This window comes from Streptomyces sp. NPDC058371, from assembly GCF_042723265.1.
GTDB lineage: Bacteria > Actinomycetota > Actinomycetes > Streptomycetales > Streptomycetaceae > Streptomyces.
In genome coordinates this window covers 230226-284971 of sequence record NZ_JBHXJC010000005.1, presented here as the reverse complement: position 1 = coordinate 284971, position 54746 = coordinate 230226, and the positions used below count along the sequence as shown (strand labels likewise).

The window sequence follows — 54746 nt, the reverse complement described above, 5'->3', positions numbered from 1 at the left end:
GCAGGAGACCGAGGCGACCACGATGACGTCGCGGCGGGTGAGCAGCGAGTTGGTCGCGGAGTGGCGCAGGCGCTCGACCTCCTCGTTGATCGAGGAGTCCTTCTCGATGTAGGTGTCCGACTGCGGGACGTACGCCTCGGGCTGGTAGTAGTCGTAGTACGAGACGAAGTATTCGACCGCGTTGTTGGGCAGCAGCTCGCGGAACTCGTTGGCCAGCTGAGCGGCCAGGGTCTTGTTCGGCGCCATCACGAGCGTGGGGCGCTGGAGCTTCTCGATCATCCACGCGGTGGTGGCGGACTTGCCGGTGCCGGTCGCACCGAGCAGGACGACATCCTTCTCACCTGCGCGGATGCGCTTTTCGAGCTCGGCGATGGCCGTCGGCTGGTCACCGCTCGGCTGGTAGGAGCTGACGACCTCGAAGGGCGCCACCGAACGTTCGATCTTGGAAACGGGCCGCATGGAATCAACCGTACGACCCGGCACTGACAACCGGGCCTGATCACCTGTTCTGCGGGGTGCGGGAGCCTCGGTGCCCGGGGTGCCGGGCGGGGCGCCGGGACGGCTGGCGAGGGTGCGGGACGGCGGCGCGGGCCGGCACTCCGGGCCGGGTCTCGGCGGCCGACCAGTCGGGCCGGCCCATCACCATCAGCGGGTCGAACATCACGACGACGCCCGCGAGGCACAGGAAGACCAGCGGGCCGATCATCATGGGCGCGAGCAGGGCCGCGGGCGAATCGCCGGAGGGGGCGCTCGTCGCGCCGTGCAGATGGACGCTGAGGGCGGCCATCCCGGTGTAGTGCATGCCGCTGACGGCGAGTCCCATGATCAGGCTGGCGCCCACGCTCCAGAGGAAGCCGCGCACCTGTCCGGCGGCCCACAGGGCGGCGGTGGCGGCGACGACCGCGATGACGACCGAGGCGGACACGGTGAAGGTGTTGTACTCGAGCTTCCCGTTGAGGCGCATGCCCGCCATCCCGAGGTAGTGCATCGAGGCGACTCCGAGGCCGGTGAGGGTCCCTCCGGTGAAGAGTGCCGTTCCGGTCGCGCCCCGGTAGCCGACGATGAAGATCCCGACGCCGACCATGACGATGGCGACACCGAGACTCGCGAACGTCATCACCTTGTCGTAATGGACCGGGGTCTCCTCGACGGTGAACCCCATCATCGCGACGAAGTGCATGGTCCATATGCCGGAGCCGATCGCCGCCGAGCCGAGCGCGAGCCAGCCCGCACGCCAGGAGCGGGCCACCAGCATCGATCTGGTGGTGCAGCGCAGACCCAGCGCACCGCCCAGGCAGGCCATGAGGTACGCCGCGAGTGGGGTGATGAGGCCGTAGCTGAAGCCGTCGACGGTGCCCTGCATGCGCGACTGCCTTTCCCACCCTGATGTGGCCCGGAACTCCCTGGACTGCCCCCGCCCCGGGGCCGCCGCAACGGCCAGGGTCGAGGCAGAGAGTATGACTGCCACCGGAATGGTCGAACGATTTTCCGGCAAAGAAACACGCCCTTGCCCCAGTTGTGGGGCCCGTGTGCACGGATTTGGACAACTCCATTCAATCGGTGGCCATCCTGTACCCCTCTGCTGTTGACCCTCTGCTGTCACTCTTGTGCTGTCTGTGATCGCTCGACGCGAGGAGTACGTATGCACGCGCGCGTTGCCGCCGCCACGACCGCCGCGCTTCTCGGGGGCGCCGTCGTGATACTCCCCTCTTCCCCGGCCCACTCCGCGACCGGCAGCGGCGGCCCGGTGGTCGTCTCCCATCGCGGCGCCTCCGCGTACGCACCGGAGAACACCCTGGCCGCCATCGACAGGGCGGACGACATGGATTTCCGCTGGGTCGAGAACGACGTACAGCGCACCAAGGACGGCGTACTCGTCGTCATCCACGACGACACGCTGACGCGTACGACCAATGTCGAGGAGGTCTATCCCCGCCGTGCCCCCTGGAAGGTCAAGGACTTCACCGCGAAGGAGATCTCACGTCTGGACGCGGGCAGCTGGTTCGCCCGGCGCTACGCGGGCGCGCACGTGCCGACGCTGAAGCAGTACATGGACCGCGTGTCGCGCAACCACCAGAAGCTCGTCATGGAGATCAAGAACCCCGAGCTGTATCCGGGGATCGAACGCCAGACCCTCAAGCTCCTGAACAGCGCGGGCTGGCTGGACGCCGACCACCTCAAGAACCGGCTGATCGTGCAGAGCTTCAGCCCGGCCAGTGTGCGCACGGTCCACAACCTGCGTCCCGGAGTGAAGACCGCTCTCCTGGGCACACCGTCGGTCGCCGACCTGTCGACGTACGCGGAGTTCACCGACCAGATCAACTCGTCGTACACCTCGATCTCCACCGGTTACGTCGCCGCGATCCATGCCTTCGACGGTCCGCACGGCAAGCCGTTGGAGATCCTCACCTGGACCGTCAACGACACGGCAGCGGCCCGGCGCGTCGCCGGCTACGACGTGGACGGCGTCATCACCAACCGGCCCGACGTGGTGCGACGGGCCCTCAGCGCGTACTGAGGTCCTCGCCCGGTCCGACCGGCCCGTGGCGTGGACGCCCGAGGGTGTCCACGCCACGGGCGTTGTCATTGGTGCGCCGTACGGTGGACCGCATGGACAGCCACGGGCAGTACGAGCAGCAGGTCGTGTGGACCGCCGTCGGCACGGACATCGGTCCACTGCTGCTGGCCGCGACACGCGACGGCCTGGTGAACGTCGTGTTCCACGCCACGGACGCGGTGCGTGACAAGGCGCTGGAACGGCTCGCGTCGCGGCTCGGCGCCGAGCCCGTCGAAGCACCCGGCTCCCCGCTGCTGGCGGAGGCGATACGCCAGGTGACGGCGTACTTCGCGGGCGAGCGCCGGGCCTTCGAACTGCCGCTGGACTGGTCCCTGATCTCCGGGTTCAACCGTCAGGTGCTGCGCGAGCTCGCCTCCGGTGTCCCGTTCGGGGCGGTCGTCGGCTACGGCGATCTGGCGGGCCGGGTCGGTCAGCCGGGCGCCGCGCAGGCCGTGGGTGTGGCCATGGGGTCGAATCCTCTGCCGGTGGTGGTGCCCTGCCATCGGGTCGTCGAGAGCGACGGCGGCATCGGAGGGTTCGGGGGCGGCCTGGAGACCAAACGGAAGCTGCTGGCCCTGGAAGGGGTGCTGCCGGAGCCGCTGTTCTGAGGCGGCCCGTGCGGCTTCCCGGTCGAGCAGGTCAGGTGCCCGCGAGGCGAGGTTGATCCGGGGGTCAGAAGCTGATGTGGCGACCGGGGGGTCAGAGGCTGATGTGGTACGCCTTGCGGAGCGTCTCGTGGACCGTCCAGGTCGTGCGGTCGCCCTCGCGCAGGATCGCCGCGTCGCCGGGTCCCACCTCGAGGACGTCGCCGCCCTCGACCTCGACGGTGGCTCGGCCGCTGACGACCACGAAGAGTTCGTTGGCCTCCGTGTCGGTCACCACGCCCGGGGTGATCTGCCAGATGCCGCGCAACTGCTTGCCGTCGGCCGACTCCCAGAGCACCTTGCCCGTCACGACCGGCGTCCCGGAGACGACCTGGGCCGGGTCGAGCGGCTCCGGCTCCAGCTCGGCGTCGGGAATGTGCACGGCGAAGGACGGGGTGGCCTGGTTCTTCGTGGTCATGGGCGGCACCCTAGCCGCAGCCCTCACGGCGGGGTTCAGCCGGTCCGCCTCCTCGTGCTCGTGCTCGTGCTCGTGCTGATAGCCCTACTCGTAGTGCCGCGCTTCGAAGACGTTTCCGTCCGGGTCGCGGAAGTAGAAGCTCCGCTTGGCCGGTCCGCGGGCGCCGAACGAGTCGTACGAGAAGTCCGAGACGGGCACCGACCGCTCCTCCAGACGCGTACGCAACGCGTCGAAATCGCCTTCCCGAAGCGACAGGCAGACGTGGTTGACCGGGTGGCCGGCACTCTCGGCGGCTCCGGGGACCATGCTCATGTGCTCGGCCATGGTGAGCGGCATCAGGTCGAAAATGGTCTCCGCATTGAGGCGTACCGAGGGAAACGAGGCCTTTCCCGCAGCGAATTCGGGGAGCCTCAGGGGTTCCAGGCCGACCGCCTTCTCATAGAAGTCGGCGGCGGAGACCGGATCCCGGACCCAGAGGACGACATGGTCGAGACGTGTCGCGTTGTCCGTCATGTACCCAGGCTGGTGGTGTATCGCGGAGCTCGCAAGGGTTTGACCGGACGCGCCGCCCGCCAGGGATGAGGGAAGACCGACAGACAGGAGACAGGCACGTGGTTGTGGTGTCCGAAGAGGTGCGGGAGGCGCTCGGCGCGCGCCGGCCGGTGGTGGCCCTGGAGTCGACGATCATCGCGCACGGGCTGCCACGCCCCCGCAATCTGCAGGTGGCCCTGGAGCTCGAGGACGTCGTACGGCAGGAGGGTGCCGTACCCGCGACGATCGCCGTGCTGGACGGGCGGCCCCATGTCGGTCTGGACAAGGAGCAGCTGGAGCGGGTCGCGAACGAGGACGGGATCCGCAAGCTCGGACACCGTGATCTGCCGCTCGCGGTGGCGGCGGGCGCGAGCGGGGCGACGACCGTGTCGGCCACAGCGCTGCTGGCGGCCCGCGCGGGCGTGCGCGTGTTCGCCACGGGCGGGCTCGGCGGGGTGCACCGGGAGTGGACGGTGACACAGGACGAGTCGGCCGACCTGGGGCTGCTGGCGCGCGTCCGGATCACGGTGGTGTGCGCGGGCGTCAAGTCCATCCTGGACGTGCCCGCGACCCTGCAACGTCTGGAGACCCTGGGGGTCGCGGTGGCCGGGTACGGCACCGGGCGTTTCCCCGGCTTCTATCTGTCCGACTCGGGGCATCCGGTGGACTGGACGCTGGAGTCGCCGGTCCAGGTGGCGGACGTCATGCGCGCGCAGGACGCCCTCGACGGCCCGGAGTCGGCCCTCATCGTCGCCAACCCCGTTCCCGAGGAGGAGCAACTCGATCCCGCGCTTCACGCGCGCGTGCTCGCCGACGCGCTGCACGCGGCCGAGGCGGAAGGGGTGACCGGGCAGGCGGTCACGCCGTTCCTGCTCGACTATCTGGTGCGGCACACCGACGGCGCCTCGCTGAGCGCCAACCTGGCGGCGGTACGGGGCAATGTCCGGCTCGCGGGACGGATCGCGGCGGCCTGGGCGGGGGCGTGACGACGCCCGACCGCGCGGATGCCGATGGGGTACGTCACGAGGTGCACGCGCGCGGGACCGTTTCCCGAGGCGCCGGGGCTCGTACGGCCTCGGCTGCCGGCGCGCTGCTGGTCGTCGGTGACATCGTCACGGACGTCGTCGCCCGGCACCGCGGTCCGCTCGCGTCGGGCACGGACACAGCCGCCGCCATCCGAACCCTGCCGGGCGGCGCGGGCGCGAACGTGGCGTGTTGGGCGGCCTACTGGGGCTGCGAGGACGTACGGCTGCTCGGGCGGGTGGGCTCGGACGCGGCCGCGTGGCACGAGCGGGAGCTTGCCGCCTCCGGTGTCCGGCCCCGTCTCGTCGTCGATCAGGAAGCGCCCACGGGGACCGTGATCTGCCTGGTGGACACGGGCGCCGCGGCCGAGCGCACGTTCCTCACGGACAGCGGTGCGTCTCTGCGGCTCGCTCCCGACGACTGGTCGCCCTCGCTGCTGGACGGGGTCGGCCGGGTGCATCTGTCCGGCTACCTCTTCTTCTCCGCGCCGAGCCGGGCACTGGTGGCGGTCGTCCTGGAGTCGGCACGCGCGCGTGGCGTGCCGGTGAGTCTGGACCCGGCGTCGGCCGGGTTCCTCACGGAGCTGGGCGTGGACCGCTTTCTCGCGCTCGCCGAGGGGGTCGACGTACTGCTGCCCAGTCGCGACGAGGCGTGTCTGCTGACCGGGCTGCCCGACGCGGCGGACGCGGCCGCCAAGTTGAGCCGCCACGTCCCCCTGGTGGTCGCCAAACAGGGCGGCGACGGAGCTCTCGTCGCGCGGGCCGGCGAGATCGGGGCCCGTGTCCCCGCGGCGCCCGCCGCACCGAGGGACACGACCGGCGCCGGTGACGCCTTCACCGGAGCGTTCCTCGCCGCCCTGCTCGCGGGCACCGAGCCGGAGGACGCGGCAGTGCAGGGGTGCAGGGCGGGCGCGCAGGCGGTGGAACGGGTGGGCGGGCGGCCGCCGACGGCTTCCTGACGGAGGCGGTCGGACAGTGGGACGGCCTCTATGGAGCGCGGTAGTCGGCGTGGGTTCTGTTCCGGGACGGGGGCAGTACGGGGGCCGTGGGGACGGCGGAAGGGTGCGGGTTTCTTCGGACGGCGGGCGGGGCGCGGGGCTGCCCTTTCGGTGGGCGTTCGGCTGCGGCACCCTTTGGACGGCGATGGGCTGCGACAGCCTTCGGAAGGCGATGGGCTGCGACAGCCTTCGGGAGGCGATGGGCTGGGGCACCCTTCGGGAGGCGATGGGCGTGCGGGCCTCTCCGGACAGCAGCCGGCGCGAGGCCCCGCCCGTTCTCCTCTACGCCTTGCGGCCCCAGGCCGAGACCATCGGGGCCGTGGCCAGATCCATGGTTCCGGCGGCCACGTTGGCCAGGTGACGGTCGATGTCCTGGTCCGTGGCGCGGCCCGCGGCGACGAGCTGATCGCGGATCTGACGGACCGTCGCCGTCTCCAGTGCGGCACACGCGGCCGAGGAGACGGGGAAGTAGGCGTCGGCCTCCACGCGGCGCAGGCCCGCCTCGCGGAGCTGGCGCGGGAGCGTGCGGCCGTACGACAGATCCGCGCCGCGCTCGGTGAGCAGGTGGCGGTAGCCCTTGCGCAGACGGTTCGCCAGTTGCTGCTCGGGGCCGTACTCGTCGGGGCACAGGTGCGGCTGGAGCGAGAGGTCGGTGTCCTCGACGAGGAGCCGGCCGCCGGGCCGCAAGGCCCTGACCATCGAGCGCAACGCCCGCTCGCGGTCCGGGACTTGGGCCAGCACGAGCCGTGCGTGCACCAGGTCGAAGCCCTCCCCCGGCGGCTCCTCCGCGGCCACGTCGTGGACCCGGACCTCGACCGGCGGACGCGCGACCGAGGCCACCCACGAGGTGTCGATGTCGGTGGCGAGGACCCGGCCGGTCGGGCCGACCTTCTTGGCCAGCCACGACACCACCGAGGTGCCGCCGGCGCCGACCTCCCAGCAGCGCCAGCCGGACCCGATGCCGAAACGCTCGATGTGCCGGAAGGTCGTGGGGTCGAAGAGAGGGGCGAAGGCGTCGAAGCGCTGCCTCGCCTCGGTCTGCCGGTTGCCGAGTAGATACCCGTCGGTTCGCGTCATGCGGGAATCATCCCAGTTGTCCGGCTTGTCGGGCTTGGTCGACGCACCCGATCCGAGGCATGCCCTCGCATCGGATCCGTGGCGCGCCCGGCATCGGACCGACGGGGCGCCGAGGGCGCCGGGCCGCCCTCCGGCGTCGCACAGTTCGGCCGTACGGAGCGGAGGGTTCCGTTCCCCCAGGCTTTCCCAGCGCCCGATTCATGCTGGCAGACTGGCCGCGGCAAGGCGCAATGCACGGCGCGAAGGGATCCACGCGAGGAGATCCGGATGTCCATGGCAGGGAATCTGCGGAAGGTCACAGGCCTCGGCAAAGTCGGCGGCCTCCGCACTGTGGCGCGGCTGACCCGACGGCACCCCCGCGTCGACCTGAGTCACCCCGCCCGCTCCCCGCTGGGTTCGGCGGTGGTCAACTGCGTGACCTACAAGGACGGCGCCAGAGTTCCCGGCGGCAGCGATCTGGTCGACGCCGTGGAGCAGGTGCGCAAGCGCGACGACGGTTTCGTCTGGCTGGGGCTGCACGAGCCGACGGACCAGGAGTTCGCCGGCCTCGCCGAGCTCTTCGACCTGCACCCGCTGGCGGTCGAGGACGCGGTGCACGCCCACCAGCGCCCGAAGCTGGAGCGGTACGGCGAAACGCTGTTCGCGGTGTTCAAGACGGTCTGTTACGTCGAGCACCAGGAACTCACGGCGACCAGCGAGGTGGTGGACACCGGCGAGATCATGGTGTTCATCGGCCGCGACTTCGTGATCACGGTGCGGCACGGGCGACACGGCTCCCTGGGTCCGCTACGGGAAGAACTCGAGGCCGACCCCCGACAGCTGGCCAAGGGCCCGGCCGCGGTGCTGCACGCGATCGCGGACCACGTGGTCGACGACTACCTCACCGTCACCGACGCCGTGCAGGAGGACATCGACCAGGTCGAGACCGATGTCTTCGCGGAGAACGGCGCGCGCGCCGACCCGGGGCGCATCTATCAGCTCAAGCGTGAACTCCTTGAACTGAAGCGGGCCGTGGTCCCGCTGGCCCGACCCCTGCTGGATCTCGCCACCCGGCCGATCCGGGTGGTCGACCCTGAGATACAGGCCTACTTCCGGGACGTCTCGGACCACCTGTTGCGGGTCACGGAACAGATAGCCGCGTTCGACGAACTGCTGAACTCGATTCTGCAGGCGCACCTCGCGCAGGTGACGGTCGCGCAGAACGAGGACATGCGCAAGATCACGGCCTGGGCGGCGGTCATCGCGGTGCCGACGATGGTCTGCGGGGTGTACGGCATGAATTTCGACCACATGCCGGAGCTGCACTGGCGGTACGGCTACGGCCTGGTCGCGGGCCTGACAAGCGTGGCGTGTCTGATCCTCTACCGGGGCTTCCGGCGCCACGGCTGGCTGTGAGGCGCGCGAACACCCGCGTCCGGAGGAGAAGGCCGAGCGGACGCGGGCGTCAGCGGGTCCGTCGCCGACGTCAGTGCGTCGCGCTCTTCGCGTAGACGCTCTCGACCCAGGCGGCGAGCTGGTCGTCCGTCAGGTGCTGGGCGAGGTCGGCCTCGCTGATCATGCCGACCAGCCGCTTGTTCTCGATCACGGGGAGCCGGCGGATCTGGTGCCCCTGCATCTCGTGGAGCACCTCGCTCACATCGGCGTCGGCCTCGATCCAGCGCGGTGTGCCCTGGGCCATGTCGCCGGCCGTGATCCGTGCCGGGTCGTGTCCCATGGCCACACAGCCGATGACGATGTCGCGGTCCGTGAGGATGCCGCAGAGCCGTTCGTTCTCGTCGCTGATGGGCAGCGCGCCGACATTGAGTTCGCGCATCAGCTGGGCCGCGCGGTCCAGGGTCTCGTGGGCGGGAATCCACTGGGCGCCACGATGCATGATGTCTCCGGCGGTGGTCATGAAATACCTCCCGGTGCCGGGCGGCCGGCGCGACGCAGGAAGGCACCGCTAGTCCCGGCGCCCTTCATTCTCGCCGCGCCCCCGGGGATGCGCACCCCGAAGTCCAGCGGCACGGGCTGCGGGCCCCCGTGCCGCATGGACTGAGACCGAGAAGCCGCAGAGGCTCGGGCCAAGCACCCGCAGGGGCTCAGGCCGAGAACCCGCAGGGGCTCAGCCGAAAAGCCGCAGGGGCTCAGGCGGAAAAGCCGACGATCTTCTGCGGGACGACGCGAATGATCACGCGGACCTCCTCGTCCTTCTCCGCCGGAGGGTCGATGCCGAGGTACTTGTGGGAGAGCTCGTGCGGGAGGCGCTTGTTCTCGTCGGGGAGGATCTCGGCGGTGCCCCGGATCTCCACCGAGGTGTAGGGGTTGGCGAGTTCGAAGATCGAGAGGCTGACTCGGGGGTCCCGTTGGAGGTTGCGCACCTTCTGGCGGCCCTCCGTCGAGGAGAACAGCACGGAGTCGCCCTCGCGTTTGATCCAGACCACCGAGTTGTGAGGAGTACCGCCGGGGCCGAGGGTGGCGACGCTGGCGAAGTTCTTGCCGTCGAGGAGGGCGCGGACCGAGTCGTTGAAGGAGACCGAAGTGCCGGAGGGAAGCGTCATGGACACAGACTAACTCCATGCACGTGCATGGAAAGCGCTTTTGGGTTCAGTGCTCGCGATCAACCGTTCCACGCCGGGTGACGCGGGTCGTCGGCGCGGACCAGGACGTCGGCCGTGGTGCCCGGGTCCACCTCGGCCTCGTAACGCTCGAAGGCGGGGAGGTTCCAGTGATCTCCCTCGGGGGTGCGGCGGCGGAGGGCGCCCGGGGAGAGGAGGACGTGCACCGTCAGATCGAAGGGAAACCAGTGACGCAACAGGAGGGGGCCGTGCAGCAACAGCAGTCCACCGGGCGGGAGTTGGACGTAGGGGCTGCGGGTGGCGCGGTCGGTGACCGGGTCCCAGAGGTCGGGCAGGACGCGGCCGTCGCCGTCTGGTTCGAGCGGGCCGAAGACTTCGCGCCACAGGGCGCCGGTGTCGAACCAGCCGTCGTAGTACGCCTCCACGTCCTCGTGTCCGTACTCGAACCGGAGAGAAGCGGGGCGCAGGAATCCGTCCGTGCCGACGACCAGCGAGGACCGGCCGCGGACGCGCAGCGCCTCGGACACGCTGTGCGCGAGGTCGCCGGGGCGGGCGGCCGGCGCCCCGTCGAAGGCAATGCGCGGCCAGGGGCTGCCGTCGTCCGGCTTCAGGTCGAGCAGCCGGTCGGCGAGCAGGTCGCCGAGACGTTCCCAGGTGATCGCTTCGAGTCGCACAGAGCCCATGATGCCGCGCTCATGGCGCGGCCTCGTGGGTACGGCGGGCGGTGAGGAGGCGTGGCAGATGCTCGGCGCTCCAGGCGCGGGCCGCATCGAGGAGGGGGATCAGGGTGTGACCGAGAGGGGTGAGGGCGTATTCGACGCGGGGCGGGTTCTCGTCGTATGCCGTGCGGGTGATCAGGCCGTCGCGTTCCATCGCGCGGAGGGTCTGGCTGAGGACCTTGGGGGTGATGACGGGCAGGGGGACACGCAGTTCGGTGAAGCGGCGCGGACCGGCTTCGAGGCAGCGGATCGCCATGCCGGTCCACTTGTCACCGACCCGGAAGGGCATGGCTCCCGACGGGCACAGGGGGTCGAACATGTCGGCGTCCAGGCTCCCGGCCGGACCGGGGCGCGGCTCCCCGCGTCCCACCTCGGGGCCGCGGGCCTCAACCCCGGGAGACTCGGCGTCCGGCGACTCGGCACACGGCAGCCGGGCATACGGCAGCCGGGCATTAGGCAGCCCGGTATATGGCAGCTCAGCAGACGCAGATCCCGCGCGGGACGACTCCACACAAGACGGCTCGCTGCCGGATGACTCGGTGCGGGACGGCTCGGTGCGGGACGGCTCGCTGCGGGACGGCTTGCTGCGGGACGGCTTGCTGCCGGATGGCTCGGCGCGGGGCTGCTCGATCCGGGGCTGCTCGGTCATCGTCCGAGGCTAGCGCCGATATCTTTGAAGTAACCGGTATCCCGTGGATACCGTCCAGGTCAGCGGGTCAAATGCGTTGTCTGGCAGGGAGGTTGGGCATGGCCGGGATCGTCGTGTTCGGAGCGGGTGGGCGCGCGGGGCGGGCGGTGACGGACGAGGCGCGGCGGCGAGGACACCGCGTCACGGCCGTGGTGCGGGATCCGGGGCGGTATCCGGAGCCGGGGGCCGACGGCGTGACGGTGGCGCGCGGGGACGTCACCGATCCCGGGGCGGTCGCCGAGGTAGTGGGCGGGCATGCCGCGGCGGTGCACGCGGTGTCGCCCTTCAGCGGTCCTGAGCAGGGGTTCGACTCACTCGACCCGGAGTTCTTCGTCAAGGCGGCGGACGCGCTGCTGGGCGGGCTCGCCGGCGCGGGAGTGGGGCGGCTCGTCGCCGTGGGGCTGTTCGCGCATCTCGTCGGGGCGGACGGGCGGGCGGTGATGGACGATCCGGCGGCGTTCCCGGCGGAGATCCGGCCGTTCGCGCTGGCGCACGCGGCGGGGCTGCGGCGATTGCGGGAGGCGACGGAGCGAGGGGGTGAGGCCGGGGCGGGGGTCGACTGGGTGATGCTCACACCGCCCGCCCGGCTGGAGGTCGGCGCGCCGCGCACCGGGCGGTACCGGCTCGGGGGCGAGCGTGCGCCCGACGCGGATGCGTGGCTGTCGTACGCGGACCTCGCGGTGGCGGTGCTCGACGAGATCGAGACGCCGACGCTGCACCGTACGCGGGTGTCGGTGTTCAATTCCGCCGGCCCCGGAGACGCTGGCTCGTGAGGAGGTGAACGTACTCGGGTGTCAGTGCTCAAGCCCTCCGCCCCCGGAGACGCTGGCTCGTGAGGAGGCTCGACGTTAGGCGGGTGTCAGTACTCAGGCCCTCCGCCCCCGGAGACGGTGGTTCGTGAGGAGGCTCGACGTTAGGCGGGTGTCAGTACTCAGGCCCTCCGCCCCCGGAGACGTTGGCTCGTGAGGAGGCTCGACGCACACGGGCGTCAGTGCTCAAGCCCGCCCGGCCCGGGAGACGGTGGCTCGTGAGGAGGCTCTGCGTACGGGAATCTCGGTGTTCGGTTCCGCGACCCCGGGGGACGTTCGCGGGGGCTCACGGAGGCCGGTCCAGGGGCGCGCGTGAACTGGTGAACTACGGCAACGACACGCGTCGGTGACGTGCTTCCGGGGGCGGCCGGGGAATGAACCGCGTATGGCACGGATCGTAACTCCCCCGTCCCGCACCGGGCTTCTCGTCGTCCAGCCGCTCAAGAAGCGGCACTGTGCCGAGTGCCGGAGCGGGCCGCTCGCGCTGTTGGTACTGGAGGAGGGGACACCGCGGTGTCTGGACTGTGCGGACCTCGGGCACCTGGTCTTCCTGCCGCGGGGGGACACCGCGCTGACGCGGAGGTCGCGGGAGGCGAGCGCGCTGTCGGCGGTGGTGGTGCGGTTCAACCGGCGACGGGCGCGGTACGAGCGGCAGGGCGTCCTGGTCGAGGAGTCGGCGCTCGCCCTGGCCGAGGTGCGGTGCCTGGCGGACGCGGAGGCCCGGCGGCGGCGCCGGACGCGGGACGCGCGGCGGCGGGCGGCGGAGGACGTGCGCTTCACGGAGGTGTTCGCCGAGGAGATCCAGCGGCTGTTTCCCGGGTGCCCGGCCGGTCGGGCGAACACGATCGCCGCGCATGCCTCGGTGCGCGGGAGCGGGCGGGTCGGACGCAGCGCGGCCGGCCGTGCCCTGTCCGAGGCAGCGGTGACCTCGGCGGTCCGGGCGTCCGTACGGCATACGGAGACCCCGTACGACCAGCTGCTGATGAGTGGCGTGCCGCGGCACGAGGCCCGGCGCCGGATCGCGGCCGCGACGGAGGCGACGCTGAGCGGATGGCGCGCCGGTCAGGCGACGGGGTGAGAGGGGGGAGACGGGGTGACCGGGGCGTCGAGGTCCCGTCGGGCGGGCGCCCGGCGCAGGCACGGGGAGAGACGCTCGTGTATGCGTCTGCGCAGTTCGGCCATGGTCGCGGTGATCGTGCGGGTATTGACTTGAGGTGACGGTCGGGGGCCGTGCAGGATCTTGGAATTCGGGCGGACGGGGAGTGGACATGATCGGTGGGCCGTACTTCGTGCTGACGGTGCTGGGCGTGCTCGGTACCGGGCTGGTGGCCGGCGTCTTCTGCGGCTTCTCGACGTTCGTCATGAAGGGGATCGCCGCGCTGCCGCCGGCGCAGGGCGTCGCGGCGATGCAGGCGATCAACGTGGCGGCGCTGACCCCGGCCTTCATGGCCGTGTTCGTCGGTACGGCCGTGCTGTGCGCGGTGCTGGCGGTGGTGACGTTCGTGCTGTGGCCGGACGACGGCACGGTGGAGCTGCTGCTGGGCAGCGCGCTGTATCTCTTCGGCACGTTCGGGGTGACGGCCGCCGCGAACGTCCCGCGCAACGACAAGCTCGCCACGATGGATCCGGGTGCCCCGGAGGCCACCGCGTACTGGAGCACGTACGTGGGCGAGTGGTCGATGTGGAACCACGTCCGCACGGTCTCGTCGGCCGCAGCGACGGTCTCGTACATACTCGCGCTCACCTGAGCCCGGCCCTCCGGGATGCACGGGAGGACTGAGCCCCCGGAGCGAGACCGCAACGCAGAACCGGCACCCGGCGTCAGGACCGCACCGCAAGACCGGACTCGCCGCGGGGGCGCGCCGCCGAACCGGAACCCGGCACGGCGCCGCACGGCAAGACCGGTACCCGCCGCAGGAAGCGCACCCCAGAACCAGCACCCGACCCGGCGCCGCACGGCAAGACCGGTACCCGCCGCGGCACCACACCGCAGAACCGGAGCCCGGAGCCCGGAGCCCGGAACCCGGCACCCGGACCGCACCGGCGGGCCGGCGGACCGGCGGACCGGCGGACCGGCGGACCAGTGGACCGGCGGACCAAGGCCGCGAGCATCCGGTCCGAGCAGGGCGAACCGGGCGGCGGAAGCCGAGCGGCGCGCGGAAGGGCGAGGCCGTATCGTGGCCGAAAGAGCATTCGACCCCGTACGCGTACGCAAGGGAGACGGCCATGGCCGATCCCAAGGGTTTCCTCACCACTCCGCGCGAAGAATGGCCCCGCCGGCCCGTCGAGGAACGGGTGCGGGACTGGGACGAGGTGTACGTCCCCGGGGCACTGCTGCCGATCATCAGCAGGCAGGCCGACCGCTGCATGGACTGCGGGGTCCCCTTCTGCCACGAGGCCTGCCCGCTGGGCAATCTGATCCCGGAGTGGAACGACCTCGTCTCACGGGACGACTGGCGGGCGGCGAGTGACCGGCTCCACGCGACGAACAATTTCCCCGAATTCACCGGGCGGTTGTGCCCGGCGCCCTGCGAGGCGGGATGCGTGCTCGCCATCAACCAGCCCGCGGTCACCATCAAGAACGTCGAGGTGGCCATCGCCGACCGGGCCTGGGAGGACGGTTTCACGCCACCGCGTCCGCCGGACCGGCTCTCCGGGCGGACGGTCGCCGTGATCGGCTCGGGGCCCAGCGGGCTGGCCGCGGCCCAGCAGTTGACGCGGGCCGGGCACACCGTCGCCGTGTACGAGCGGGCCGACCGGATCGGCGGCCTGCTGCGGTACGGCATCCCGGCCTTCAAGATGGAGAAGCGGCATCTGGACCGGCGGCTCGGGCAGATGCAGGCGGAGGGCACCAAGTTCCGTACGTCGGTGGCGGTCGGACGGGATGTCGGTGCCGCGGAGCTGCGGGCGCGCTACGACGCCGTCATCCTCGCCGTCGGCGCCACGGCCTGGCGTGAACTTGCCGTACCAGGACGGGAGTTGGACGGAATCCATCAGGCGATGGAGTATCTCCCGCTCGCCGACCGGGTGTGCGAAGGGGATCTGGAGGTCTCGCCGCTGTCCGCGGCCGGCAAGCATGTGGTGATCATCGGCGGCGGTGACACGGGCGCGGACTGTCTGGGCACGGCCGTGCGTGAGGGGGCCGCGTCCGTGACGCAGCTGGACATCTACGCGCAGCCGGCGGCGGAGCGCGACGAGGATCTCGAGCCGTGGCCGACGTATCCGAAGATCTACCGGCTCTCGGCGGCGCACGAGGAGGCCGGGGAGCTGGAGACGGCGCCCGCCGCGGACGCGGACGCCCGGCTGTTCGCGGCGTCCACGCTCCGCTTCACCGGGGACGCGGCGGGACATGTGCGCGCGCTGCACCTGGTCGAGGTGGACGCGGGGCGCCGCCCGGTCCCCGATTCCGGGCGGAGTCTTCCCGCCGACCTCGTGCTGCTCGCCCTCGGCTTCTCGGGCCCCGACCGGCACGACGGTCTGCTCGAGCAGCTCGGGGTCACCCTCGACTCCCGCGGCACGATCACCCGCAACGCGGATTTCGCCACCAGCGCCCCCGGAGTCTTCGTGGCCGGCGACGCCGCGCGCGGCCAGTCCCTCATCGTCTGGGCCATCGCCGAGGGCCGCGCGGTGGCGTCGGCGGTCGACCGCCATCTGACCGGCGGCGCCTCGCAGTTGCCCGCGCCGATCGGGCCGTACGACCGCCCGATGACGGCGTAGCGCCAGGACGGACCGCGTGACGCGGTGACGCGGGGCCAGGGCTGTCCGGGCCGCCTCCCCGGTGACCGCGGTCCGAGTTCCTTGGGCGAGCCCGTTCGCGCACCCGCCCTCCCCCGGCGTCAGGCGCGGGTGTCCGTGCCCGCCACCTTGGCCGTCGACAGGGCGACCCGGTTCCAGGTGTTGATCGTGAAGATCAGGGCGAGGACGTGGGCCAGTTCCTGTTCGTCGAACCGGGCGGCGGCCTCCGCGTAGACGTCGTGCGGGACGCCACCGCCGGCGACCAGGGTGACGGCCTCCGTGAGGGCGAGCGCGGCCTGCTCCTTCGGCGTGAAGAAGTGCCGGGCCTCGCGCCACACCGCGACCATGTGCAGCCGGTCCTCGCTCTCGCCCGCCTTGCGCGCGTCGTTGGTGTGCATGTGAAGGCAGTACGCGCAGTGGTTGAGGTGCGAGGCGCGGATCTGGATCAGCTCGACGAGGGCCGGGTCCAGTCCCTCGCGCGCCGCCGCGTCGAAGCCGATGAGCGCGCGGAAGGCCTTGGGCGCGGCCTTCGCGAAGTCGAGCCTGGGAGTCACCGGCGCGCCCACCCCCAGGGGAGCGGCACCAGCGTGGCCCGTCGAACCCCCCGCCGTCACGCTCGCCGGCATCTCGCTCCCCGTCGTCCGGTTCGCCGTCGTGTGCATCGTGTTCGCCGTCGTGTGCATCGTGTTCGTCGTCATGCCCATGAATCTACGGGCCGGATAGACCCCCTGTAGGGTGCAATTTCATGGCTGATTCATGGGTCAATTCGGCGGAGCGGATCGGTGCCGATCTGCACTTGGAGATGGCCGGCGCGGGTCCCCGCCGGGCGGCGCTGATCCGCGCGCTGCGGGAGGCCGTGCGCTCGGGGCGGCTCGCGCCGGGAACGCGGCTGCCGCCGTACCGCTCACTCGCCGCGGACCTCGGGGTCGCCCGCAACACGGTCGCCGACACGTACGCCGAACTCGTCGCCGAGGGCTGGCTCACCGCCCGGCAGGGCTCGGGCACCCGGGTCGCGGAGCGTGCCGAGCCGTTGGGGGCACACGCGCGCGTGCCGACGAAGGCGCCGCCACGCGCGCGTGGACCGCGGCACGATCTGCGGCAGGGGACTCCGGACGCGTCGTCGTTCCCGCGCGCCGCCTGGCTCGCCTCGTACCGGCGGGCGCTCCAGCAGGCACCCAACGAGGCCTTCGGGCCGGGCGATCCGGCCGGCCGGATCGAGCTGCGCCGCGCGCTCACCGAATATCTGGCACGCGCGCGAGGAGTGCGTACCGAGCCGGAACGGATCGTGATCTGCTCGGGCTTCGCGCACGCGCTGCGGCTGCTGTTCGCGGGTACCGGCGGGGTGCTGCGCGGGCCGCTGGCCGTCGAGTCGTACGGCCTCGGCTTCCATCGCGAGCTGCTGGCCACCGCCGCCGTACGGACCGTGCCGCTGCCCCTGGACGAAGACGGCGCTCTGGTCGGCGAGTTGGGCCGGGAGCGGGCCGTCCTGCTCACGCCCGCGCACCAGTTCCCCACCGGCGGTCCGCTGCACCCCTCGCGGCGCGCGGCCGCGGTCGACTGGGCACGCGCGCGGGGCGGGGTCATCCTGGAGGACGACTACGACGGGGAGTTCCGTTACGACCGCAAGCCCGTCGGCGCCGTGCAGGGGCTCGACCCGGAGCGGGTCATCCACATCGGGTCCGTCAGCAAGAGCCTGTCACCGGCGCTGCGGCTGGGGTGGATGGTCGTTCCGGAGCGGTATGTCGACGGGGTCCTCGCGGCCAAGGGCGAGCGCGAGGCATGGGCGAGCGTGCCGGACCAGCTGACGCTCGCGGACTTCATCGTCTCCGGGTCGTACGACCGCCATGTGCGGCGTATGCGGCAGCGGTACCGGGTGCGGCGCGACCGGCTCGTCGCCGCGCTCGCCACGCACGCGCCGCACGTCGAGGTCACCGGGATCGCCGCCGGGCTGCACGCGGTACTGCGCCTGCCGCCGGGCACCGAACAGTCCGTGGTCAAGGCTGCCGTCTGGCAGGAGGTCGCCCTGGACGGCCTCGCCGAGTTCCGCCATCCGGCGGCGACGATGTCCGCGCCGGACGGCCTCGTCGTGGGGTACGCGACACCCGCGGAGCACGCGTACGGGGCGGCGCTGGACGCGTTGTGCGGGGTGCTGCCGCCGGGGTGAGCGGGGTGCCCTCCGACAACGGGTGCCCTCGGACAACCCCTACCCCTTGCGCCCCACCGCCGCGTACCCCGGCACCGGCTCGTCGCCCTGGACCCGGATCACCTCGCCGAGCTCCGGTTTCCAGTCGGCGACCAACGCGACGCCGGGCTCGACGAGTTCGAGTCCGTCGAAGAACCGCGCGATCTCCGCGCGGCCGCGCAGCGCCATGGTCAGCCCACGCCTGCGGTACATCTCGGTGGCCGTCGCCGCCTTCTCCGTGTCGAAGTCGCCCGAGGCGTGGGAGAGCATCAGGTAGCTGCCGGAGGGGAGTTCGGCGAGAAAGCGCTCCACGAGTTCGTACGCGCCGTCCTCGTCGGCGACGAAATGCAGCAGCGCGACGAGGGAGAGGGCCACCGGCCGGCTGAAGTCCAGGATCTTCGCGGCCTGTTCGAGAATTCTGGCCGGGTCCCGCACATCGGCCTGAAGGTATTCGGTGACCCCGTCGGGTGTGCTGCGCAGCAGTGCCTCGGCGTGGGCCAGCACGATGGGGTCGTTGTCGCAGTAGACCACGCGTGCGTCGGGCGCGACCTGCTGGGCGATCTGGTGCAGATTGGGTTCGGTCGGTATGCCGGTGCCGACGTCCAGGAACTGCCGTACGCCGTTGATCGCCAGCCAGCGGGTGGCCCGGTGCATGAAGGCCCGGTTGACCTGCGCCATCACCGGCACCCGCGGGTCGAGCGCGAGGAGTTGCCGACCCATCTCCTCGTCGACCGGGTAGTTGTCCTTGTCGCCGAGGAACCAGTCGTACATCCGCGCGGGATGCGGTCTGCTCGTGTCGATCTCGATGGGGGGCTGCCCGCTCATGGCGATCTCCGTAGGTCCGCGGGTCGGCAGATGATCACGTCAGCACCCAGGCTAGGAAGTCGGGAGGGAAAAGAAGAGAGCCCCGCGCTCGGGACCGAGTGGTTCAAGACATCCGGCGGCCCCTCGGGACATCGGGCCCTCAGGACATCGGGCCCTCAGGACGGCAGTCCCGCGGCACCGCGGCCCTCAGGACAGCAGGAAATCCGCGTCTCCCGCCTTCGCGCCCTGGATGAACGCGGTGATCTCACCGGCGGTGTAGATCAGGGCCGGTCCATCGGGATCGGCCGACTGCCGGACAGCGATCCGGCCGTCGTCGAGCTTCATCGCCTCCAGGCAGTTGCCGCCGTTGCCGCCGCTCCACGGTTTGCGCCAGCCCTCACTGCCGAGTTCCCGGGCGGGCATGCCGTTGTAGATGCGCACATTGCGTATCCGCGGCCCGATGCGTTCCATTCACAGCTCCTTGCGGAGATCCCGGAGAATCTCCTTCGTGCGATGTGCCGTAGCGGCCTGGGCCGCCATGCGGTCCATGACCTCGAGATGGGTGGCCACCTCGGCGCGCGCGTCCAGGTAGACAGCCCCGGTCAGGTACTCGCTGTAGACCATGTCCGGCAGTTCCGGCATGGCGAAGCGGAACAGCACGAAGGGCCCGTACGTGCCGGGATGCGGCCCCGCGGCGAACGGGGCGACCTGCAGCGTCACGTTGGGCAGCTTCGTGGCCTGAAGCAGCCTGTCGATCTGGCCGCGCATGACGTCGGGGCTGCCGACGGGACGGCGCAGGGCCGTTTCGTCCATCACGGCCCACAGCCGGGGCGCGTCCTCGCGGATGAGCAGATCCTGGCGTTGCATGCGCAGCGCGACATGGCGCTCGATGTCGTCGGGTCTGGTCTGGCCGATGGCGCCCGACTTCAGGACGCCACGCGCGTAATCCTCCGTCTGCAACAGGCCGGGCACGAAGTGGGGTTCGTACGAGCGGATCAGGCTGGCCGCGCCCTCCAGGCTGACGTACATCGAGAACCAGCCGGGCAGGATGTCGTGGAACCGCTGCCACCAGCCGGGTTTGTTGGCCTCCTCGGCCAACAGCACGAAGGCCTCGGCCTCTTCGTCGGAGACGCCGTACGACTTCAGGAGGAGCTGGAGGTACGGAATTTTGAGGGAGACCTCGGCCATCTCCATACGGCGGACGGTGGCGGGGGCGACCCGCAGGACCCGTGCGGCCTCCTCACGCTTGAGACCCGCACGTTCCCGCAGGTCCAGGAGGCGCCGGCCGAGGACGACCTGGCCGACCGTCGGCGCGGACCGCGGTTCGCTCACGTCCCACCTCCACTGAGTCCTGACAGCCCGGGCGGCGCCGTTGGGTGTCCTTTTCGCGGATCCCAACTGGCGCCGCTCTGCGTGCTGTTGCGAGCAGTGTGCCACGGCCCTCCGGAAGGCACACGGCACTCTGCAATTTTCAGAGTGACACTTGCCAAGTGTTCACGCCGGGGCGATAGTGGCAAGCGTGACTCCGTCCGCGCCGTTAGGAACAGACGCCGCCGCAGACCGGTTCGGTCTCCGTGCCGCCACAGGGGTGCGCCCCGAGGCAGCCGCAGAGCGCCGGTTCCGCTTCGAGCTGGCCGCCCACCCGGGCTCCGTGAGACAGGCCCGCCGCCTGACCCATGCCCGGCTGTCGCACTGGGCGGTCTGCGAGGACACCTGCGACACGGCGGCTCTGGTCGTCTCCGAGCTGGTGACCAACGCGATCGTGCACACCGCGAGCCGCAGCGTCGTCTGCGAGCTCCACGACGGTGACGAGCTGGTGCGGATAGCGGTCCGTGACGAGGGGTGCGCGCCGGGTGAGCCGCACGTTTCGCCGCAGCGGCCCGATGAGGAGCACGGGAGGGGATTGCTCCTCATCGCGGCCGTCTGCCGGGCCTGGGGTGCCCAGGACACCGGGCCGGGACTGCTCGTCTGGGCGGAGCTGCCCCGCACGACGGACGAATCACAGGCCGACACCGGCCTGCCACACACGTACACGCCCGAGCTGTACCCGCCGGAGCTGGGGATCCGGCAGCACACCGGTGCCCCGGCCCGCTCGGGGGGCCGGGGCCCGGACACCGAACCGCGATCCGATCTGGGGTGGAGCGCGAAGAAGCCGCCGGCCGACGGCCGGGGGTCCGGGGCGCAGGCTTTCCTGGGGACGGGGGCCGAATGGGTGTGAGGGCGATGTCGACCGGGCCGGCCCCGGTGCTGTCCTTGGACACGCTGGTCCGTGTGAAGCGCGGGCAGCGTCCGTCCGAGGCACCGAGACGTCTCCCCATACCCGAGGGCATGACGGTGCCGCTGGGCTGCGACGCGGTGGCGGTGCCCGCCCGCTTCGGCCCGCTGCTGCTGCCCCGGCTGCCACGCGTGGGCTGTGTGTACGCCGACCCTGCGTACTGGTGGTGGATCGTCCCCTCCGACTCGGATGTCGCCCTCGAATGGCCGGCGCCCGCCCACTACGCCATTGGTGCGGTCCTGCCGGAGACACCCTGCGTTCCCGGGCTCATCCACAAACCGGACGGCACGATTCCGTACACCCCGCCGATCCCTCTCTACCTGGCCGTCTGCCGGATCATGGGCATACCACCGGCCTGGTCCCGCCACATCAGCGCCTGAGTCACAGCGGCCCCCGGCCGGGGGCGCGTCCACGGGCGCCGGACGGACGTTGACCGTCACCGGCGCGCACTCCGGGGCCAGGAGTGCGCCGACCGTACCCGAACTCCCTTGCCACCACGGGTGGAAGACGCCATTCCTGGGGAGGGCACCGTGCGTGCACTCTCGGGGAGGCCAACGGTGAGAAAGAAAAGCGGCACCGACCCGGCGCCGTCCGACTCGGAACTCCTGCTCTTCGGCGGCCCGTTGCGCTACGACACGGGCTGGTCCCAGCACTCCGAAGCGTTCCTGGAGCTCAACTTCCGCGCCATGGTGACCAGGCTGCCGTCCCTGCTCGCGTCCAGTTTCCGGCTGGCCTGGCAGGCGGACCGGGGCGCGGCGCGGACCGTACTGGCCGCCGAGGTCGGCCGCGGCGCGGCCCAGGCGGTGAGCCTGCTGGCGGTCAACAGCGTGCTGGGGCGGGTGATGGCGAGCGGCCCGGTGGAGGACCGGCTGCGCGGAGCCGTCCCGGCGCTGGCCACGGTCGCCGCCGTGACACTGCTCGCCGCGCTGCTGCGGGCCACGTCGACGTACGCCACCGGCCGTCTGGAGCCGAAGGTGGAGCGGGTGGCGACGGAGCTGTATCTGGAGCGGGCGGCGGGCGTGGAGCTGGCCGCGATCGAGGACGACGCCTTCCACAAGCTGCTGGACACCGCGCAGTACGGCGCCACCTCGGCCCGGCGGATGATCTCGGTCGCCACCCAGGTCGTGAACGCGATGATCTCCCTGATCGCGGCGGCGGGCGTGCTGACGGTGCTGCATCCCGCGCTGCTGCCGCTCCTGGTGACGATGACGCTGCCGAGTGCCTGGAGCGCCCTGACCAACGCGCGGCGCCGGTACGAGTCGTTCCACGCCTGGGTGCAGCACGCGCGGGCAGGCCGGCTGATCAGCGGTCTGCTCACCGAGCCCGCCGCGGCACCGGAGATCCGGGTGCACGGCGTGGGGCCGTTCCTGCTGCGCCACTTCCGTTCGATGTCGAAGACGGCGGAGGTGGAACAGGCACGGCTGGCCAGGCTGACCGCGCGGACGGGGTTGATCGCGGCGGCCTGGACGGGGCTCGCCACCGTGGCGACGTACGCGACACTCGGCGGGTTGCTGCTCGGCGGCGCGATGGCGCTCTCCGTGGCCGGTACGGCGGTGATCGCGATCCGCACGGGCTCCGCGAGCCTCGACACCCTCGTCCTGGCGGTCAACTCCCTGCACGAGGAAGCCCTGTTCGTGGGCGACCTGCAACGCCTGTTCGTCGAGGCGGCGCGGCGCACGGTTCCCGAGGGCGGCGATCCGCTCCCCGCGGAGCCCCGTGAAATCCGCTTCGAGAACGTCACGTTCACCTATCCGGGTGCCTCGGCCCGGCCCGCGCTGGACGACGTGACGCTCACTCTGCCCCTGGGCCGGATCGTGGCGCTCGTCGGCGAGAACGGTTCGGGGAAGACGACCCTGGTCAAACTGCTGGCCGGGCTGTACGCGCCCGACGGGGGCCGCATCCTGTGGGACGAGGTGGACGCGGCGCACGCGGACCGGCGTCAACTCGCCGAGCGGATCGCCATGGTGGCGCAGGACTTCAAACGGTGGCCGTTCACGGCCCGGGTCAATGTCGCGGTGGGACGGGCCTCGGCGCCGCTCACCGATGAGCGGCTCGCCTCGTCGGTCGCCGAGGCCGGGGCGGAGGACGTCGTGGAGGATCTGCCGCGCGGCCTCGACACGCTCCTGGGCCGCGGCTTCAGCGGCGGGCACGAGCTGTCGGGCGGCCAGTGGCAGCGGCTCGGGATCGCGCGGGCGGCCTACCGGCGCGGGCGGATCCTGATCGTGGACGAGCCGACGGCGGCGCTCGACGCCCGGGCCGAGCTGGAGGTCTTCGAGAAGATCCGGGCCCTGGCCGGCACCGGCCAGACGGTCGTCCTCATCACGCACCGGCTGGCGTCGGTGCGCCACGCCGATCTGGTGCACGTACTGGAACAGGGCCGGCTCGTGGAGTCCGGCACCCCGGACGAGTTGCTGGCCACGGGTGGGGTCTACGCGGAGCTGTACTCGCTGCAGGCGGAGCAGTTCACGAGGAAGGTGCCCGCCCCGAAGGCGGGCTGACCCCACTCGGCCCCGCTGCTCCCTACTCGACGAGCTCCCCACCACGCACGATCACCAGAAATGCGTCCGTCGCGAGATCCATGACGACCTCGGCGGCCTGGCCCTGCAGGCGGCACGCCTGCGCGAACTCCTCCGCGGGCCACGATCCGCGTGGCCCACCGGCGGGAAAGCGCTCCAGCACCATTCGCCCGTTCACCCTGCACCTCCATGTCGCGCTGTACTCGTAGAGTTAAACGCTCTGGAGGGGGTGAACGGCGCGCGACGTGACGGTACTGAGACGTAGTCGACACTTGCGGACCCTCTTGGGGTGAGGGATCTCTCGCGATCCGTACCCACTGTGTCGGCGCGAGTACGCCCCGCGATCATGCCGCCGACCTGCCGTGCCCGCGAGATCCGCGAGGCGGGGCGCGTCAGTCGCGGTACGCGACGCCGACCGCGTCGGCCGTCGCATTCGTCGAGATGCGCCGGGCCGGTCGCGTCAGTCGTCGTATTCGTCGTGGTACCGGATCCGCTCGCTGCCCGCGGGTGCGCCCAGGGCGGAGGCGCGTCCCTCGGGCTCCTCCCACTCCTCCTGCCGTCCCAGGGCGGTGAGGTCCAGCAGCGTGGCCGTCGAGCCGAGCCCGTCCAGACCGCGCTCGTACGTCGAGTATGTGTGGAAGATCCGGTCGCGGTCGCGCAGGAAGCAGCTCACGCCCGGACGCTCGAAGGGCTCTTGGTCGCCGTCCCCCTCGAAGGAGACCTGGAAGTCGTGGTTGAAGCCGGTGCCGTACGAGGAGTACCAGGGCAGGGTCCAGCCCATGCGGGCCTTGAAGGGCAGGATCTTGGTGAACGGCGCACGGGACACCGCGGCGAAGGCGGTGCCCCGGGCCCGCAGATGGGCGAGATGAGCGATCTGGTCGAGGAACGCCGAGCAGCTTCGGCACCCCGCGTCCCACTCGGGCGCGAACATGAAGTGGTAGACGACGAGTTGGTGCCGTCCCTCGAAGAGGTCGAGGAGAGTCGCCTTGCCGTCGCCGCCCTCGAACACGTACTCCGTGTCGATCTCGACCATCGGCAGCCCGCGCCGCTCGGCGTTGAGCGCGTCACGTGCGCGCGTGACGGCCTTCTCCTTGGCCAGCAGCTGTTCGCGCGCGATGCGCCACTGTTCGCGCGAGACGATCTGCGGAAGCGTCATGGGCCCCTCCTCCGGTACGCGACGGGACCCCGGGGAGCGGTCCCTCTCGGGGGTGGACCGGCACGGTGAGCGGAACTCATCGGTGCGTCGGAAAAATTCTTCTCCCCGTACGTCATTCTTCTCCCCCGTACGTCACCGGTGCATCGGGAGAACGCTTCCCTCGGTACGTCACCGGCAGCGCGGGCGGGCGGGGAGGGCCGAGGGCCGCCACGACGCGGGCGCCCACGCCGCCCGAAGCCGGCCACGCCGAGCGCCTCAGGTGTCGTACTCCTGGATCCGCCGGCCATGGCTCCGGTCGATCAGCGCCGGCAGCCGGTCCCCCAACTCCCTTACCGCCGAGGGCAGATCGATGGTGAGCAGCCGGCGGTCCCGCATCAGTACGCGTCCGTCGACGACGGTCGTGCGGACGTCGGCGGAGCGCGCGCTGTGCACGAGGGTGGCCACGAGGTCGTGCACGGGCTGGGTGTGCGGGCCGGTGAGGTCCACGAGGACGATGTCGGCCCGCCGGCCGGGGGCGAGGCTGCCGATGCTCTCGCCGAGGCCGACCGCCCGGGCACTCTGCAGCGTCGCGTGGTGCAGTGCTTGACGGGACGTCAGCCAGCGCGGGTCGCCCTCGGCGGACTTCTGCACCAGCGCGGTGAGCGCCATGGACTCCCACACATCGAGCGAGTTGTTCGATGCGGCCCCGTCCGTGGCGAGCCCGACCGGGACGCCGACACCGCGCAACGCCCGTACCGGCGTGGGGTCCCAGGCGAATTTCAGATACCCGCGGGGTGCGGTCGCGACGGCGACGCGGCCGGCGGCACGTTCCAGTACGGGCAGATCGCGTTCGATGATGCCGGTGCCGTGCGCGACGAGGAGACCGGCTTCGAGGTCGAGGAGCCCGGCGCGTTCCAGGATCTCGATCGGCGTACGACCGTACCGGGCCAGGCTGGTGTCGGTCTGACCGCGGCTCTCGGAGGCGTGGAGGTGCACGGGCAGTCCGTGTTCGCGGGCGAGTGCGGCGGTCGCGGCGAGGTCGTCGTCGGTCACGGTGTACGGCGCGTGCGGTGCCAGGGCGGTGGTGATGCGGCCGTCGGCGGTGCCCCGGTGGCGGAGTGCGAACTCCAGAGATTTCTCCCGGCCTTCGGGTCCCTGGGTGGAGAAGAAGGCCTCGCCCAGGTGGGCGCGCAGCCCGGACTCCGCCACGACGGCGGCGACCGTGTCCATGGAGAAGTAGTGGTCCGCGAAGCAGGTGACTCCGCCGCGGATCATCTCGGCGCAGGCGAGCCGGGCGCCCAACTCGACGTCCTTGGCGGTGAGATTGGACTCGATGGGCCAGACGAAGTCGTTGAACCACTCCTCGGCCGGCAGGTCCTCGGCGATTCCGCGCAGCGCGACCATCGGCGCGTGCGTGTGGCAGTTGATCAGCCCGGGCATCGCGACCTGACCGCGCCCGTCGATGTGCTCGACGGCGTCCGGGAGGCGCACGTCACCGGCCTCCGGCCGGATGCTCTCGACGACTCCGTCCCGTACGACGATCGAGGCGTTCTCGACGAATCCGATGTCCTCATGTTCGTCGTGCACGAGGGCGGTGCATCCGGTGATGACGAGATCGGCGGGAGAAGGAGTCACCACGCCAACGTACGACGGCATCGTGCCGCCGGGCGACGTGAATCGTGCATCCCGTCCCCGCCCTGTCGCGGCGGCGGTTTCGCGCGCACCCTGGCGTCATCACCGCCTGCGCCCGGGAAGGGGCCGGCATGCTCCTCGCCACCTGGAACCTGGAGAACCTGTACCGGCCCGGCAGCCCGTTCGGCCCCAAGGACAAGGCCGCGTACGAGACGAAGCTGGCCGCCCTGGCGTCCGTCATCACGGAACTCGACCCGACCCTGCTGGGTGTCCAGGAGGTCGGCGACCCGGGCGCGCTGGAGGACCTGGCCGGCCTGCTGGACGGCGACTGGCACATCGCGCTCTCGGAGCACGCGGACAGCCGCGGCATCCGGGTCGGTTTCCTCAGTCACCGTCTCGTACCGACGGTGCTCGCCGACACGAACTCCTTCCCGGAGCTGTTGTGGCCGGTGCAGGGCGACGACGCCGGAGCGCCCGTGACGCGGGCGGGCCGCGGCTTCCTGGCGGTCGAGATCGCCACGCGGGCCGCGGTGCTGAAGGTGGCGGTGTGTCATCTGAAGTCGAAGCTGCTGTCGTACCCTGGCGGCCGTTTCCAGCCGCGCGACGAGGGCGAACGGGCCCGCTACGGCGCCTACGCCCTGTATCGGCGGGCGGCCGAGGCCACGGCGCTGCGCGCGCTGGCCGACGACCTGCTGGCCGGTGAGGGCCGCACTCGCGACGTGGCGGTGCTGGGCGATCTCAACGACGAGGTGCAGGCCGCCACCACGCAGATTCTGCTCGGCCCGCCCGGTTCCGAGATCGGCACCTCCGGCTACGCACACCCGGACAACGGCGACGCGATGCGCCTGTGGGACGTGGCCCCGCTCATCCCCGCCGACCAGCGGTACTCGCGCGTCAACTCGGGTCGCCGCGAGCTGATCGACCACATCCTGGTCAGCCACCGCCTGGTCCACCGGATCACCGCGGCGGGCACAGGCCTGCCCGACGACGGGGTGCCGCGACTGCCTTCGGTCGGCCCGGACCCCGCTCAGCGGCGTGGTGCTCCCGGGTCGGACCACGCGCCGGTGTGGGTGCGGGTACAGCCGTAGGCGTCAGCCTGTGCGGGGCGTGGGGGACAGCCTGCGCCGGACATGGGCGTCGGCCTGCGCCGGACGTGGGCGTCAGGCCGATACGGCCGTAGGCGTCAGCCGGTCTGGGCGAGTCCCCGCGGCCCGGCCGCCTCGCTCAGCCCCGCCGTCCCGGTCAGCCCCGCCGTCTCGCTCAGCCCCGCCCGCTCCCGGCGCTCGGCGAGTTCGTCGAGGAGCTCGCGGAGGTGCTCGGTGTGGCGCGGGGCGATCCGTCCGGTGTCGTCGAGGTGCACGGCGCACGCGGTGGTGGTGTCCACGAGCCGTTCCAGGGTGGCCGCCACCCTGTCCGTACCCTCCGTGTGCCGTGCGAGGGCCGGGAGTTCGGCGGCGGCGAGGTCGATCGCGGCACGGGTCTCCGCGAGGGCGCGGTAGGCCTCGCGGCGCAGCGCCCACCGGCCGGTCCGGTCGTCCGCGGTGCCGTCGCCCAGGACGTGCGCGAGGTAGGCGTCGGTCGCCTGCGCGGCACGGGTGAGCCGGGACCGTACCGTCGCCCCGCGCTGTCCGATTGCCGGCAGATGTCCTACGAGCAGCACGATCGCGCAGGCCAGCAGCGTCTCGCCGATCCGGCTCCAGGAGGCCTGCGGCTCCCCGCCCACCATGACGAGGGCGAGGACGAGGACGGTGACGACGGCGGTCTGCGCGGCGAAGTGCCGGGTGGCGACGGGAATCAGCGCACCGCAGAGGGCGACCAGCGCCACGAGCCCGGCGGGCCGGGGCAGCAGCAGCGCGAGTCCCGCGAAGACGACCGCGCCGAGCACCGTGCCCGCCGCCCGGCACAGGACGCGCGAGGCGAGCGGCCCGAGATCGGGCTTGACCAGGAAGACGGCGGTCGCGGGCAGCCAGTACCAGTGCGCGTGGAGCCCGTACCAGCGGGTGTGGTGCAGAGCCTGCGCGACGGCCGCGGCGGCGCCGAAGGAGAGGGCGACCCGGAGGCCGTACTCACGTCCGCCCGCGCCGAGAGCGGTGCGCAGCACGGACCTGGCGGTACGGCGTCGGGTATGCGTCCCTCGGTGCGGCGTGCCCGCCCCGCGGTCGAAGGCGTCGGCGGCGTGCAGCAGGGCGTCGTCGAGCGCGCGCAGGGCGGGCGCCGAGCGGGCCGGCGCGGGCAGCGGCCCGGGGTGACGGCCGCCACGGACCGCCGCGGCGAGCCGCCGGGGCCCCTCCACGGTTCGCGCGGGCAGCGGATCCTCCGCCCACGCGAGCGCGGTCGCGGCCTCGGCGAGCGGCAGTGCGGCGACGTACTGCGCGTGCAGCCGCCGTTCGGTCCCGGAGACGGCGTACCGCCTCAGCCGGGGCCCGGACAGCGCGTCCTGCGCATGATCGAGAGCGGCGGTGAGGGCGGCACGGCGGGTGGTCGCGTCCGGTCCCCCGGCGGCGTCGAGCAGCGCGGCAACCGCCTCGTACACGCCGGCGACGGCGTCCCGCTCCCCGTCGAACCGGTAGTCGCCGGAGGGGGCGCCCGGCGTCGGCAGGACGAGCCGCAGCCCGAGCAGCCAGCCGGCGCCCGCGAGGAAGAGGAGCGCACGCTGCCATCCGGGCTCGGGCAGCGGCATCCCCGCTCCGACCGCGGAGCCGACGAGGAGCTGGGTACCGGCTCCGCTCGCCACCGGACCGACGGCGCTGACGGCTCCGGCGACCAGCCCGAGCCCGGTCAGTACGCCGGTCAGCGCCAGGGGTCCCACGTGCTCCCCGGTGTACGACCCGACGAGCAGCCCGCAGGCGCCCGCCAGCGCGGGCAGGCCCAGCCGCTTGACGGCGGTTCGCCGGCCGCCGGGCCGGTCGTTGATCCCGGCGAGCATGGCGCCGAGCGCGGCGACGACGCCTACGGAGGGCCGCCCGGCGAGGACCGCGACGAGCAGCAGGGGCCCGGCGGCCAGTCCACCCCGGACGACGGCGCTCCAGGGCACCGGACCCCGCTGGGCCCTCAGGGCATGGGCGAGCCAGGGCGGTACGGCGACGGCCGGGGGGCGAGCGGCGAGGGGCACGGAACTCCAGTCGGACGAGGGCGGGGGCCTTCGGGCGACATCGGCCGAGCGGTGGTTCCACCGTAGATCGCGTTGCTGGAGGGAAGGGGACGTACGTATTTCCGCGAGATGACACTTGGCGGGATTGCCGCGTTCTTTATGAACGCAATCACGATGATGGCCACCGCGACGAACGCCGGCGCGATCAACGCAAACGCGGAGCGGGCCCGAGGGCGTAGCCGGCCCCCGGGCCCTGTGATGCCGCCCATGTGGCACGCCGGCACGCTTGAGGACCCAGATCAGTCATCATGTCGCCGCGTCCTGCCTTTGGACCACCGCACATCGAGCTGTGCGGGCCGGACTTGAACCGGCATTTCGACGTCCGGGGTCTGGGCCCGGTCGATCCGGCGATCGGCGGCGAATGCTGAGTCTGGAGCAAGAGTCTGAGATTGACGCGGTCTGCCTCTTCCAGTTGGGCTACCGCGGCAAGAACGTAAGTGCCGCGGGGAGGACTCGAACCTCCACTGGAACCGCTCATCACGACAAGCTTCAGTTTCAGCTTGCGCTCCTCGCGCACCCCGGCCGTGATAATCGGCCGGGGAGTTGATGAGGCTACCCCAAGGGGCAGCGGTTGTTATCCGAAGAGATAGCCGAACACGGCGTCACCGACGCGCTGGTCGACGACGTCCACGCCGTTCGCCTCCTCGCGGGCGAACTTGACGGCCTGCTGCAACTTCTCGACCCGGCCGAGGAGTTCGTTCACGCGTCGCGCGGGCAGCGCTCCGGAGAACTTCACGGTCGTCCAGTACCCGACCGGTACGTCCTCGTAGTACACCTCGACCTGGGCGGGATGCTTCTCGGTGGCCTCGGCCTTCACATGGTTCCGGGGCACCTTCTTCGTACGGAGGGTCCGCACCGGCTCGGTCTTCCACGCGTCGGTGGACGGGTCCTGGACCCAGGACTCGGAGGCGTCCAGGACGGGCAGCTTCCGCACGAAGGTGTTGAGGTCGGTGAGCTGCTTCTCCAGGAAGAGCAGATACGACACGGGCACCTCGGCGACGAGCACCCGCCCGTCCACCTTCACGTCCGCGCGGGCCGTGCAGTTGGACCAGTCCTTGGTGGCGGTCACGTCGAACAGCCGCGTAAGGGTCGCCGCGGTCTCCCGCAACACGTCCTCGGCCTGCACCTGCACCCGCGTCGACTCGGGGGGCAGCTGCTCCCCCTCCTCGTCCTTCGGCTGGTACGTACGCGAGATTCCGGCCAGCAACGCGGGCTTCTGCAGCCCATGGTGAGCTGCCGTCAGGTCCTGATGAGACTTGGACTTGATGCCCTTCTCGACTGCGATGATCTGATTGAGTTTCGCCACGTCACGAACGCTATCAGCGTCAACTTCGGTTTCTCGACGGGTTATTCGCCGGGGTACGCCGATGCCCGCTTCCGGGCTCGCCTGGACGCGCGATCGCCGCCGGGCCGCGGATCGGCCTCCGGCCGGGATGGCGACGTACGCAGAGCCCTCTTCGGATGCTGACCCGAAGAGGGCTCCGGCGGTGTCAGAGCGCCGCGAATTCGATGAACGCGGTCCAGGTTCCGGACCTCACGCTCAGCGAGGGGCGGGCCGTGTCCTTCGAGTCGCGGACGTGGACCGTGCCGGGGCTGGCCGCGATCTCGACGCAGTCACCGCCCTCAGCGCCGCTGTAACTGCTCTTGACCCAAGTCAGTTCAGGGATGGAACCGGTTGTCGCTTCGACGTTCATACCTCTCCCAGCAACTTCTCGATGAAGGCCAGAGACTCACTCGGAGTGAGAGCCTGCGCTCGGATGATCCCATAGCGTGCCGCAAGGGCGCGGACCTCTTCTCGATCAGTCACCAGCGTGCTCCGCCCCTGGGCCTCCATGTAACCGACCTGATCTGCACTCTGCTGAGTCAGCACCGTGAATGGCCCATCGACGCCGGCATTGTCCTCAACATCGAGAGGCATGACCTGAATCTCGACGTTCCGCTTCTGCCCGATAAGCAGGATTTGCTCAAGCTGCCCTCGCCGCACCTCACGCCCGCCCAGACAGCGTCGTAGAAGCGACTCCTCCATGACGAAACTCAGGAGCGGAGCGGGCCGCCTGCTGAAGATCTCCTGCCGGGCGAGACGCGCTAGTACCCGCCGCTCGATGGTGTCCTCGTCCAAGATCGGCCTGCGCATGCCGAGCAGGGCCCGGGTGTACTCCTCCGTCTGCAGAAGCCCCTTCACCACATGGGTGTCATACGCGCAGAGCTCAACCGCCTCGGCCTCCAACCGCGCCGCATCCCGAAAGAACGGCGGATACTGCGCCCGAGCCACCTCCTCCTTCCCCACCCTCAACATTCCGCCCGCATCGAGCACTTCATCGGCGCCGTCGATGAATTTGGGCGGTGCGATGCGCCTCCCCTGCTCGAAGGAGGCGATCGTCGACGCCGAGTACCCCGTCCGCGCTCCGAGTTCCGCCCGGTCGAGTCCCGCCCGTTCACGGCACAGCTTCAGCTGGCGCCCGAACACGTGCAGGATCCCGGTCCCGGACTCGTACTCCCGCTCCGCCCGCTGCTCCACCACGCCGGCCACCTCCCGTATGTACCGCACCGAACATCCCGCCAGGGCCCACCACAACCGCTCCCGCGACCAACGCGCCGCGCGAGAGCCCGGTCACGCCTCACCGCGCGTACAAGCGCACGCCGGCCACGTACAACCGACGCCGGTCGGCGCGTCACGCCTGTTCAAAGCTACGCACGGGCCGCGACCGTTCTCCCCATGAAGCCGGTAATTCCCCCACACAGGCATATGCCGCAACGCACTGCGCTCGTACACGAGTTCGCGATGCGGTTCACATCGACCCCACGGGGCGCACGACTCGCCCGCCGCCTCATCTCGCACCGCCTGAACGACTGGGGCCACCCGTACACGTCATCCGCCAACGAGACCGTCACCCTGATCACGGCGGAGCTCACCGCGAACGCCGTCCGGCACGGCCATGTCCCGGGTCGCGACTTCCACCTCCGCCTCGCCGCGGCCGAGGGTGTCTTACGGGTCGAGGTCACCGACACGCGGGCGGAGAGACTCCCCGTACCGGGAGCGCCGCACCCGGACGGGGAGTCCGGGCGTGGCCTCCTCCTCGTCGACGCCCTCGCCGACGACTGGGGTGTCGCCACGCGCCCGGCCGCCCCCGGCAAGACCGTATGGGCCGAACTCCGCCTCCCCGCACCGGCGGACACACCCTGACCACGGCGCGGGGACGATGCTTCCGTGCTGTCAGGAAGCGGACTTGCCGATCGAGGAGGACTCCTTGCCCTTCCCGGTCGGCTGATGGATGAAGACGGCCGGCACGGCCAACAGAAGTCGACGTTCCACAGCGCGCTCCTTGTTCATCTGCGGGTTCTGCTGCGTGAGGGGCCGCAGCCCCCCAGGTGCAGCTCGTTGTGTTCAGTCGTCGCCCCGACCCTTGTCAGGTCCGTCGAAGTCGCCCGTCCGCCTCGGCCCGCGCCGCCCCCACTGCCGCGCGGAAAAGCGCCTCGGCATCGTCGAGCGCGGAAGCGAGCGATGCCGGATCCTGCTCCAGGCCGGCCACGAGGTCGTCCACACCCCTCAGTCCCGCCCCCTCCAGCAACCGCTTCTCGTTCGTCACCCACTCACCGCGTGCCGCCAGTACGGCGTGCCCGGTCTGCATGGCCGCGGTGGCGAGGGCACCCGCCACCTCGGTCAGACGGGCGGCCGGGACATGGTTGGCGCGCGCGTAGGTGAGGGTGATGCCGGCCGTGCCGCGCCAGCGTTCGGCGGCGGAGCCGCGCAGCTTCTCCGGGTAGCGGGCCGGGCGGGACAGTTCGCCGCGCAGGACGCGGTTGACGGCCAGCTCGGCGACGACCAAGTAGCTGGGGATTCCGGCGAGATGGAAGAGCAGGGGCTCCACCCGGAAGCGTCCCTCCTCCGCTTCCGCCCACTCGTGCTCGACGACGTCGAGATCGCGGTAGTGGACGTCGACGCGGCGCCCCTGGACGGTCAGCCAGGCGCCGCCGTTGAAGACGCCCCCGCCCCAGCCGCCGAGTTCGGAGACCTCGCCCTCCCAGCCGACGGCCCGCAGGTCGTCGGGGTCGAAGTTCCGCCGGTAATAGACGGCCAGATCCCAGTCACTGTCCGGCGAGTGAGTCCCCTGCGCCCGCGAGCCGCCGAGGGCCACCGCACGGACACCGGGGAGCGCGGCGAGGCGGTCGGCGAGATGGTCGAGAAACGTCTCGTCGTTCATGGTCACCCGGGCCTCCTTGCTCATGGGGTTGCTCACGGGGTCGCTCATGGGGTTGCTCATGGGGGCGAGAATGCGGTGGGACGCCGGTGGTGTCGAGTCGTTTTCGTCGGGTTCCGTACCCGAGGCGAGCGGCGGATCGTCAGCGGGGCACGCTTCGACTGAACGCAGGCACGCAAGCACGCAGGAACGGGACACCGGCACCCAGGGCTCCCAACTCCGATCAAAACCAGGTGCGTCCAGCGCCGCGACCCCGCATCATCGGCGGGTTGCCCCCGCCGCAGAGCTGGGCAGCGCGCACCTCGGAAGCCCAAGGAGCCCCCGTGATCCAGCGCGTCACCGTCCCCGCCCTCTTCCCTCCGCCCATCTACTCGCACGCCTCTGTCGTCGAGGCCGGGACCAAGCTGGCGTTTCTCGCCGGTTCCGTCCCGCTCGACGGCGGCGGCGCGCTCGTCGGCGCGGGAGACCCCGTACGGCAGACCGAGCAGGTGCTTGCCAATCTGGTCCAGCAACTGCACGCGGTCGGAAGCGACTTGGCGCATGTCCTGTCGACCGACGTGTACGTCGTGAGCAGCGAGCCCGGCGTGCTCTCCGCCGTATGGGAGGTCGTCGAGGCCTCCGGGCTCAGCACCGGCCCGCACTCGTCGACCCTGCTCGGCGTGGCCTGCCTCGGGTACACCGGACAGCTGGTGGAGATTACGGCGACAGCTGTCGTCCCCGGGCCGAGCGGAACGCCGGAGTACGAGACCCAGGAGTAGCGCACCCTGGAAGCGGACCTGGGCACGGCCCGGACGCCAGGCGCGGCCAACACGGTTCAACCGGCGGCGTTGCGCGCCAGCTCCAGCGCGTACGACGGCCACCACTCCCCCGCGGCCGGCCCGCCCCGACAGGTTCCGTCGGACTCGCCCGGCCGCTTGATCCACAGATAGGCGTCGATCAGCGGGGCGCCCGTCCGCACCGTGGGCGGGATGCCCAGGGCCCTGCCCGGCGGATTGCACCAGGAATCGGCGCCGGTGTAGGGCCCGTTGCCGTTCCTGCTGGTGTCGACGACGAAGTGCTTGCCGCCGAGGTCCTTCGACAGCCACTTCCCGTACGTCGAACTGGCCGCATCCGTCTGGAAGTTGGAGACGTTGAGCGCCACCCCGTCGGCACGGGCCGCCCCCGAGTCCTTGAGGGCGTCGACCAACCGCCAGGCCTCCGGGATCCAGGAGTTGTTGCCCGCGTCGAGGTAGACCCGGGCGCCGGACTGTCGCTTGAAACGGTCCACGGCGTACGCCAGCAGCGCGTACCGCTCCTTCGCCACGACCCGGGTGCAGCCGGCCACCACCTGGGCGACGGCGTCCGGCTCGACGATGACGTAGGTGCCGCGGTCGCCGAGGCCCGCCGCGAACTCGTCCACCCAGGTCCGATAGGCCTCGCCGGTGGGCGCTCCCCCGCCGGAGTAGGCCCCGCAGTCGCGGTTCGGGACGTAGTACGCGACCAGGACGGCCGTACGTCCCTGCCGCGCGGCCGCGGTCGTACGGTCCCGGACGAGTGCTTCGGGAGCGGAGCCGGAGATCCAGTCGGCCTGGGCGCGTCCCGCGATGCGGTCCATCAGCGTGGCGTCCGCGGTCCGGCCGAGGGCGCGGTACTCGGCGGCCTGCCGGGCGGCGCGGGAGTCGGGGTCCACCCAGAAGGTGGCGTCCGCCTCGGTGCCGGGCCCGGGGGCACCGCCGCGCGCACCGACACCCGTACCCGCGCCCGTATCTACGGGTCTCACACTCGCTCCCGTATCTACGGGTCCCACACCCGCTCCCGTATCTACGGGTCCCACACCCGCTCCCGCACCCACGGCTCCCGGTCGGGTTGCCGTCCTCACGGCTCCCGCTCCTCCGGTTGCCGTCCCCATGGCTCGCGTTCGCGTTGACGCCCCCACGGCTCCCGCCCCGGCCGCCGCCCCCACGGCCCCCGCTCCTCCGGTTGCCGTCCCCACGGCTCCCGCCCCGGCTGCCGTCCCCACGGCTCCGGCACCCGTGCCGGAGGCCCTGACCGCACCCGTGCAGCAGACCCCCACGAGCAGAGCGACAAGCAGCGTTCTCGGCAACGGCGTGAGCGCGGGCGCGGGCACGGGCGGCTCCGTTCACTGGTTCGGCGTCCGGTCCTTCCCGGGAGTGTGCGGGCACCCGCCTCCACCGTCCCGTCCCAGGCCGCCGGGTCGCGACAAGATCACCCCGACGGAGCCGGTCCCGACCCCCGGCCCCGGCTCCAGCCTCCGACCGAGCGAGACCCGGACGCGGACCCGACCCCGACCTCAGCCCCAGACCACCCCCGCCCCCGGCTCCCTCTCCCCGCCACCCCACACCCGCCGCTTCGGCACTGGCTTCGCATAGCTTCCGGCCCGGCTCGTCGTCAGGCCCAGTGACACCAGCGACTCGGCGAGTTTGACCGCCGCCGCGACCCCGTCGACCACGGGCAGCCCCAGTGGAACCGGTTGACGGCCGACTGCGCCGGCTCACCCGCCAGAACGAGGAGTGGCCCCAACTCCTCCTGGAACACCGTGAGTTGTACGAGGCCATCGCGTCCGACGACCCGGACCGGGCCCGCGCACACGCCCTCGCCCACGTCCGAGCGAACTACCGCTCCACGGTGCGCCACCTCTTCGGCACCGCCGAGCCCCTCGACTAGGCACACGTCCCCCGGAGCCCGTCCTGGATGCCGGTGTTCATGCCGAAGCCGCCGGTGGGTCAGCGGGCCGCGCACAAGTCCGTGGCCGCCACCAGCGCGTCCACGACACCCACCGCACCCGCGTTGTGGCCCACGTCGTCAACGGTGATCAACTCACTGCCGGGCCAGGCCCGGTGGAGTCGCCAGACGATACCCAGAAGGTTGCCGAAATCGAGGCCGCCCTGGACCAGGGTGCCGGGGATCCGGGCGAGCAGCGGTGCGTCCCGCAGGACGACACCCTCGTCGTTGCCCTCGCCCAGGAAGTGGTCGCCGCCGAAGTAGTGCGTCACCGTGCGGGCGAAACCCAGCCGGAAGACCGGGTCCTCGTAGCGCGGCACGGACCGCGGTGGCGCGGGAACGGTCGCCGTCTCCCAGTCGGTCCACGCCCGCGCCGCCCGCGCCCGCACCTCGGGGTCCGGCGATTCGATCAGCCGGCTGTACGCGGCCGCGAGATTTCCGTCGCGCTCCCCCTCCGGCACCTCGACGAGGAAGCACTCGAAGGCCTCGGGGAAGATCCGGCCAAGTCCCTTGGTCAGCAAGGTCACTTCGGGATTGGAGCCGGTGGCGACGCCGGTGAGCACGAGCTCCGACACGACACCGGGATGCGTCTGCGCGTACCGCATTCCAAGCACCGACCCCCACGACACGCCCCACACCAGCCACCGCCCGATCCCCAGATGCCGCCGGAGCAGCTCCAGGTCGGCAATCAGGTGAGCGGTCGTGTTCACGCTCATGTCCGTCCCGTACGCGCTCGCGTGCGGTGTGGAGCGGCCGGCTCCGCGCTGGTCGAGCAGCACGATCCGGTACGCGGCCGGGTCGAAGTAGCGCCGGAAGCCGGGGGTGCAGCCGGACCCCGGCCCGCCGTGCAGGATGACCGCGGGTTTCCCCTCGGGGTTCCCGCAGACCTCCCAGTACACGCGGTTGCCGTCGCCCACGTCGAGCCTGCCGTGCTCGTACGGCTCGATCTCCGGATACAGACCCATCACGCGACCCCAGGGCGTTCCGGCGCCGTCGGCAGGCCCGCCGCTCGGGCCGCCGTGCGCAGCACGTCGCGGAGCATGGCCGGGGTCAGCCGGCCGGTGAAGGTGTTGCGCTGGCTGACGTGGAAGCACCCGAAGAGCTCCAGCGGCTCGTCCGGGCCGTCAAGGGTGACGTGCGCCCCGTGACCGAAGACGGGCCGCGGTCGGGGCACCTCCCATCCCGCCTCCGCGAAGGCGGGCAGCGCGGCCTGCCAGCCGAACGCTCCGAGTACCACCACGGCCCGCAGCGTGGGCCGCAGCAGCTTCAGTTCGCCCACCAGCCAGGGCCGGCAGGTGTTCCGCTCCTCGGGAGTCGGCTTGTTGGCGGGCGGAGCACAGTGCACGGGCGAGGTGACGCGGGTGCCGCGGAGGCTCAGGCCGTCGTCCGCGCTCACCGAGGTGGCCTGCGACGCCAGCCCCACGTCGTGCATCGCCGCGAACAGCACATCGCCGGACCGGTCCCCGGTGAACATCCGTCCCGTCCGGTTCCCGCCGTGCGCCGCGGGCGCCAGCCCGACGACGAGCAGTGCGGCGTCGGGCGGCCCGAAGCCGGGCACGGGACGGCCCCAGTACGTCCAGTCGGCGAAGGCGGCGCGCTTGGTGCGGGCGACCTCCTCCCGCCAGTCCACCAGCCGGGGGCAGGCGGTGCATCCCGTCAGACGGTCGTCCAGATCGGCCAGGCTGCTGTCCATGCCACCACCGTACGACCAGGACTGCCGGCTGCCCGGCCGGTCACGCCTACGTGATCGCCGCCCCCACCGCGACGAAACCGCAGATCAGCAGGAAGAGAAGGGCCAGCAGGGGCCAGACGAAGCGGAGGTACTTGTCGTAGCCGACCTTCGCGAGCGCGACGCCACCGATGGTGACGGCGGTGGTGGGCACCCAGAGGTTCATCCAGCCGCTGGCGGACTGCCAGGCGGTGACGACGACCGCGCGGGAGACGCCCGCGAAGTCGGCGAGCGGCGCCAGGATGGGCATCGCCAGGGTGGCATGGCCCGAGGTGGAGGGGATGAGGAAGGCCAGCGGCAGGTTCACGACGAAGACGATGATCGCGAAGACACTGGAGGACGTGCCCTTCACGACCCCCTCGATGGAGTGCAGCACGGTGTCGGTGATCTTCGAGTTGTTCATGATCACGGTGACCCCGCGGGCCAGCACGATCACCAGCGCCGGCGAGATGAAGTCCGCGGCACCCTGAATGATCGTCGAGCTCAGCTTCTGCTCACCCATCCGCGCCACCAGGCCGACGAGCACGGCCGCGCACAGGAACAGCGCCGCCAACTGCGCGAAGGACCAGTCGAGTTCGAAGCCGTACGGCGTCGCGTCGGCCTTGCCGGTGAGTGCGCTCGACCAGGGCACGACCGAGAAGATCATGAAGGCGAAAACCAGCGCGGTGGTGATCAGGACCGCCTTGTGGAGGCCGGTCAGCTGGGGAATCTCGTCCGCCGGCTCGTCCGCCAGGTCGCGGTCACCGGGCAGGAACCCCGTCAGCGAACGGTCCGGGTTCTTCTGTACGCGCTTCGCGTACCGGATGACGTACGCGACCGTCACCGCCGTCAGCACCACCCACATCACGAACCGGAGCACGATGCCGTCGCCGAGGGAGATGTCGGCGGCGGACGAGGCCACGCCCGTCGCGAAGGGGTTCACCGTCGAGCAGAGCACACCGATCCCGGCGCCGAGGATGATCGTGCCGACGGCCACCATCCGGTCGTAGCCGAGCGCCAGCATCAGCGGGACGATCAGCCCGTAGAACCCCAGGGTCTCCTCGGCGAAGCCCTCCACCGTGCCGAGGACCGAGAACACCACCATCACCCCCGCGATCAGCAGCGCCCCGCGCTCCCGCAGCCGGTGCGCGAGGCGGCCGATCCCGCGGTCGAGCGCGCCCGTCGCGAACACCACCGTGATGAACGCCCCGATGGCCAGCACGAACAGGAACACACCGGCGCTGCCGTACAGTTCGCCGGCCAGGTCCGGCCCGACCTGTCCGCTCTTCTCGTCCTGGATCCCGTACAGACCGTTGACGGGCGACAGGAACAGGTCGTTGAGCCGGTCGACGAAGCTCTGGCCCGAATCCACCCGGTGGTACGTGCCCTGGACCGGCGCGCCCGCGTCATTGCGGTCGTACTGCCCCGCCGGGATGAGGAACGCCAGCGCCCAGACCGCGACCGTGACGATCGCGAGGACGGTGAGCGCGCTCGGGAAGGTGAACTTCGGCTTGTGCGGCGGCTCTTCGTGCTGCGGCTCTTCGGTCCGGGTCGTGGTCACGAGGCGCCCCCGGTCCTGGTAGGGGAGACGGTGGTCATGGCCTTGACGCCCGTGGCGGTGGCGGTGACGTTGGCGGTCATGGTGCGGCTGGCATGAGTAACAGCAGTGCGAGTGGCGGCCGTACGGGTCACGAGGCCCCCTCGGTGCGGAAGCCGGCCGCGTACTCGTGGACGAACGCGCACATCGCCACGACCGTGTTGCGCAACTCCGAGAAGAGCACCCGCTCGTTGGGGGCGTGCAGATTGCACATGCTGTCCTGCGCGCCGAAGAGCAGCACCTCGGCGTGCGGCGCGGCCTGGGCGAGCCCGTTGACCAGCGGGATCGAACCGCCCGTCGCGACGTACGACGCCTCCTCGCCCCACGCCTCGCGCAGCGCGGTGAGAGCGGCACGGTAGGCGGGCCCGCCCGTGGTGGCCTCGTACCCGGGACCCGTATCCCCGGGCGTGACGGTGAGCGGAATACCGAAGGGCCGCAGCGAACGCAGGTGCTCGACCAGCCTGTCCTGCGCGTCCCTGGCGTCCTGCCGCGGATGGAAGCGGAGATTGAGCTTGGCACGCGCGTACGGGACGACGGCCGAGGCCGCGTGCTCGACACTCGGCGCGTCCAGGCCGATCACCGTGATCGCCGGGCCGCTCCACAGCCGTTCGCCGAGGCTCCCGCTGCCGATCAGCGGCACGCCCTCGCTGACACCCGCGAGCTCCCGGAACTCCTCCTCGGTGTACGTCGTCCCGGCCCACTCCTCGCGGCGGAGCCCGGCCACGGCCACGTCACCGTGCACATCGTGCAGCGTGGACAGGGCCTTGAGCAGGACGAGCAGCGCGTCGGGCGCCGCGCCCCCGAACTCCCCGCTGTGGCGCGGCTCCTGGAGGGTGCGGACCTCGACGACCACCTCGCACGCGCCGCGCAGCCCGGTGGTCAGCGTCGGGGTCCCCGGCCGGAGATTGCCCAGGTCGGCGATGACCATCGCATCGCACGCGAACCGCTCGGGGTCGGTGCGCGGATAGTCGTCGAACGGGCTGCCGTACTCCTCCTGCCCCTCGAAGACGATCTTCACGCCGACCGGCGGCCGCCCCTCGTAGGCCCGCAGCATCCCCAGATGCGCGATCACATTGGACTTGTCGTCCGCGATGCCGCGCGCCCGGAGACCGCCCTCCACGGGCGTCGGTACGAAAGGCGGCGACAGCCAGAGCTGCTCGTCGCCGGGCGGCTGGACGTCGTAGTGCGAGTAGAGCAGGACGGTCGGCGCGTCCGGGCTCGGCGGCGGAATCTCCCCGAAGATCACCGGGGCGGTGCCGGGCAGGTCGATCCGCTCGACGTGCTCGACACCGGCCTCCCGCAGCAGTCGTACGAGGAGGTCGTGGGCCTCCCGCACGGGTTCGGCCGGGAAGCCGGGGAACGCGACGGAGGGGATCGCCGCGAGCCGCTCCAGGTCGTCGCGGAGGCCCTCCATCAACGCGTCGACCTTGGCTGCCATCTCCACGTGGGCGCCCCTCACTGTTCCGCGTTCCGCGTTCCCTGTTCCCCGTTCCCCGGGCGACTTCACGCACCAGCCTCCGGGGTGCCGGGGACGGTCGCATCCGGGGTGAGCCGGGCGGGTTCCGCGGTCGCCGCCTGGGCCGGCGGGCGGGGCGGCGCGCGGGCGGATGGGGCGGCGGCCGGACCGGCGAGCGGGCGGGTGAGCGGGCTGACGAGTGGCCGGGCGGGCGGAAATTCCGTCCGGGTCTCCTGGGGCGAGGACTAAGGTCGAGCCATGGCTTCCAAGGCTGCGGACGAGCACACAAAGGTCACGGGCGCCCACACCGACGGCGGCTCCCCTGCCGAGCGGGGCACGGGGGGCACTGGGGACACCGGGACCACTCGGGGCGGCGCGGGTTCGGGTGCGCGCTCCGGCTCCGGCTCCGGCTCCGGCTCCGGCTCCGGCTCCGGCTCCGGCTCCGGCACGAACGGCGGCTCGGGTTCGGGTGCACGTACGGATGTGGGTGCGGGTTCCGGCTCCGACGACCCCGCCGCGGTCGCCGGGGCCGCCCGGCCCGCGAGCGGTGAGAGCGTGCGGGTCGACAGCTGGATCTGGTCCGTACGTCTCGTCAAGACCCGCTCCATGGGCGCCACCGCCTGCCGCGGCGGACATGTCCGGGTGAACGGCGAACGCGTCAAGCCCGCCTATGCCGTACGCGTCGGCGACGAGGTCCGCCTGCGGCACGCCGGACGGGAGCGGATCGTGATCGTGAAGCGCGTCATCCGTAAGCGGGTCGGTCCGCCCGTCGCCGCCGAATGCTTCGTGGACAACAGCCCGCCGCCCCCGCCCCGCGAGGCCGTCGCCCCTGCCGGTGTCCGCGATCGCGGCGCGGGCCGTCCGACCAAGCGGGACCGCCGCGAGATGGAACGCCTACGGGGCCTCGGCGCCCCCGAGGCCGGCACCGACGGCCCCTGAACTCCCGAGGCCGGGGACATCTGCCTACGACCCCTGGACTCCCGACGCCGGGGCATCCGCCGACGGCCCCCTGAACTCCCGACATCGGTGACATCCGCCGACAGCCCCTGAACTCCCGACGCCGGCGACAGCCGCCCATGACCACTCATCTCCCGACGCCGGTGACGTCGCGCCCGCTGCCCTGGCGTGAACGCCGGCGAGGGCTCCCCCGCCACGCCGGGGAGCCCTCGACCTCTGTACGGCCGTACGACGATCACGCCCGCCGCCGCACCAGCCGGATCAGCTCGGCGTTGTGACTCCTGCGCGCCCAGGCGATCAGGGCGAGCGGCAGGATCATGATCAGCGGGGTCGCCACGTACGGTCCGTGCAGGACGGTGACGTTCACGATGAAGGCGCCGACCATCAGCGCGCTCAGGGCCACCGCCGCCACCGACGACAGCAGCGGAATCAACAGCGCGATGCCACCGGCCAGTTCGAGCGCGCCGATGATGTACATCCCCGTGCTGCCCCAGCCGAGCTTGTCGAAGCTCTCCGCGGCCGACGGGTGCGCGATCAGCTTGGGCAGCGCGCTCGCCACCCCGTAGAAGAGGCCGAGCACGATCTGCAAGGCGCCCAGCGAGATCTGGGCGCGCCGGGAGCGGGCGCTCGTGGCGGCCGGGGCGGAGGCGGCGCGGGTGACGGGGGTGACGGGGGCGGTGGTCTCGGACATCAGGTCTCCTGGGCGAAGCGGTAGTCGGTGCGTTCAGGGAGATAGACCGGGCGGACGTCCGGAACTCATCGCCGTGGGCGAAGGATTTCTCCCCGGCCCCGGGGTCACGGCGTTGAGCGCGGTGTCTGCCCCGGCGGCCCCCGCGGTCCCCGCGGAAACGGCGCCACCCGACCCACCGAACTCGGCATCTCTTACCAGCGAACCGGCACTCGTCTCGCCGTACCGGGGGCTCCGTCCCCAGACCCCCGTTCGCCCGAAGGGCTCGTCCTCAAACGCCGGACGGGCTGAACTTCCTCCCCCGCCGCCACAAGGCTCAGCCCCGCAACGCATCGCACCGCACTCAACGCAACGCACCGCACGCACCGCACCGCACCCACCGACTGGAAGACCCACCCGCACCACCACAACACTCGCCCCTGGCAAAGCTGGCGAGCCTTCCCCGCCGAAGACCTCAGCCCCGCACCAGCCGGGCGTCCTCGGCCCCGCAGGAGCCAGGGGCCCACACCCAGCACCGCACAGCTCAGCCCCGAACCGCCGGTCCCCTCACCTCAGTCCCGTACCGCCTCTCCCCTCACCTCAGTCCCGTACCGCCCTGACCCACACCCCGTCCTCCGTCAGATAGCGGTCAACTCGCAGCCCCTCCGCTGCCAACGCCTCCTCGAACTGGTCACTGCTCAGCGGGCGGGAGAGGAACCGCTGGGTCCAGGTGGCGTCCGGGAAGACATACTCCGCGTGGACCGAGTTCACCCCGTCTCCGACAGGCTCCGCGGAGCGCATGCGCACTGTGAAGCCGGTGGGGTCGACCCGCTCACGGGGCAGGTTCGTGTGGTAGTCCACGCCCTCGCGCTGGATCAACACGCAGCCGTCCTCGGCGACATGGCGTGCGCAGGTCCGCAGCAGACCGCGGCGCACCTCGACGTCCCCGCTGTGCACGAGGAAGGACGCGAGCATCACCACGTCGAAGGTCTCGCCCAGATCGAGGTCCTCGATCTGGCTGCGTATCGTGCGGGTCCCACTGATCCGCTCGAGCATCTCGGCCGACTCGTCCACCGCGGTCACCGCGAACCCGCGCTCCAGAAGCGGGTGGGTGATGCGCCCGACTCCGCTGCCCAGCTCCAGGATGCGCGCGCCCGCGGGCACCGCCGCCGCGATGATGTCCGGCTCGTCACCAACGGGCAGCCGTGCGTAGAGCTCGACCGCGCAGCCGTCCGGCGTGATCGCGCCCGGCCCCGTCCCCTCGTACCCCTCACGCATTTCAAGGCTCATACCCGTCCAACGGCCCGCTCCCGTCGGCTCGTTCCCACCCTGCGGCCACTCGATCGGGTGACGTTCACCGATCAGCCGGACGGCAGCGCGAACCAGCCGTGTCCGCCGTACCAGTGGCCGCCCGCGCGCAGATGGTCACCCACCGCCCGCTCGACACTGTTACGCCGGGGCAGGGTCTCGACCGGCAGTTCGGGATCGCCGAAGACGAAGCCGACCGGCACGCTGTCGTCCGGGGTGCTCTCCTCGTCCGCGAGCTCGAAGCGGTCCTGGAAGCGGATGATGTTGGAGTCGGCCCGCAGATAACGCTTGAGCTGGGGATCGAGCAGCCAGGAGTGGCAGACGGCGACCTCGTGGCGTTCGTCGGGGTAGTGGCGGTCGAAGAACTCCCGGGCCAGCGCGAGCGAGCGGTCGCAGGCGGAGGGGGACAGCGGGCCGCGGAAGTCGGTGATGTGCAGGCTCAGGCAGGGGTCGCCGTGACGGAGACCGAAGCCCGCCTCCGCGACGGCCCGTCCCGTCTGCCGGCCGAGCCGGGCCCGCTGGAACTGCAGCCGCCCCAGTTGATACAGCTCACCGCGGAAGTGCAGCGAGATCCACCACGGGAACAGCAGCCCGGGCGTACCGAACCGTCTGTGGTGGACGGCGACATGCCGTCCCAGGTCGGCGAGAGTGCGCCGGGACACGTCGTCCGGGATGCCGCGCTCTTGGTGGTAGCCGCGCACGTACGGAAGGGCCGCGATGAACACGTACAGGGGAAAGCAGCGGCCCAAGGCCCCTGCCGACACGGGGAACACCGGCGGCTCCCATGCCTTTCCGATCTCCCCCATGTCCCGTACGAGGCGGCCGACGCAGCGCGCGAGGAGTGTCATCGCCTCCGCGTCCGCCGCCAACTCGGCGCCCAGTGCGACGAGTTCGTTGATGTGCTCGTGCGGGATGCTCAGGTCGAGCAGCACGTCCGGCAGCTCGTCCGAGTCCGGAAGCGTTGCCTCCGCCCGGGGAGCACCCTCGTGCTCCAGGTCCCTCAGCCACTCGGCGAGTCTCGCGTCCGCCCGCAGCGCCGTCAGCAGCACCGTCGCCTCCCCCTTCGCGTGCCCGGGCCGCCGCCCTTCGCGACCGCCCTCCCTTGGTGAACGTGCACCACCAGAGGTACTTTTTCAGAAGGAGCGATGATTCCGATGCGTACGGGCAGTGAACCGACGACAGCACGCAGTGCTCTGCGGCTGCGCTTCTGGCTGAGCGTCTGGGGTCTGATCTGGGCGGTCGCCGGGACCGCGGGATTCGCGCTCGCCGGCCGGCCCGGGTGGGCGGCCGCCTGCGGTGCCCTGTGGCTGATCATCACCGTCGACATGGCCATGATCCTGCGGCACATCCGTCAGGGCCCGCACTACCAACCGGGCCGCGACGTCCCGCCGTACCCTCCGCCGGAGCACCGCCACCCCTAGGGCCTGTCCGAAGGACACGCCCTGGCCGCTCCGTGTACCTCAGGAGTCGAAGGCCGCCGCTTTCAGATACTGGGGCTTCGGGTCGAGTGCCGCCGCCAGCCGGAAGTGGCGCTTGGCCTGGTCGGGGCGGAGCTGGCGCTCATAGGTGCGGGCGAGCGCGAAATGCGCGAACGCGTTGTCCGGTTCACGCTCCAGGACGATGGTGAACTCCAGCTCGGCGGGACGCAGTTGCGCGGCCGCGAAGAAGGCACGCGCGCGCAGCAGACGCGCCGCGGTGTTGTCGGGGTGTGCGGCGATCACCGGGTCGAGCAGCTTCACCGCGCCCCGCGGATCGCGCGCGGCGAGCAACTGCTCGGCGGCACGGAAGTCGATGACATGCGTCTCCGGAGTACGTCCGGTCCAACCGCTGGTCTCGGGCACGGCAGAGTCCTTCCCTCACTTCAAGGGTTCAACGCCCCCGCGAGGCCCCGCTATTCCTGGGCCGCGCGGGCCCGTCGTCCGAGATCGGCCCATACGTCCCGTACGCGCTGCTCCAGCTCATCGAGCGGTACGTCGTTCTCGATGACGATGTCCGCGATCTCCAGGCGCTTCTCGCGGGTGGCCTGGGCGGCCATACGGGCGCGCGCGTCCCGCTCGCTCATGCCGCGCAGCCGCACGAGCCGGTCGAGCTGGGTCTCCGGGGCCGCGTCGACGACGACCACCAGGTCGTACAGCGGCGCCAGGCCGTTCTCGGCGAGGAGGGGTACGTCGTGGATCACGACCGCGTCGGCGGAGGCCGCGTCCTCCAGCTCCCGGGACCGCGCGCCCACCAGGGGGTGCACGATCGAGTTCAGTACGGCGAGCCTGTCCGGGTCGGCGAAGACGATCGAGCCCAGCTTGGGCCGGTCCAGGCCCCCGTCGGGGGCGAGCACCTCCTCGCCGAAGGCGTCAACTACCGCGGCCAGCCCCGGCGTTCCCGGCGCGACGACCTCGCGCGCGATCCTGTCGGCGTCGATCAGCACGGCGCCCTGCTCGACGAGCAGCCGCGACACCTCGCTCTTGCCGGCGCCGATACCGCCGGTCAGGCCCACCTTCAGCATGACGGGAAGCTTAGGGCCTGCCACTGACAGGGCCGCCCACGACCCCGGACTGGCCCCGAGAACTAGGCCTCTCCGGCCGGCTCAGGAGTCGCCCGCGCCGACGCCGGTCGCCCCGGCTCGGGTTGCCTGATCGTCGGCGGTCGGCGGTCGGCGGTCGGTGGCCGGTAGCCGGGCGGCGGCTGATGGCCGGCGGTCGACTCAGGAATCGCCCTCGCGCTCCGCCAGGAAACGCTCGAATTCGAGCCCGATCTCGTCCGCGGACGGGATGTCGACGGGTTCCGCGAGCATGTTCCCCCGCGTCTCGGCGCCCGCGGCGGCGTCGTACTGGTGCTCAAGTCCCTGGACGAGCGCGACGAGTTCCTCGTCGCCCTCCTGGATCTGCCGGTCGATCTCGGACTGCGTGCGGTGCGCCTCGGTGCGCAGGGAGTGCGCGATGGCGGGAAGCACCAGGCCGGTCGCGGCGGTGATCGACTCCAGGACGGTCAGCGCGGCGTCCGGGTACGGGGAGCGGGCGATGTAGTGCGGCACGTGCGCGGCGACACCCAGCACGTCGTGCCCGGCCTCCATGAGGCGGTACTCGACGAGGGACTCGGCACTGCCGGGGACCTGCGCCTCGTCGAAGGGGCTGCGGTGACCCGGCACCAGGTCGGTGCGGTTGCCGTGCGGAGTGAGGCCCACAGGACGCGTGTGCGGGACACCCATGGGGATGCCGTGGAAGTTCACCGACAGGCGCACGCCGAGCCGCTCCACGATCTGCTGGACGGCCGCCGCGAAGCGCTCCCACTCCACGTCCGGCTCGGGGCCGGAGAGGAGCAGGAAGGGCGCTCCGGTGGCGTCCTGCACGAGCCGCACATCAAGAGTGGGCTCTTCGTAGTCGGTCCAGCGGTCGCGCTGGAACGTCAGCAGCGGACGCCTGGCGCGGTAGTCCACGAGCCGGTCGTGGTCGAAACTCGCCACGACCTGGTGGGGCAGGGCGTCGAGCACCCGGTCGACGATCTGGTCGCCGGTCTCGCCCGCGTCGATGTACCCGTCGAAGTGGTAGAGCATGACAAGGCCGGCCGACTCCTGGGCGAGCGCCATGTCGACGACTGCCAGGCCCTTCGGCTCCCATGCGTACAAACCCTGCGGATCAAGCACAGTGACCGCTCCTCCTCGTGTTCGTACTCCACAACGTGGCGCGCAGGGCGGGCATTCCCCGCCCGTGATCCGAACCGGCCTCTCTTACCGACTTTTCAGGGATGACGGGACGACGCGACGACAGCGATCAGGGAAACCGCGGCGGCAGCAGGGTCCAGAAATTGGTCCAGACCTTGACGCACACCTGCGGCCACCCTACGTTCATGTTCGCGCCCAGAGTTCACGTACTGGAACTCTCTTCTCCGCAACCCACGGGAAGGCTCCCCCCACATGCGCATCCGACGCACATTCCTCGTCCCGCTGTTCGCCGTGACGGCAGCCACGGCCGGCGCCGTGCTGACCGCCCCCACCGCGGAAGCGGCCCAGGTCATCGAGGTCTCCACCGCCGCCCAGTTGAAGACGGCCCTCACCTCGGCCGCCCCCGGCGACACCATCCACCTCGCCGACGGCACCTACACCGGCAACTTCAAGACGACAACAGCCGCGAGTTCGGACTCCCCCATCACCCTCACCGGCTCCTCGGAAGCGGTCCTCACCGCGGGCGGCGGCTACGGCCTCCACCTCAACGGCGCCTCGTACTGGACGGTCCAGGGCATCACCGTCACCGGCGGCCAGAAGGGCATCATGATCGACGCCGCGAAGGGCGTCGTCGTCGACACGGTCACCGTGCACGGCCTCGACATGGAGGGCGTCCACTTCCGCAACTCCAGCACGGACGGCGTGATCAGGAACTCGAAGATCTACGACACCGGCAACGACGGACGCGGCATGGGCGAGGGCGTGTACGTCGGCACGGCCGGCGGCACCTCCGACAAGAGCGACCGCATCCAGATCACCGGCAACACGATCGGCCCGGACGTCGGCGGCGAGAACGTCGACATCAAGGAGGGCACCACGGGCGCGACGATCAGCGGAAACACCTTCGACGGCAGCGGTCTCACCGGTGCCAACTACGACGACTCCTGGGTCGACGTGAAGGGCAACGACGTCGTCGTGGAGAACAACAAGGGCACGCTGACGACGAACAACGGCTACGAGACGCACACCCAGCAGTCCGGCTGGGGCTGCGGCACGGTGTTCCGGGACAACACGTCGACTCTGACGGGGTCCACGGGCGACAAGCAGCTCGCCGTCAACGTGACCAACTACAGCGCGAGTTGCCAGACCACGGTGTACGCCTCGAACACGGTGACAGGTGGCAAGGGCCTCACCAATATCGCGGTGACGCCCTGAGGCGAGTGACCGCCTCACGCACTCCGGACGGCGAAGCGTGACCGCCTCAGGCACACCGGACAGAGAAGTGGGCCCGCACCTTTCGGTGCGGGCCCACTTCTTCAACTACTGCCTAGCGGTGAGCGATCAGCTCTGGCCGCCCGCGAGCTTCTCGCGGAGAGCAGCCAGCGCCTCGTCCGACGCCAGGGCGCCGGAGTTGTCGTCCGACTCCGAGGAGTACGAACCGCCGGCGGAGGCGGCCGGAGCCGCACCCGTGGTGCCAGTGGTGGCACCCTCGGCCTCGGCCTGAGCGTCGGCCTCGCGGGACTTGATGACCTGCGCCTGGTGCTGCTCGAAGCGCTGCTGCGCCTCGGCGTACTGGGTCTCCCACACCTCGCGCTGAGCCTCGAAGCCCTCGAGCCAGTCGTTGGTCTCGGGGTCGAAGCCCTCGGGGTAGATGTAGTTGCCCTGGTCGTCGTACGACGCGGCCATGCCGTACAGCGTCGGGTCGAAGTCGACCGAGGCCGGGTCGGCACCGAAGGCCTCGTTGGCCTGCTTCAGCGAGAGGCTGATGCGGCGGCGCTCGAGGTCGATGTCGATGACCTTGACGAAGATCTCGTCGTTGACCTGGACGACCTGCTCCGGGATCTCCACGTGGCGCTCGGCCAGCTCGGAGATGTGGACCAGACCCTCGATGCCCTCGTCCACGCGGACGAACGCGCCGAACGGAACGAGCTTCGTGACCTTACCCGGGACGACCTGACCGATCTGGTGCGTACGGGCGAACTGCTGCCACGGGTCTTCCTGCGTCGCCTTCAGCGACAGGGAGACACGCTCGCGGTCCATGTCGACGTCGAGAACCTCGACGGTGACCTCCTGGCCGACCTCGACAACCTCGGAGGGGTGGTCGATGTGCTTCCAGGAAAGCTCGGAGACGTGGACCAGACCGTCGACGCCACCCAGGTCCACGAACGCACCGAAGTTGACGATCGAGGAGACGACGCCGGAGCGGACCTGACCCTTCTGCAGGGTCGTGAGGAACGTCTGGCGGACCTCGGACTGGGTCTGCTCGAGCCAGGCACGGCGGGACAGGACCACGTTGTTGCGGTTCTTGTCCAGCTCGATGATCTTGGCCTCGAGCTCCTTGCCCACGTACGGCTGGAGGTCGCGGACGCGGCGCATCTCGACGAGGGAGGCCGGCAGGAAGCCACGGAGGCCGATGTCGAGGATGAGACCACCCTTGACGACCTCGATGACGGTACCGGTGACGATGCCGTCTTCTTCCTTGATCTTCTCGATCGTGCCCCAGGCACGCTCGTACTGAGCGCGCTTCTTGGACAGGATGAGGCGACCTTCCTTGTCCTCCTTCTGGAGAACAAGGGCCTCGATCTCGTCGCCGACCTTGACGACTTCGTTCGGGTCGACGTCGTGCTTGATCGAGAGCTCGCGGCTCGGGATCACGCCTTCGGTCTTGTAACCGATGTCGAGCAGGACCTCGTCCCGGTCGACCTTCACGATGACGCCGTCGACGATGTCGCCGTCGTTGAAGTACTTGATCGTCTCGTCGATCGCGGCGAGGAATGCTTCCTCGTTACCGATGTCGTTGACCGCTACCTGCGGCGTGGTAGAGGTGGTCTCGGTGCTGCTCGTCATGTGGGAAAGGGCTCCGGTACGGACAGTGAGTCGTAGGTACTGCTTACGCCGGGAGCCCGTTTCGCTCTGAAGAAGGCCGGACAGCCAAGGAAGCGCCGAACCGGGTCATGCCCCTTGAGAGGGACATTGCCGTAGGCGCCTCGACAACCGAGGGGACATACAACAGATGCGAGCGCAGCCTGCTACGTCTGAGGAGCGCAGGCCCGCAGCGCAACTTGTAGCATACGGGGGCAGCCGGACAGGGTCAATGCGCGAAGGCGCACACCCGGGGCGGAACGCCGCATACCCGGCACAAGACCTGTCCCTGGAGGCCACATGGGCCGTCGTCGCCTCTGTCGTGACGCCCGCGGGGACGGGTTGCACGGAAGAGCCGCAGACTAATACGAGGGAGCCGATCATCCAAGAGCCCGAGCCGTTCGAACCGGAAGCCACCCGACGTGCCGCCGACGTCACGGAGAGTTCCCGGGCCAACCGGGGCTGGTGGGACCGCAACGCGGACGAGTACCAGGTCGAGCACGGCACCTTCCTCGGCGACGACCGGTTCGTGTGGAGCCCCGAGGGGCTCGACGAGGTGGAGGCCGAACTGCTCGGCCCGCCCGAGGAGCTGAAGGGCAAGGACGTCCTGGAGATCGGCGCCGGCGCCGCGCAGTGCTCGCGCTGGCTCGTCGCCCAGGGTGCCCGTCCGGTGGCCCTGGACATCTCCCACCGCCAGCTCCAGCACGCGCTGCGGATCGGCGGGACGGTGCCCCTGGTGGAGGCCGACGCGGGGGCCCTCCCCTTCGCGGACGGCTCCTTCGACCTGGCGTGCTCGGCGTACGGCGCACTGCCGTTCGTCGCCGACCCGGTCCGTGTGCTGCGCGAGGTGCGCCGGGTACTGCGTCCGGGCGGCCGCTTCGTCTTCTCGGTGACGCACCCGATCCGCTGGGCCTTCCCGGACGAGCCGGGCCCGGAGGGACTGAGCGTCGCCGCCTCCTACTTCGACCGCACTCCGTACGTGGAGCAGGACGACGACGGGAACGCGGTGTACGTGGAGCACCACAGGACGGTCGGCGACCGGGTGCGCGATGTGGTGGCCGGCGGCTTCCGCCTCCTGGACCTCGTCGAGCCGGAGTGGCCCGCCTGGAACACCCAGGAGTGGGGCGGCTGGTCCCCGCTGCGCGGGAATCTCATCCCGGGGACGGCGATCTTCGTGTGCGAGCGGGACTGACGACCACCGTCCGCCCCCGTTCCCCTTGTTCTCCACGCGCGCGTGGAGGCCGTTTTGACGGCCGTACGAGACTGGGGGCGTGATCCGTACCGACGCTCTCGACCGGCTGCCCGTCCGTTCCGCCGTGCCCGCGCTGCGCGGCGCCCTGGAGGAACACGGCGCCGCGGTGCTGTGCGCGCCGCCGGGCACCGGCAAGACGACGCTTGTGCCGCTGGTCCTCGCAGGTCTGGTCGGGGAGGAGCCGGTGCGCCGGGTCGTGGTGGCCGAGCCGCGGCGTATCGCCGCCCGGGCGGCCGCGCGGCGGATGGCGTGGCTGCTCGGCGAGAAGGTCGGCGAGAGCGTGGGCTACACCGTGCGCGGGGAGCGGGTGGTGGGGCGGCACACGCGCGTGGAGGTCGTGACGACCGGGGTGCTGCTGCAACGGCTGCAGCGTGACCAGGAACTGGCCGGCGTCGACGTGGTCGTCCTCGATGAGTGCCACGAGCGCCATCTGGACGCGGACACGGTGGCGGCGTTCCTGTGGGACGTGCGGTCCGCGCTCCGCCCCGAGCTGCGGTTGCTGGCCGCGTCCGCGACGACGGACGCCGAGGGCTGGGCCCGGCTGCTGGGCGGTGCACCGGTGGTCGAGGCGCAGGGCGTGTCGTATCCGGTGGAGGTGGTCTGGGTGCCGCCCGCCCGGCCCGTACGGCCGCCGCACGGGATGCGGGTGGATCCGGCGCTGCTGGCGCATGTGGCGTCGGTGGTGCGCCGGGCGCTGACGGAGCGGGAAGGGGACGTGCTCTGTTTTCTCCCCGGGGTCGGCGAGATCGCGCGCGTGGCGGGGCAGTTGGGGAGCCTCGGCGAGGTCGACGTGCTGCAGGTGCACGGGCGGGCGCCCGCCGCGGTGCAGGACGCGGTGCTGTCCCCCGGAGAGCGACGCCGGGTGGTCCTCGCCACCTCGGTGGCCGAGTCGTCGCTGACGGTTCCCGGGGTGCGCGTGGTCGTCGACTCCGGGCTCGCGCGGGAGCCGCGGGTCGACCATGCGCGCGGGCTGAGCGCGCTGACGACCGTACGGGCCTCGCAGGCGGCGGGGCGGCAGCGGGCGGGGCGTGCCGGGCGGGAGGCGCCGGGGGCGGTGTACCGGTGCTGGACGGAGGCGGAGGACACGCGGCTGTCCCGCTTCCCGGCGCCGGAGATCAAGGTGGCCGATCTGACGGCGTTCGCCCTCCAGGTGGCCTGCTGGGGTGACCCGGACGCGTCCGGGCTCGCGCTGCTCGACCCGCCGCCGGGAGGGGCGATGGCGGCGGCCCGGACCGTCCTGTCCGCGGTGGGAGCGGTGGACGCCGCGGGGCGGGCGACGGAACGGGGCGCGCGCATGTCCCGGCTCGGGCTGCATCCGCGGCTCGCCCGGGCGCTCCTGGACGCGGTGCCCGAGGTCGGTGTCGAGCGGGCCGCCGAGGTCGTCGCCCTGCTCAGCGAGGAACCGCCGCGGGAGTACGGCGACGACCTCTCCGCGGCCCTGCGGAGCGCCCGGCGCGGCGGTGACGCGTACGCGGCGCGCTGGCGCACGGAGGTCCGACGGCTGCGCGGCGCGGCGACGCCGGCGCCCGCGGGCCGGAAACCACCCCGCCGGTCCTCCACCGACGCCCCTCTCGCCGAATCCTCCGAACTCTCCGAACTCTCCGAGACGGTGTTCGGCGGCGCCGGCTCGCGGGCGAACACCGGGGACGACCGACTGGCCGGGCTCGTCGCCGCTCTCGCTTTTCCCGAGCGGGTCGCGCGGGCGCAGGGCGGGTCGTACCTCATGGTGTCCGGGACGCGGGCCGAGGCCGGCGAGGGTTCGGCGTTGCGCGGCGCGGCCTGGCTGGCCGTCGCGGTGGCGGACCGGCCGGTCGGCGCGGGGCACGCGCGTGTGCGGCTCGGGGCCGTGATCGACCAGGACATCGCGCTACGGGCCGCAGGCTCGCTGCACGCCGAGGGGGACGAGGTCCACTGGGCCGACGGGGATGTCGTCGCGCGCCGGGTGGAGCGGCTGGGGGCCGTGGAGCTGACGGTGCGGCCGCTGCGGAACGTCGACGCCGGACTCGTACGCGAGGCGCTTGTCGAGGGGTTGCGCGAGGAGGGGCTCGGGTTGCTGCGCTGGTCGCGGGACGCGGAGATCCTGCGGCAGCGGCTCGCCTTCCTGCACCGCAATCTCGGCGCTCCCTGGCCCGATGTGTCCGACGACGCGCTCCACGCGCGCGTGGCGGAATGGCTGGAGCCCGAGCTGAGCCGGGCGCGGCGGCGGGCCGACCTCGGGCGGATCGACGCCGGGCAGGGCCTCACCCGCCTGCTCCCCTGGGCCACCGGCGACGCCGCGCGGCTCGACGAGCTCGCGCCCGAGCGGATCGAGGTGCCCAGCGGGTCCAGGATCCGGATCGACTACGGGGATCCGGAACGGCCGGTGCTCGCCGTGAAGGTGCAGGAGATGTTCGGGCTCCAGGTGTCCCCGAGGGCCGCCGGGGTGCCGGTCCTCGTGCATCTGCTCTCGCCGGCCGGGCGTCCGGCGGCCGTGACGGCCGACCTCGCGTCCTTCTGGAAGGACGGCTACAAGGCCGTACGGGCCGAGTTGCGCGGGCGCTACCCCAAGCACCCGTGGCCCGAGGACCCGGCGACCGCCGCGCCGACCCGGCACACGAACAACCGGCTCAGGCGTTGACCGGTTCCGGCGCCTCGGCCCGGTCCTGGGCCGGGTCGTCCGGCCTGCGGCCGCGGGCCTCCAGATAGAGGGACAGCGACAGCAGCCCGGCCCCGATGATCAGGAAGCCCCAGGGCAGGTACGAGGTCATCAGCAGGACCAGGGTGCGGTTCGACTTGACCAGATCGACGGTCGACCTGATGTAGTCCTCGCGCATTTTGACGTGCCCGGAGAAGGCGGTCACCTTGTCGCGGTCTCCGAGGAGGGTGCCGCCGCGGAGCTCCTCCTTGTGGATCTCCTCGCCGTAGACGGGTGCT

General features: G+C 71.4%; 56 protein-coding genes and 2 pseudogenes (2 of these 58 cut by a window edge). 22 read left to right on the top strand and 36 right to left on the bottom strand.

The genetic code is table 11. The annotated features are described in order from the left end of the window. Positions 1 to 459: the beginning of an excinuclease ABC subunit UvrB gene (gene uvrB, locus ACFWM2_RS18585; RefSeq protein WP_383280475.1), read on the bottom strand. Its footprint begins 1677 nt before the window's first position; only the first 459 of its 2136 coding nucleotides appear in the window; it begins with the start codon at positions 457 to 459; the stop codon falls past the left edge of the window. 40 nt (positions 460 to 499) lie between these two features. Then, on the bottom strand, positions 500 to 1363 hold the full coding sequence (locus ACFWM2_RS18580) for an MHYT domain-containing protein (protein ID WP_383280471.1): 864 nt from the start codon (positions 1361 to 1363) through the stop codon (positions 500 to 502). A gap of 279 nt (positions 1364 to 1642) precedes the next feature. On the opposite strand from ACFWM2_RS18580, the gene ACFWM2_RS18575 reads away from it, so the two are divergent. Beyond that, positions 1643 to 2518, top strand: coding sequence for a glycerophosphodiester phosphodiesterase (locus tag ACFWM2_RS18575; protein WP_383280468.1), 876 nt, complete (start codon positions 1643 to 1645; stop codon positions 2516 to 2518). 92 nt (positions 2519 to 2610) lie between these two features. Continuing rightward, complete coding sequence (locus tag ACFWM2_RS18570; RefSeq protein WP_383280465.1) at positions 2611 to 3165, top strand: methylated-DNA--[protein]-cysteine S-methyltransferase; 555 nt, start codon at positions 2611 to 2613, stop codon at positions 3163 to 3165. 91 nt (positions 3166 to 3256) lie between these two features. On the opposite strand, the gene ACFWM2_RS18565 is transcribed toward ACFWM2_RS18570, so the two are convergent. Both ACFWM2_RS18565 and ACFWM2_RS18560 read right to left on the bottom strand, forming a co-directional pair. Continuing rightward, complete coding sequence (locus ACFWM2_RS18565) at positions 3257 to 3619, bottom strand: cupin domain-containing protein (RefSeq protein ID WP_383280462.1); 363 nt, start codon at positions 3617 to 3619, stop codon at positions 3257 to 3259. An 84-nt stretch (positions 3620 to 3703) separates the two neighbouring features. After that, positions 3704 to 4132 carry a VOC family protein gene (locus tag ACFWM2_RS18560; RefSeq protein ID WP_383280459.1) on the bottom strand — a complete coding sequence of 143 codons (429 nt, stop codon included), beginning with the start codon at positions 4130 to 4132 and terminating at the stop codon, positions 3704 to 3706. A 98-nt stretch (positions 4133 to 4230) separates the two neighbouring features. On the opposite strand from ACFWM2_RS18560, the gene ACFWM2_RS18555 reads away from it, so the two are divergent. Both ACFWM2_RS18555 and ACFWM2_RS18550 read left to right on the top strand, forming a co-directional pair. Beyond that, positions 4231 to 5136, top strand: coding sequence for a pseudouridine-5'-phosphate glycosidase (locus ACFWM2_RS18555; RefSeq protein ID WP_383280456.1), 906 nt, complete (start codon positions 4231 to 4233; stop codon positions 5134 to 5136). A gap of 41 nt (positions 5137 to 5177) precedes the next feature. Then, positions 5178 to 6131: a carbohydrate kinase family protein gene (locus tag ACFWM2_RS18550; protein ID WP_383281098.1), complete on the top strand. Its 954-nt coding sequence runs from the start codon at positions 5178 to 5180 to the stop codon at positions 6129 to 6131. 321 nt (positions 6132 to 6452) lie between these two features. On the opposite strand, the gene ACFWM2_RS18545 is transcribed toward ACFWM2_RS18550, so the two are convergent. Next, entirely contained in the window at positions 6453 to 7247 is a 795-nt protein-coding gene (locus ACFWM2_RS18545) for a methyltransferase domain-containing protein (protein WP_383280453.1), read from the bottom strand. Between the two features lie 267 nt (positions 7248 to 7514). On the opposite strand from ACFWM2_RS18545, the gene ACFWM2_RS18540 reads away from it, so the two are divergent. Further along, positions 7515 to 8642: a magnesium and cobalt transport protein CorA gene (locus ACFWM2_RS18540; RefSeq protein ID WP_383280450.1), complete on the top strand. Its 1128-nt coding sequence runs from the start codon at positions 7515 to 7517 to the stop codon at positions 8640 to 8642. Positions 8643 to 8712: 70 nt separating this feature from the next. Here ACFWM2_RS18540 and ACFWM2_RS18535 read toward each other — a convergent pair whose 3' ends face one another. The 4 genes from ACFWM2_RS18535 to ACFWM2_RS18520 all read right to left on the bottom strand — a co-directional run bounded on the left by ACFWM2_RS18535 (position 8713) and on the right by ACFWM2_RS18520 (position 11173). Beyond that, positions 8713 to 9141 (bottom strand): CBS domain-containing protein, encoded by a 429-nt coding sequence (locus tag ACFWM2_RS18535; protein WP_383280448.1) that lies wholly within the window; start codon positions 9139 to 9141, stop codon positions 8713 to 8715. 232 nt (positions 9142 to 9373) lie between these two features. Continuing rightward, positions 9374 to 9787, bottom strand: coding sequence for a PPOX class F420-dependent oxidoreductase (locus tag ACFWM2_RS18530; RefSeq protein ID WP_383280445.1), 414 nt, complete (start codon positions 9785 to 9787; stop codon positions 9374 to 9376). A gap of 59 nt (positions 9788 to 9846) precedes the next feature. After that, on the bottom strand, positions 9847 to 10488 hold the full coding sequence (locus ACFWM2_RS18525) for a uridine kinase (RefSeq protein ID WP_383280442.1): 642 nt from the start codon (positions 10486 to 10488) through the stop codon (positions 9847 to 9849). 10 nt (positions 10489 to 10498) lie between these two features. Continuing rightward, on the bottom strand, positions 10499 to 11173 hold the full coding sequence (locus tag ACFWM2_RS18520; protein ID WP_383280439.1) for a winged helix-turn-helix transcriptional regulator: 675 nt from the start codon (positions 11171 to 11173) through the stop codon (positions 10499 to 10501). Positions 11174 to 11271: 98 nt separating this feature from the next. On the opposite strand from ACFWM2_RS18520, the gene ACFWM2_RS18515 reads away from it, so the two are divergent. The 4 genes from ACFWM2_RS18515 to ACFWM2_RS18500 all read left to right on the top strand — a co-directional run bounded on the left by ACFWM2_RS18515 (position 11272) and on the right by ACFWM2_RS18500 (position 15738). Continuing rightward, positions 11272 to 11985: an NAD(P)-dependent oxidoreductase gene (locus ACFWM2_RS18515; RefSeq protein WP_383280436.1), complete on the top strand. Its 714-nt coding sequence runs from the start codon at positions 11272 to 11274 to the stop codon at positions 11983 to 11985. A gap of 421 nt (positions 11986 to 12406) precedes the next feature. Continuing rightward, the gene (locus tag ACFWM2_RS18510; protein WP_383280433.1) at positions 12407 to 13099 is read left to right on the top strand and encodes a DUF2293 domain-containing protein; all 693 of its coding nucleotides are present in this window, start codon (positions 12407 to 12409) and stop codon (positions 13097 to 13099) included. A 190-nt stretch (positions 13100 to 13289) separates the two neighbouring features. After that, positions 13290 to 13769: a DUF1772 domain-containing protein gene (locus ACFWM2_RS18505; protein ID WP_383280430.1), complete on the top strand. Its 480-nt coding sequence runs from the start codon at positions 13290 to 13292 to the stop codon at positions 13767 to 13769. Positions 13770 to 14247: 478 nt separating this feature from the next. Beyond that, positions 14248 to 15738, top strand: a complete 1491-nt coding sequence (locus ACFWM2_RS18500) for a glutamate synthase subunit beta (protein WP_383280428.1) — start codon at positions 14248 to 14250, stop codon at positions 15736 to 15738. Between the two features lie 119 nt (positions 15739 to 15857). On the opposite strand, the gene ACFWM2_RS18495 is transcribed toward ACFWM2_RS18500, so the two are convergent. Continuing rightward, positions 15858 to 16460: a carboxymuconolactone decarboxylase family protein gene (locus ACFWM2_RS18495; protein WP_383280427.1), complete on the bottom strand. Its 603-nt coding sequence runs from the start codon at positions 16458 to 16460 to the stop codon at positions 15858 to 15860. Between the two features lie 41 nt (positions 16461 to 16501). Here ACFWM2_RS18495 and ACFWM2_RS18490 point away from each other — a divergent pair, with 41 nt between their 5' ends. After that, on the top strand, positions 16502 to 17920 hold the full coding sequence (locus ACFWM2_RS18490; protein ID WP_383280424.1) for a PLP-dependent aminotransferase family protein: 1419 nt from the start codon (positions 16502 to 16504) through the stop codon (positions 17918 to 17920). 39 nt (positions 17921 to 17959) lie between these two features. Here the strand turns inward: ACFWM2_RS18490 and ACFWM2_RS18485 are convergent, their stop codons facing one another. The 3 genes from ACFWM2_RS18485 to ACFWM2_RS18475 form a co-directional block, all read right to left on the bottom strand. Beyond that, positions 17960 to 18763, bottom strand: a complete 804-nt coding sequence (locus tag ACFWM2_RS18485; RefSeq protein WP_383280421.1) for an SAM-dependent methyltransferase — start codon at positions 18761 to 18763, stop codon at positions 17960 to 17962. A 186-nt stretch (positions 18764 to 18949) separates the two neighbouring features. After that, complete coding sequence (locus ACFWM2_RS18480; RefSeq protein ID WP_383280419.1) at positions 18950 to 19213, bottom strand: DUF397 domain-containing protein; 264 nt, start codon at positions 19211 to 19213, stop codon at positions 18950 to 18952. Then, positions 19214 to 20074 carry a helix-turn-helix transcriptional regulator gene (locus ACFWM2_RS18475; RefSeq protein ID WP_383280416.1) on the bottom strand — a complete coding sequence of 287 codons (861 nt, stop codon included), beginning with the start codon at positions 20072 to 20074 and terminating at the stop codon, positions 19214 to 19216. It abuts the gene before it with no gap. Positions 20075 to 20252: 178 nt separating this feature from the next. Here ACFWM2_RS18475 and ACFWM2_RS18470 point away from each other — a divergent pair, with 178 nt between their 5' ends. The 3 genes from ACFWM2_RS18470 to ACFWM2_RS18460 all read left to right on the top strand — a co-directional run bounded on the left by ACFWM2_RS18470 (position 20253) and on the right by ACFWM2_RS18460 (position 23515). Beyond that, the gene (locus tag ACFWM2_RS18470; RefSeq protein ID WP_383280413.1) at positions 20253 to 20960 is read left to right on the top strand and encodes an ATP-binding protein; all 708 of its coding nucleotides are present in this window, start codon (positions 20253 to 20255) and stop codon (positions 20958 to 20960) included. Next, entirely contained in the window at positions 20951 to 21397 is a 447-nt protein-coding gene (locus ACFWM2_RS18465) for a hypothetical protein (RefSeq protein ID WP_383280410.1), read from the top strand. Before ACFWM2_RS18470 ends, ACFWM2_RS18465 begins: the two co-directional genes overlap by 10 nt. Before the next feature lie 306 nt (positions 21398 to 21703). Then, entirely contained in the window at positions 21704 to 23515 is a 1812-nt protein-coding gene (locus ACFWM2_RS18460; RefSeq protein WP_383281095.1) for an ABC transporter ATP-binding protein, read from the top strand. A 22-nt stretch (positions 23516 to 23537) separates the two neighbouring features. Here the strand turns inward: ACFWM2_RS18460 and ACFWM2_RS18455 are convergent, their stop codons facing one another. The 3 genes from ACFWM2_RS18455 to ACFWM2_RS18445 form a co-directional block, all read right to left on the bottom strand. Continuing rightward, entirely contained in the window at positions 23538 to 23711 is a 174-nt protein-coding gene (locus tag ACFWM2_RS18455; RefSeq protein ID WP_383280407.1) for a hypothetical protein, read from the bottom strand. A 282-nt stretch (positions 23712 to 23993) separates the two neighbouring features. Further along, entirely contained in the window at positions 23994 to 24689 is a 696-nt protein-coding gene (locus ACFWM2_RS18450) for a DUF899 domain-containing protein (protein ID WP_383280404.1), read from the bottom strand. A gap of 255 nt (positions 24690 to 24944) precedes the next feature. Next, complete coding sequence (locus ACFWM2_RS18445) at positions 24945 to 26303, bottom strand: amidohydrolase (protein ID WP_383280402.1); 1359 nt, start codon at positions 26301 to 26303, stop codon at positions 24945 to 24947. 128 nt (positions 26304 to 26431) lie between these two features. On the opposite strand from ACFWM2_RS18445, the gene ACFWM2_RS18440 reads away from it, so the two are divergent. Further along, positions 26432 to 27388 (top strand): endonuclease/exonuclease/phosphatase family protein, encoded by a 957-nt coding sequence (locus ACFWM2_RS18440; protein ID WP_383280399.1) that lies wholly within the window; start codon positions 26432 to 26434, stop codon positions 27386 to 27388. Positions 27389 to 27483: 95 nt separating this feature from the next. Here the strand turns inward: ACFWM2_RS18440 and ACFWM2_RS18435 are convergent, their stop codons facing one another. From ACFWM2_RS18435 to ACFWM2_RS18420, 4 genes are all read right to left on the bottom strand, one after another. Continuing rightward, positions 27484 to 29412, bottom strand: a complete 1929-nt coding sequence (locus tag ACFWM2_RS18435) for an FUSC family protein (RefSeq protein ID WP_383280397.1) — start codon at positions 29410 to 29412, stop codon at positions 27484 to 27486. A 613-nt stretch (positions 29413 to 30025) separates the two neighbouring features. Next, on the bottom strand, positions 30026 to 30757 hold the full coding sequence (locus ACFWM2_RS18430; RefSeq protein ID WP_383280394.1) for a hypothetical protein: 732 nt from the start codon (positions 30755 to 30757) through the stop codon (positions 30026 to 30028). A gap of 184 nt (positions 30758 to 30941) precedes the next feature. Beyond that, positions 30942 to 31145, bottom strand: coding sequence for a DUF397 domain-containing protein (locus ACFWM2_RS18425; RefSeq protein WP_383280391.1), 204 nt, complete (start codon positions 31143 to 31145; stop codon positions 30942 to 30944). Next, on the bottom strand, positions 31142 to 31972 hold the full coding sequence (locus ACFWM2_RS18420) for a helix-turn-helix domain-containing protein (RefSeq protein WP_383281092.1): 831 nt from the start codon (positions 31970 to 31972) through the stop codon (positions 31142 to 31144). The genes ACFWM2_RS18425 and ACFWM2_RS18420 overlap by 4 nt, the downstream gene beginning before the upstream one ends. A gap of 261 nt (positions 31973 to 32233) precedes the next feature. On the opposite strand from ACFWM2_RS18420, the gene ACFWM2_RS18415 reads away from it, so the two are divergent. Next, entirely contained in the window at positions 32234 to 32635 is a 402-nt protein-coding gene (locus ACFWM2_RS18415) for an ATP-binding protein (protein WP_383280389.1), read from the top strand. Between the two features lie 223 nt (positions 32636 to 32858). Here the strand turns inward: ACFWM2_RS18415 and ACFWM2_RS18410 are convergent, their stop codons facing one another. Then, positions 32859 to 33677: a nucleotidyltransferase family protein gene (locus ACFWM2_RS18410; protein ID WP_383281089.1), complete on the bottom strand. Its 819-nt coding sequence runs from the start codon at positions 33675 to 33677 to the stop codon at positions 32859 to 32861. 296 nt (positions 33678 to 33973) lie between these two features. Between ACFWM2_RS18410 and ACFWM2_RS18405 the strand changes: the two genes are divergently transcribed. Further along, a complete protein-coding gene (locus ACFWM2_RS18405; RefSeq protein ID WP_383280386.1) occupies positions 33974 to 34408 on the top strand; it encodes a RidA family protein in 435 nt (144 codons plus the stop codon). Positions 34409 to 34464: 56 nt separating this feature from the next. Here ACFWM2_RS18405 and ACFWM2_RS18400 read toward each other — a convergent pair whose 3' ends face one another. Both ACFWM2_RS18400 and ACFWM2_RS18395 read right to left on the bottom strand, forming a co-directional pair. Next, a complete protein-coding gene (locus tag ACFWM2_RS18400) occupies positions 34465 to 35409 on the bottom strand; it encodes a glycoside hydrolase family 6 protein (RefSeq protein ID WP_383280383.1) in 945 nt (314 codons plus the stop codon). A gap of 531 nt (positions 35410 to 35940) precedes the next feature. Next, a pseudogene (locus ACFWM2_RS18395) lies at positions 35941 to 36111 on the bottom strand (Asp/Glu/hydantoin racemase); the annotation flags it as partial. On the opposite strand from ACFWM2_RS18395, the pseudogene ACFWM2_RS18390 reads away from it, so the two are divergent. Continuing rightward, positions 36111 to 36314: pseudogene (locus tag ACFWM2_RS18390) on the top strand (FCD domain-containing protein); the annotation flags it as partial. The pseudogenes ACFWM2_RS18395 and ACFWM2_RS18390 overlap by 1 nt on opposite strands. A gap of 59 nt (positions 36315 to 36373) precedes the next feature. Here the strand turns inward: ACFWM2_RS18390 and pip are convergent. The 5 genes from pip to ACFWM2_RS18365 are packed head-to-tail and all read right to left on the bottom strand — an operon-like array spanning position 36374 to position 41114. Beyond that, complete coding sequence (gene pip / locus ACFWM2_RS18385; protein WP_383280380.1) at positions 36374 to 37336, bottom strand: prolyl aminopeptidase; 963 nt, start codon at positions 37334 to 37336, stop codon at positions 36374 to 36376. Continuing rightward, entirely contained in the window at positions 37336 to 38064 is a 729-nt protein-coding gene (locus ACFWM2_RS18380) for a uracil-DNA glycosylase (RefSeq protein ID WP_383280378.1), read from the bottom strand. Before ACFWM2_RS18380 ends, pip begins: the two co-directional genes overlap by 1 nt. Before the next feature lie 46 nt (positions 38065 to 38110). Then, positions 38111 to 39640, bottom strand: coding sequence for a YfcC family protein (locus tag ACFWM2_RS18375; protein ID WP_383280375.1), 1530 nt, complete (start codon positions 39638 to 39640; stop codon positions 38111 to 38113). Then, positions 39637 to 39771, bottom strand: coding sequence for a hypothetical protein (locus ACFWM2_RS18370; RefSeq protein ID WP_383280372.1), 135 nt, complete (start codon positions 39769 to 39771; stop codon positions 39637 to 39639). The genes ACFWM2_RS18375 and ACFWM2_RS18370 overlap by 4 nt, the downstream gene beginning before the upstream one ends. Then, on the bottom strand, positions 39768 to 41114 hold the full coding sequence (locus ACFWM2_RS18365; RefSeq protein ID WP_383281086.1) for a M20/M25/M40 family metallo-hydrolase: 1347 nt from the start codon (positions 41112 to 41114) through the stop codon (positions 39768 to 39770). Before ACFWM2_RS18365 ends, ACFWM2_RS18370 begins: the two co-directional genes overlap by 4 nt. Before the next feature lie 501 nt (positions 41115 to 41615). Between ACFWM2_RS18365 and ACFWM2_RS18360 the strand changes: the two genes are divergently transcribed. Next, a complete protein-coding gene (locus ACFWM2_RS18360) occupies positions 41616 to 42071 on the top strand; it encodes an RNA-binding S4 domain-containing protein (RefSeq protein WP_383281083.1) in 456 nt (151 codons plus the stop codon). A gap of 253 nt (positions 42072 to 42324) precedes the next feature. Here ACFWM2_RS18360 and ACFWM2_RS18355 read toward each other — a convergent pair whose 3' ends face one another. The 3 genes from ACFWM2_RS18355 to ACFWM2_RS18345 all read right to left on the bottom strand — a co-directional run bounded on the left by ACFWM2_RS18355 (position 42325) and on the right by ACFWM2_RS18345 (position 45113). Next, the gene (locus tag ACFWM2_RS18355) at positions 42325 to 42780 is read right to left on the bottom strand and encodes a DoxX family protein (protein ID WP_383280369.1); all 456 of its coding nucleotides are present in this window, start codon (positions 42778 to 42780) and stop codon (positions 42325 to 42327) included. Positions 42781 to 43356: 576 nt separating this feature from the next. After that, positions 43357 to 44034 carry a class I SAM-dependent methyltransferase gene (locus ACFWM2_RS18350; protein ID WP_383280367.1) on the bottom strand — a complete coding sequence of 226 codons (678 nt, stop codon included), beginning with the start codon at positions 44032 to 44034 and terminating at the stop codon, positions 43357 to 43359. Positions 44035 to 44117: 83 nt separating this feature from the next. Next, positions 44118 to 45113 (bottom strand): acyltransferase domain-containing protein, encoded by a 996-nt coding sequence (locus ACFWM2_RS18345; protein WP_383280364.1) that lies wholly within the window; start codon positions 45111 to 45113, stop codon positions 44118 to 44120. Between the two features lie 96 nt (positions 45114 to 45209). Here ACFWM2_RS18345 and ACFWM2_RS18340 point away from each other — a divergent pair, with 96 nt between their 5' ends. Then, entirely contained in the window at positions 45210 to 45485 is a 276-nt protein-coding gene (locus ACFWM2_RS18340; RefSeq protein WP_383280362.1) for a DUF6343 family protein, read from the top strand. 39 nt (positions 45486 to 45524) lie between these two features. On the opposite strand, the gene ACFWM2_RS18335 is transcribed toward ACFWM2_RS18340, so the two are convergent. The 3 genes from ACFWM2_RS18335 to ACFWM2_RS18325 form a co-directional block, all read right to left on the bottom strand. Further along, entirely contained in the window at positions 45525 to 45905 is a 381-nt protein-coding gene (locus ACFWM2_RS18335) for a tetratricopeptide repeat protein (RefSeq protein ID WP_383280359.1), read from the bottom strand. 50 nt (positions 45906 to 45955) lie between these two features. Continuing rightward, entirely contained in the window at positions 45956 to 46564 is a 609-nt protein-coding gene (coaE, locus tag ACFWM2_RS18330; RefSeq protein ID WP_383280357.1) for a dephospho-CoA kinase, read from the bottom strand. A 198-nt stretch (positions 46565 to 46762) separates the two neighbouring features. Then, positions 46763 to 47701, bottom strand: a complete 939-nt coding sequence (locus ACFWM2_RS18325; RefSeq protein WP_383280354.1) for a PAC2 family protein — start codon at positions 47699 to 47701, stop codon at positions 46763 to 46765. 270 nt (positions 47702 to 47971) lie between these two features. On the opposite strand from ACFWM2_RS18325, the gene ACFWM2_RS18320 reads away from it, so the two are divergent. Beyond that, positions 47972 to 48934, top strand: a complete 963-nt coding sequence (locus ACFWM2_RS18320; protein ID WP_383280351.1) for a right-handed parallel beta-helix repeat-containing protein — start codon at positions 47972 to 47974, stop codon at positions 48932 to 48934. 126 nt (positions 48935 to 49060) lie between these two features. Here ACFWM2_RS18320 and rpsA read toward each other — a convergent pair whose 3' ends face one another. Next, positions 49061 to 50566 carry a 30S ribosomal protein S1 gene (rpsA, locus tag ACFWM2_RS18315; protein ID WP_383280348.1) on the bottom strand — a complete coding sequence of 502 codons (1506 nt, stop codon included), beginning with the start codon at positions 50564 to 50566 and terminating at the stop codon, positions 49061 to 49063. Positions 50567 to 50813: 247 nt separating this feature from the next. Here rpsA and ACFWM2_RS18310 point away from each other — a divergent pair, with 247 nt between their 5' ends. Both ACFWM2_RS18310 and hrpB read left to right on the top strand, forming a co-directional pair. Next, complete coding sequence (locus ACFWM2_RS18310; protein WP_383280346.1) at positions 50814 to 51773, top strand: class I SAM-dependent methyltransferase; 960 nt, start codon at positions 50814 to 50816, stop codon at positions 51771 to 51773. 79 nt (positions 51774 to 51852) lie between these two features. Further along, positions 51853 to 54450, top strand: a complete 2598-nt coding sequence (hrpB, locus tag ACFWM2_RS18305) for an ATP-dependent helicase HrpB (protein WP_383280343.1) — start codon at positions 51853 to 51855, stop codon at positions 54448 to 54450. Here hrpB and ACFWM2_RS18300 read toward each other — a convergent pair. Continuing rightward, positions 54440 to 54746: the end of a DUF3068 domain-containing protein gene (locus tag ACFWM2_RS18300; protein WP_383280340.1), read on the bottom strand. It continues 686 nt past the right edge of the window; only the last 307 of its 993 coding nucleotides appear in the window; the start codon falls outside the window, past its right edge; its stop codon occupies positions 54440 to 54442. The genes hrpB and ACFWM2_RS18300 overlap by 11 nt on opposite strands.

What these genes read in the sequence shown, in the direction of transcription:
- ACFWM2_RS18580 (WP_383280471.1), bottom strand. Translation starts at nt 1,363, where the DNA reads ATGCAGGGCACCGTCGACGGCTTCAGCTACGGCCTCATCACCCCACTC.
- ACFWM2_RS18575 (WP_383280468.1), top strand. Translation starts at nt 1,643, where the DNA reads ATGCACGCGCGCGTTGCCGCCGCCACGACCGCCGCGCTTCTCGGGGGC.
- ACFWM2_RS18570 (WP_383280465.1), top strand. Translation starts at nt 2,611, where the DNA reads ATGGACAGCCACGGGCAGTACGAGCAGCAGGTCGTGTGGACCGCCGTC.
- ACFWM2_RS18565 (WP_383280462.1), bottom strand. Translation starts at nt 3,619, where the DNA reads ATGACCACGAAGAACCAGGCCACCCCGTCCTTCGCCGTGCACATTCCC.
- ACFWM2_RS18560 (WP_383280459.1), bottom strand. Translation starts at nt 4,132, where the DNA reads ATGACGGACAACGCGACACGTCTCGACCATGTCGTCCTCTGGGTCCGG.
- ACFWM2_RS18545 (WP_383280453.1), bottom strand. Translation starts at nt 7,247, where the DNA reads ATGACGCGAACCGACGGGTATCTACTCGGCAACCGGCAGACCGAGGCG.
- ACFWM2_RS18540 (WP_383280450.1), top strand. Translation starts at nt 7,515, where the DNA reads ATGTCCATGGCAGGGAATCTGCGGAAGGTCACAGGCCTCGGCAAAGTC.
- ACFWM2_RS18535 (WP_383280448.1), bottom strand. Translation starts at nt 9,141, where the DNA reads ATGACCACCGCCGGAGACATCATGCATCGTGGCGCCCAGTGGATTCCC.
- ACFWM2_RS18530 (WP_383280445.1), bottom strand. Translation starts at nt 9,787, where the DNA reads ATGACGCTTCCCTCCGGCACTTCGGTCTCCTTCAACGACTCGGTCCGC.
- ACFWM2_RS18525 (WP_383280442.1), bottom strand. Translation starts at nt 10,488, where the DNA reads ATGGGCTCTGTGCGACTCGAAGCGATCACCTGGGAACGTCTCGGCGAC.
- ACFWM2_RS18520 (WP_383280439.1), bottom strand. Translation starts at nt 11,173, where the DNA reads ATGACCGAGCAGCCCCGGATCGAGCAGCCCCGCGCCGAGCCATCCGGC.
- ACFWM2_RS18515 (WP_383280436.1), top strand. Translation starts at nt 11,272, where the DNA reads ATGGCCGGGATCGTCGTGTTCGGAGCGGGTGGGCGCGCGGGGCGGGCG.
- ACFWM2_RS18510 (WP_383280433.1), top strand. Translation starts at nt 12,407, where the DNA reads ATGGCACGGATCGTAACTCCCCCGTCCCGCACCGGGCTTCTCGTCGTC.
- ACFWM2_RS18505 (WP_383280430.1), top strand. Translation starts at nt 13,290, where the DNA reads ATGATCGGTGGGCCGTACTTCGTGCTGACGGTGCTGGGCGTGCTCGGT.
- ACFWM2_RS18500 (WP_383280428.1), top strand. Translation starts at nt 14,248, where the DNA reads ATGGCCGATCCCAAGGGTTTCCTCACCACTCCGCGCGAAGAATGGCCC.
- ACFWM2_RS18495 (WP_383280427.1), bottom strand. Translation starts at nt 16,460, where the DNA reads ATGGGCATGACGACGAACACGATGCACACGACGGCGAACACGATGCAC.
- ACFWM2_RS18490 (WP_383280424.1), top strand. Translation starts at nt 16,502, where the DNA reads ATGGCTGATTCATGGGTCAATTCGGCGGAGCGGATCGGTGCCGATCTG.
- ACFWM2_RS18485 (WP_383280421.1), bottom strand. Translation starts at nt 18,763, where the DNA reads ATGAGCGGGCAGCCCCCCATCGAGATCGACACGAGCAGACCGCATCCC.
- ACFWM2_RS18480 (WP_383280419.1), bottom strand. Translation starts at nt 19,213, where the DNA reads ATGGAACGCATCGGGCCGCGGATACGCAATGTGCGCATCTACAACGGC.
- ACFWM2_RS18465 (WP_383280410.1), top strand. Translation starts at nt 20,951, where the DNA reads ATGGGTGTGAGGGCGATGTCGACCGGGCCGGCCCCGGTGCTGTCCTTG.
- ACFWM2_RS18460 (WP_383281095.1), top strand. Translation starts at nt 21,704, where the DNA reads ATGGTGACCAGGCTGCCGTCCCTGCTCGCGTCCAGTTTCCGGCTGGCC.
- ACFWM2_RS18450 (WP_383280404.1), bottom strand. Translation starts at nt 24,689, where the DNA reads ATGACGCTTCCGCAGATCGTCTCGCGCGAACAGTGGCGCATCGCGCGC.
- ACFWM2_RS18440 (WP_383280399.1), top strand. Translation starts at nt 26,432, where the DNA reads ATGCTCCTCGCCACCTGGAACCTGGAGAACCTGTACCGGCCCGGCAGC.
- ACFWM2_RS18425 (WP_383280391.1), bottom strand. Translation starts at nt 31,145, where the DNA reads ATGAACGTCGAAGCGACAACCGGTTCCATCCCTGAACTGACTTGGGTC.
- ACFWM2_RS18415 (WP_383280389.1), top strand. Translation starts at nt 32,234, where the DNA reads ATGCGGTTCACATCGACCCCACGGGGCGCACGACTCGCCCGCCGCCTC.
- ACFWM2_RS18410 (WP_383281089.1), bottom strand. Translation starts at nt 33,677, where the DNA reads ATGAGCAAGGAGGCCCGGGTGACCATGAACGACGAGACGTTTCTCGAC.
- pip (WP_383280380.1), bottom strand. Translation starts at nt 37,336, where the DNA reads ATGGGTCTGTATCCGGAGATCGAGCCGTACGAGCACGGCAGGCTCGAC.
- ACFWM2_RS18380 (WP_383280378.1), bottom strand. Translation starts at nt 38,064, where the DNA reads ATGGACAGCAGCCTGGCCGATCTGGACGACCGTCTGACGGGATGCACC.
- ACFWM2_RS18365 (WP_383281086.1), bottom strand. Translation starts at nt 41,114, where the DNA reads ATGGCAGCCAAGGTCGACGCGTTGATGGAGGGCCTCCGCGACGACCTG.
- ACFWM2_RS18355 (WP_383280369.1), bottom strand. Translation starts at nt 42,780, where the DNA reads ATGTCCGAGACCACCGCCCCCGTCACCCCCGTCACCCGCGCCGCCTCC.
- ACFWM2_RS18350 (WP_383280367.1), bottom strand. Translation starts at nt 44,034, where the DNA reads ATGCGTGAGGGGTACGAGGGGACGGGGCCGGGCGCGATCACGCCGGAC.
- ACFWM2_RS18340 (WP_383280362.1), top strand. Translation starts at nt 45,210, where the DNA reads ATGATTCCGATGCGTACGGGCAGTGAACCGACGACAGCACGCAGTGCT.
- coaE (WP_383280357.1), bottom strand. Translation starts at nt 46,564, where the DNA reads ATGCTGAAGGTGGGCCTGACCGGCGGTATCGGCGCCGGCAAGAGCGAG.
- ACFWM2_RS18320 (WP_383280351.1), top strand. Translation starts at nt 47,972, where the DNA reads ATGCGCATCCGACGCACATTCCTCGTCCCGCTGTTCGCCGTGACGGCA.
- rpsA (WP_383280348.1), bottom strand. Translation starts at nt 50,566, where the DNA reads ATGACGAGCAGCACCGAGACCACCTCTACCACGCCGCAGGTAGCGGTC.
- ACFWM2_RS18310 (WP_383280346.1), top strand. Translation starts at nt 50,814, where the DNA reads ATGCGCGAAGGCGCACACCCGGGGCGGAACGCCGCATACCCGGCACAA.